The organism is Pseudomonas sp. GL_103 (genome assembly GCF_057835175.1).
In genome coordinates this window covers 1,469,459-1,523,855 of the sequence record NZ_CM174420.1, presented here as the reverse complement: position 1 = coordinate 1,523,855, position 54,397 = coordinate 1,469,459, and the positions used below count along the sequence as shown (strand labels likewise).

59 protein-coding genes, 1 tRNA gene, 2 pseudogenes and 1 riboswitch (2 of these 63 cut by a window edge) are annotated in these 54,397 nt (G+C 60.4%); of the genes and pseudogenes, 29 read left to right on the top strand and 33 right to left on the bottom strand.

Annotation, left to right across the window (positions count from 1 at the left end; translation table 11 throughout):
- The 3 genes in view from AC3IP0_RS06910 to AC3IP0_RS06900 are tightly spaced (at most 1 nt apart) and all read left to right on the top strand, a layout consistent with a single transcriptional unit that may run on beyond the window.
- Window positions 1-327, top strand: the 3' portion of a protein-coding gene (locus AC3IP0_RS06910; protein WP_102698996.1) for a tripartite tricarboxylate transporter TctB family protein. Its footprint begins 132 nt before the window's first position; only the last 327 of its 459 coding nucleotides appear in the window; the start codon falls outside the window, past its left edge; its stop codon occupies window positions 325-327.
- Window position 328: 1 nt separating this feature from the next.
- Window positions 329-1,843 (top strand): tripartite tricarboxylate transporter permease, encoded by a 1,515-nt coding sequence (locus AC3IP0_RS06905; RefSeq protein ID WP_489318720.1) that lies wholly within the window; start codon window positions 329-331, stop codon window positions 1,841-1,843.
- The gene (locus AC3IP0_RS06900; protein WP_489318719.1) at window positions 1,836-2,876 is read left to right on the top strand and encodes an AbrB family transcriptional regulator; all 1,041 of its coding nucleotides are present in this window, start codon (window positions 1,836-1,838) and stop codon (window positions 2,874-2,876) included. Before AC3IP0_RS06905 ends, AC3IP0_RS06900 begins: the two co-directional genes overlap by 8 nt.
- 101 nt (window positions 2,877-2,977) lie before the next feature.
- Here AC3IP0_RS06900 and ung read toward each other — a convergent pair whose 3' ends face one another.
- Window positions 2,978-3,670 carry a uracil-DNA glycosylase gene (ung, locus tag AC3IP0_RS06895; protein WP_489326983.1) on the bottom strand — a complete coding sequence of 231 codons (693 nt, stop codon included), beginning with the start codon at window positions 3,668-3,670 and terminating at the stop codon, window positions 2,978-2,980.
- Window positions 3,671-3,802: 132 nt separating this feature from the next.
- Between ung and AC3IP0_RS06890 the strand changes: the two genes are divergently transcribed.
- Window positions 3,803-4,915 carry an enoyl-CoA hydratase/isomerase family protein gene (locus AC3IP0_RS06890; protein WP_489318717.1) on the top strand — a complete coding sequence of 371 codons (1,113 nt, stop codon included), beginning with the start codon at window positions 3,803-3,805 and terminating at the stop codon, window positions 4,913-4,915.
- A 67-nt stretch (window positions 4,916-4,982) separates the two neighbouring features.
- Here the strand turns inward: AC3IP0_RS06890 and AC3IP0_RS06885 are convergent, their stop codons facing one another.
- Both AC3IP0_RS06885 and AC3IP0_RS06880 read right to left on the bottom strand, forming a co-directional pair.
- Window positions 4,983-5,438, bottom strand: coding sequence for a hypothetical protein (locus AC3IP0_RS06885; protein WP_489326982.1), 456 nt, complete (start codon window positions 5,436-5,438; stop codon window positions 4,983-4,985).
- Window positions 5,439-5,605: 167 nt separating this feature from the next.
- Complete coding sequence (locus tag AC3IP0_RS06880; RefSeq protein ID WP_489326980.1) at window positions 5,606-5,854, bottom strand: hypothetical protein; 249 nt, start codon at window positions 5,852-5,854, stop codon at window positions 5,606-5,608.
- Between the two features lie 282 nt (window positions 5,855-6,136).
- Window positions 6,137-6,237: riboswitch (guanidine-I (ykkC/yxkD leader) on the top strand.
- A gap of 60 nt (window positions 6,238-6,297) precedes the next feature.
- On the opposite strand from AC3IP0_RS06880, the gene AC3IP0_RS06875 reads away from it, so the two are divergent.
- The 14 genes and pseudogenes from AC3IP0_RS06875 to AC3IP0_RS06810 form a co-directional block, all read left to right on the top strand.
- Window positions 6,298-7,365 carry a putative urea ABC transporter substrate-binding protein gene (locus AC3IP0_RS06875; RefSeq protein WP_489326979.1) on the top strand — a complete coding sequence of 356 codons (1,068 nt, stop codon included), beginning with the start codon at window positions 6,298-6,300 and terminating at the stop codon, window positions 7,363-7,365.
- A 15-nt stretch (window positions 7,366-7,380) separates the two neighbouring features.
- Window positions 7,381-8,196 (top strand): ABC transporter permease, encoded by an 816-nt coding sequence (locus AC3IP0_RS06870; protein WP_489318713.1) that lies wholly within the window; start codon window positions 7,381-7,383, stop codon window positions 8,194-8,196.
- A complete protein-coding gene (locus AC3IP0_RS06865; RefSeq protein ID WP_489326978.1) occupies window positions 8,193-8,954 on the top strand; it encodes an ABC transporter ATP-binding protein in 762 nt (253 codons plus the stop codon). The genes AC3IP0_RS06870 and AC3IP0_RS06865 overlap by 4 nt, the downstream gene beginning before the upstream one ends.
- A gap of 40 nt (window positions 8,955-8,994) precedes the next feature.
- Window positions 8,995-9,720, top strand: a complete 726-nt coding sequence (locus AC3IP0_RS06860) for an urea amidolyase associated protein UAAP1 (RefSeq protein WP_489326977.1) — start codon at window positions 8,995-8,997, stop codon at window positions 9,718-9,720.
- A gap of 11 nt (window positions 9,721-9,731) precedes the next feature.
- Window positions 9,732-10,373: an urea amidolyase associated protein UAAP2 gene (locus tag AC3IP0_RS06855; protein ID WP_489326976.1), complete on the top strand. Its 642-nt coding sequence runs from the start codon at window positions 9,732-9,734 to the stop codon at window positions 10,371-10,373.
- A gap of 305 nt (window positions 10,374-10,678) precedes the next feature.
- Window positions 10,679-14,323, top strand: a complete 3,645-nt coding sequence (gene uca, locus AC3IP0_RS06850) for an urea carboxylase (RefSeq protein ID WP_489326975.1) — start codon at window positions 10,679-10,681, stop codon at window positions 14,321-14,323.
- A gap of 25 nt (window positions 14,324-14,348) precedes the next feature.
- Window positions 14,349-16,127 carry an allophanate hydrolase gene (gene atzF, locus AC3IP0_RS06845; protein ID WP_489318708.1) on the top strand — a complete coding sequence of 593 codons (1,779 nt, stop codon included), beginning with the start codon at window positions 14,349-14,351 and terminating at the stop codon, window positions 16,125-16,127.
- A gap of 196 nt (window positions 16,128-16,323) precedes the next feature.
- Entirely contained in the window at window positions 16,324-16,542 is a 219-nt protein-coding gene (locus tag AC3IP0_RS06840) for a cysteine-rich CWC family protein (RefSeq protein WP_489318707.1), read from the top strand.
- 34 nt (window positions 16,543-16,576) lie between these two features.
- Window positions 16,577-17,269, top strand: coding sequence for a pseudouridine synthase (locus tag AC3IP0_RS06835; protein ID WP_489318706.1), 693 nt, complete (start codon window positions 16,577-16,579; stop codon window positions 17,267-17,269).
- 312 nt (window positions 17,270-17,581) lie between these two features.
- Window positions 17,582-18,466, top strand: coding sequence for an alpha/beta fold hydrolase (locus AC3IP0_RS06830; protein ID WP_489318705.1), 885 nt, complete (start codon window positions 17,582-17,584; stop codon window positions 18,464-18,466).
- A 181-nt stretch (window positions 18,467-18,647) separates the two neighbouring features.
- Window positions 18,648-18,721, top strand: a tRNA-Gly gene (locus AC3IP0_RS06825).
- Window positions 18,722-18,961: 240 nt separating this feature from the next.
- Window positions 18,962-19,135: pseudogene (locus tag AC3IP0_RS06820) on the top strand (transcriptional regulator); the annotation flags it as partial.
- Between the two features lie 448 nt (window positions 19,136-19,583).
- A complete protein-coding gene (locus AC3IP0_RS06815; protein ID WP_007997797.1) occupies window positions 19,584-19,853 on the top strand; it encodes a hypothetical protein in 270 nt (89 codons plus the stop codon).
- Window positions 19,854-19,930: 77 nt separating this feature from the next.
- Window positions 19,931-20,185: pseudogene (locus tag AC3IP0_RS06810) on the top strand (type II toxin-antitoxin system HicB family antitoxin); the annotation flags it as partial.
- A gap of 373 nt (window positions 20,186-20,558) precedes the next feature.
- Here the strand turns inward: AC3IP0_RS06810 and tam are convergent.
- From tam to AC3IP0_RS06780, 6 genes are all read right to left on the bottom strand, one after another.
- Window positions 20,559-21,329, bottom strand: a complete 771-nt coding sequence (gene tam, locus AC3IP0_RS06805; RefSeq protein ID WP_489318704.1) for a trans-aconitate 2-methyltransferase — start codon at window positions 21,327-21,329, stop codon at window positions 20,559-20,561.
- A 263-nt stretch (window positions 21,330-21,592) separates the two neighbouring features.
- Window positions 21,593-22,678 (bottom strand): type I restriction endonuclease, encoded by a 1,086-nt coding sequence (locus AC3IP0_RS06800; protein ID WP_489326973.1) that lies wholly within the window; start codon window positions 22,676-22,678, stop codon window positions 21,593-21,595.
- Window positions 22,679-23,111: 433 nt separating this feature from the next.
- Window positions 23,112-23,615, bottom strand: a complete 504-nt coding sequence (locus tag AC3IP0_RS06795; protein WP_489327785.1) for a DUF4142 domain-containing protein — start codon at window positions 23,613-23,615, stop codon at window positions 23,112-23,114.
- A gap of 72 nt (window positions 23,616-23,687) precedes the next feature.
- Complete coding sequence (locus AC3IP0_RS06790) at window positions 23,688-23,846, bottom strand: KGG domain-containing protein (RefSeq protein WP_489318703.1); 159 nt, start codon at window positions 23,844-23,846, stop codon at window positions 23,688-23,690.
- Between the two features lie 118 nt (window positions 23,847-23,964).
- Window positions 23,965-25,311 carry a sensor domain-containing protein gene (locus AC3IP0_RS06785; RefSeq protein WP_489326971.1) on the bottom strand — a complete coding sequence of 449 codons (1,347 nt, stop codon included), beginning with the start codon at window positions 25,309-25,311 and terminating at the stop codon, window positions 23,965-23,967.
- Window positions 25,312-25,390: 79 nt separating this feature from the next.
- A complete protein-coding gene (locus tag AC3IP0_RS06780; RefSeq protein ID WP_489326969.1) occupies window positions 25,391-26,029 on the bottom strand; it encodes a LysE family translocator in 639 nt (212 codons plus the stop codon).
- Between the two features lie 153 nt (window positions 26,030-26,182).
- On the opposite strand from AC3IP0_RS06780, the gene AC3IP0_RS06775 reads away from it, so the two are divergent.
- Window positions 26,183-26,422 (top strand): CopG family ribbon-helix-helix protein, encoded by a 240-nt coding sequence (locus tag AC3IP0_RS06775; RefSeq protein WP_150727562.1) that lies wholly within the window; start codon window positions 26,183-26,185, stop codon window positions 26,420-26,422.
- Window positions 26,412-26,696 (top strand): type II toxin-antitoxin system RelE/ParE family toxin, encoded by a 285-nt coding sequence (locus tag AC3IP0_RS06770; RefSeq protein ID WP_489318700.1) that lies wholly within the window; start codon window positions 26,412-26,414, stop codon window positions 26,694-26,696. The genes AC3IP0_RS06775 and AC3IP0_RS06770 overlap by 11 nt, the downstream gene beginning before the upstream one ends.
- A 20-nt stretch (window positions 26,697-26,716) precedes the next feature.
- Here AC3IP0_RS06770 and AC3IP0_RS06765 read toward each other — a convergent pair whose 3' ends face one another.
- Window positions 26,717-27,625 carry a LysR family transcriptional regulator gene (locus AC3IP0_RS06765; RefSeq protein ID WP_489318699.1) on the bottom strand — a complete coding sequence of 303 codons (909 nt, stop codon included), beginning with the start codon at window positions 27,623-27,625 and terminating at the stop codon, window positions 26,717-26,719.
- A 77-nt stretch (window positions 27,626-27,702) separates the two neighbouring features.
- On the opposite strand from AC3IP0_RS06765, the gene AC3IP0_RS06760 reads away from it, so the two are divergent.
- Complete coding sequence (locus AC3IP0_RS06760; protein WP_489318698.1) at window positions 27,703-28,191, top strand: DMT family transporter; 489 nt, start codon at window positions 27,703-27,705, stop codon at window positions 28,189-28,191.
- Window positions 28,192-28,269: 78 nt separating this feature from the next.
- Here the strand turns inward: AC3IP0_RS06760 and AC3IP0_RS06755 are convergent, their stop codons facing one another.
- The 4 genes from AC3IP0_RS06755 to AC3IP0_RS06740 form a co-directional block, all read right to left on the bottom strand.
- A complete protein-coding gene (locus tag AC3IP0_RS06755) occupies window positions 28,270-29,601 on the bottom strand; it encodes an MFS transporter (RefSeq protein WP_489326967.1) in 1,332 nt (443 codons plus the stop codon).
- 185 nt (window positions 29,602-29,786) lie between these two features.
- Complete coding sequence (locus AC3IP0_RS06750; protein ID WP_489326966.1) at window positions 29,787-30,713, bottom strand: hydroxymethylglutaryl-CoA lyase; 927 nt, start codon at window positions 30,711-30,713, stop codon at window positions 29,787-29,789.
- A complete protein-coding gene (locus tag AC3IP0_RS06745) occupies window positions 30,710-31,903 on the bottom strand; it encodes a CaiB/BaiF CoA transferase family protein (RefSeq protein ID WP_489326964.1) in 1,194 nt (397 codons plus the stop codon). Before AC3IP0_RS06745 ends, AC3IP0_RS06750 begins: the two co-directional genes overlap by 4 nt.
- Before the next feature lie 236 nt (window positions 31,904-32,139).
- The gene (locus AC3IP0_RS06740; RefSeq protein ID WP_489326962.1) at window positions 32,140-33,048 is read right to left on the bottom strand and encodes a LysR family transcriptional regulator; all 909 of its coding nucleotides are present in this window, start codon (window positions 33,046-33,048) and stop codon (window positions 32,140-32,142) included.
- A 131-nt stretch (window positions 33,049-33,179) separates the two neighbouring features.
- On the opposite strand from AC3IP0_RS06740, the gene AC3IP0_RS06735 reads away from it, so the two are divergent.
- Window positions 33,180-34,199 (top strand): DUF4917 family protein, encoded by a 1,020-nt coding sequence (locus AC3IP0_RS06735; protein ID WP_489318694.1) that lies wholly within the window; start codon window positions 33,180-33,182, stop codon window positions 34,197-34,199.
- 106 nt (window positions 34,200-34,305) lie between these two features.
- Here AC3IP0_RS06735 and AC3IP0_RS06730 read toward each other — a convergent pair whose 3' ends face one another.
- Window positions 34,306-34,848, bottom strand: coding sequence for a helix-turn-helix domain-containing protein (locus AC3IP0_RS06730; protein ID WP_489326961.1), 543 nt, complete (start codon window positions 34,846-34,848; stop codon window positions 34,306-34,308).
- Window positions 34,849-35,006: 158 nt separating this feature from the next.
- Here AC3IP0_RS06730 and AC3IP0_RS06725 point away from each other — a divergent pair, with 158 nt between their 5' ends.
- Entirely contained in the window at window positions 35,007-35,789 is a 783-nt protein-coding gene (locus AC3IP0_RS06725) for an aldolase (RefSeq protein ID WP_489326960.1), read from the top strand.
- Window positions 35,790-35,815: 26 nt separating this feature from the next.
- Window positions 35,816-36,703 carry a dihydrodipicolinate synthase family protein gene (locus tag AC3IP0_RS06720; protein ID WP_489326959.1) on the top strand — a complete coding sequence of 296 codons (888 nt, stop codon included), beginning with the start codon at window positions 35,816-35,818 and terminating at the stop codon, window positions 36,701-36,703.
- 132 nt (window positions 36,704-36,835) lie between these two features.
- On the opposite strand, the gene AC3IP0_RS06715 is transcribed toward AC3IP0_RS06720, so the two are convergent.
- The 3 genes from AC3IP0_RS06715 to AC3IP0_RS06705 all read right to left on the bottom strand — a co-directional run bounded on the left by AC3IP0_RS06715 (window position 36,836) and on the right by AC3IP0_RS06705 (window position 38,253).
- Window positions 36,836-37,180 carry a YegP family protein gene (locus tag AC3IP0_RS06715; protein WP_056720740.1) on the bottom strand — a complete coding sequence of 115 codons (345 nt, stop codon included), beginning with the start codon at window positions 37,178-37,180 and terminating at the stop codon, window positions 36,836-36,838.
- A 171-nt stretch (window positions 37,181-37,351) separates the two neighbouring features.
- On the bottom strand, window positions 37,352-37,657 hold the full coding sequence (locus AC3IP0_RS06710) for a ribbon-helix-helix domain-containing protein (protein WP_095945146.1): 306 nt from the start codon (window positions 37,655-37,657) through the stop codon (window positions 37,352-37,354).
- Between the two features lie 14 nt (window positions 37,658-37,671).
- Window positions 37,672-38,253 carry a DJ-1/PfpI family protein gene (locus tag AC3IP0_RS06705; protein WP_489326958.1) on the bottom strand — a complete coding sequence of 194 codons (582 nt, stop codon included), beginning with the start codon at window positions 38,251-38,253 and terminating at the stop codon, window positions 37,672-37,674.
- 306 nt (window positions 38,254-38,559) lie between these two features.
- Here AC3IP0_RS06705 and AC3IP0_RS06700 point away from each other — a divergent pair, with 306 nt between their 5' ends.
- Complete coding sequence (locus tag AC3IP0_RS06700; RefSeq protein WP_489326957.1) at window positions 38,560-39,450, top strand: DMT family transporter; 891 nt, start codon at window positions 38,560-38,562, stop codon at window positions 39,448-39,450.
- A 90-nt stretch (window positions 39,451-39,540) separates the two neighbouring features.
- Here AC3IP0_RS06700 and AC3IP0_RS06695 read toward each other — a convergent pair whose 3' ends face one another.
- The 3 genes from AC3IP0_RS06695 to AC3IP0_RS06685 all read right to left on the bottom strand — a co-directional run bounded on the left by AC3IP0_RS06695 (window position 39,541) and on the right by AC3IP0_RS06685 (window position 41,534).
- Window positions 39,541-40,758, bottom strand: coding sequence for a class I SAM-dependent methyltransferase (locus tag AC3IP0_RS06695; RefSeq protein ID WP_489318689.1), 1,218 nt, complete (start codon window positions 40,756-40,758; stop codon window positions 39,541-39,543).
- A gap of 132 nt (window positions 40,759-40,890) precedes the next feature.
- Window positions 40,891-41,253 carry a hypothetical protein gene (locus AC3IP0_RS06690; RefSeq protein WP_489318688.1) on the bottom strand — a complete coding sequence of 121 codons (363 nt, stop codon included), beginning with the start codon at window positions 41,251-41,253 and terminating at the stop codon, window positions 40,891-40,893.
- A gap of 2 nt (window positions 41,254-41,255) precedes the next feature.
- Entirely contained in the window at window positions 41,256-41,534 is a 279-nt protein-coding gene (locus AC3IP0_RS06685) for an Ogr/Delta-like zinc finger protein (protein WP_489318687.1), read from the bottom strand.
- A gap of 300 nt (window positions 41,535-41,834) precedes the next feature.
- Between AC3IP0_RS06685 and AC3IP0_RS06680 the strand changes: the two genes are divergently transcribed.
- On the top strand, window positions 41,835-42,263 hold the full coding sequence (locus tag AC3IP0_RS06680; RefSeq protein WP_489318686.1) for a helix-turn-helix domain-containing protein: 429 nt from the start codon (window positions 41,835-41,837) through the stop codon (window positions 42,261-42,263).
- Between the two features lie 16 nt (window positions 42,264-42,279).
- Here AC3IP0_RS06680 and AC3IP0_RS06675 read toward each other — a convergent pair whose 3' ends face one another.
- From AC3IP0_RS06675 to AC3IP0_RS06650, 6 genes are all read right to left on the bottom strand, one after another.
- Window positions 42,280-42,561 (bottom strand): phage holin family protein, encoded by a 282-nt coding sequence (locus tag AC3IP0_RS06675; protein WP_489318685.1) that lies wholly within the window; start codon window positions 42,559-42,561, stop codon window positions 42,280-42,282.
- Window positions 42,558-42,917 carry a putative holin gene (locus tag AC3IP0_RS06670; RefSeq protein ID WP_489318684.1) on the bottom strand — a complete coding sequence of 120 codons (360 nt, stop codon included), beginning with the start codon at window positions 42,915-42,917 and terminating at the stop codon, window positions 42,558-42,560. The genes AC3IP0_RS06675 and AC3IP0_RS06670 overlap by 4 nt, the downstream gene beginning before the upstream one ends.
- Window positions 42,904-43,206 carry a helix-turn-helix domain-containing protein gene (locus AC3IP0_RS06665; protein ID WP_489318683.1) on the bottom strand — a complete coding sequence of 101 codons (303 nt, stop codon included), beginning with the start codon at window positions 43,204-43,206 and terminating at the stop codon, window positions 42,904-42,906. Before AC3IP0_RS06665 ends, AC3IP0_RS06670 begins: the two co-directional genes overlap by 14 nt.
- Before the next feature lie 131 nt (window positions 43,207-43,337).
- Window positions 43,338-43,955, bottom strand: a complete 618-nt coding sequence (locus tag AC3IP0_RS06660) for a TPM domain-containing protein (protein WP_150727578.1) — start codon at window positions 43,953-43,955, stop codon at window positions 43,338-43,340.
- Between the two features lie 28 nt (window positions 43,956-43,983).
- The gene (locus AC3IP0_RS06655) at window positions 43,984-44,739 is read right to left on the bottom strand and encodes a TPM domain-containing protein (RefSeq protein WP_489326955.1); all 756 of its coding nucleotides are present in this window, start codon (window positions 44,737-44,739) and stop codon (window positions 43,984-43,986) included.
- Between the two features lie 37 nt (window positions 44,740-44,776).
- A complete protein-coding gene (locus AC3IP0_RS06650) occupies window positions 44,777-45,382 on the bottom strand; it encodes a LemA family protein (RefSeq protein ID WP_489318681.1) in 606 nt (201 codons plus the stop codon).
- Between the two features lie 263 nt (window positions 45,383-45,645).
- Between AC3IP0_RS06650 and bglX the strand changes: the two genes are divergently transcribed.
- Window positions 45,646-47,937, top strand: a complete 2,292-nt coding sequence (bglX, locus tag AC3IP0_RS06645) for a beta-glucosidase BglX (protein WP_489318680.1) — start codon at window positions 45,646-45,648, stop codon at window positions 47,935-47,937.
- Between the two features lie 140 nt (window positions 47,938-48,077).
- Here the strand turns inward: bglX and AC3IP0_RS06640 are convergent, their stop codons facing one another.
- The 5 genes from AC3IP0_RS06640 to AC3IP0_RS06620 form a co-directional block, all read right to left on the bottom strand.
- Window positions 48,078-49,235: a phospholipase D-like domain-containing protein gene (locus tag AC3IP0_RS06640; RefSeq protein WP_489326954.1), complete on the bottom strand. Its 1,158-nt coding sequence runs from the start codon at window positions 49,233-49,235 to the stop codon at window positions 48,078-48,080.
- 1 nt (window position 49,236) lies between these two features.
- Window positions 49,237-49,827 carry a YceI family protein gene (locus AC3IP0_RS06635; protein WP_489318678.1) on the bottom strand — a complete coding sequence of 197 codons (591 nt, stop codon included), beginning with the start codon at window positions 49,825-49,827 and terminating at the stop codon, window positions 49,237-49,239.
- A 237-nt stretch (window positions 49,828-50,064) separates the two neighbouring features.
- On the bottom strand, window positions 50,065-50,388 hold the full coding sequence (locus AC3IP0_RS06630) for an amidase (protein WP_489318677.1): 324 nt from the start codon (window positions 50,386-50,388) through the stop codon (window positions 50,065-50,067).
- Window positions 50,385-51,479 carry a serine hydrolase domain-containing protein gene (locus tag AC3IP0_RS06625; RefSeq protein ID WP_489318676.1) on the bottom strand — a complete coding sequence of 365 codons (1,095 nt, stop codon included), beginning with the start codon at window positions 51,477-51,479 and terminating at the stop codon, window positions 50,385-50,387. The genes AC3IP0_RS06630 and AC3IP0_RS06625 overlap by 4 nt, the downstream gene beginning before the upstream one ends.
- A 165-nt stretch (window positions 51,480-51,644) precedes the next feature.
- On the bottom strand, window positions 51,645-52,532 hold the full coding sequence (locus AC3IP0_RS06620; protein WP_489318675.1) for an acyl-CoA dehydrogenase middle domain-containing protein: 888 nt from the start codon (window positions 52,530-52,532) through the stop codon (window positions 51,645-51,647).
- A 155-nt stretch (window positions 52,533-52,687) separates the two neighbouring features.
- On the opposite strand from AC3IP0_RS06620, the gene olsB reads away from it, so the two are divergent.
- Both olsB and AC3IP0_RS06610 read left to right on the top strand, forming a co-directional pair.
- Entirely contained in the window at window positions 52,688-53,443 is a 756-nt protein-coding gene (olsB, locus tag AC3IP0_RS06615; RefSeq protein ID WP_057400777.1) for an L-ornithine N(alpha)-acyltransferase, read from the top strand.
- A complete protein-coding gene (locus tag AC3IP0_RS06610) occupies window positions 53,443-54,234 on the top strand; it encodes a lysophospholipid acyltransferase family protein (RefSeq protein WP_489326952.1) in 792 nt (263 codons plus the stop codon). Before olsB ends, AC3IP0_RS06610 begins: the two co-directional genes overlap by 1 nt.
- A gap of 123 nt (window positions 54,235-54,357) precedes the next feature.
- On the opposite strand, the gene AC3IP0_RS06605 is transcribed toward AC3IP0_RS06610, so the two are convergent.
- Window positions 54,358-54,397, bottom strand: the 3' portion of a protein-coding gene (locus AC3IP0_RS06605; protein WP_489326951.1) for an acyl carrier protein phosphodiesterase. The gene runs 539 nt beyond the window's last position; the window shows 40 of its 579 coding nt (coding positions 540-579); the start codon falls outside the window, past its right edge; the stop codon is at window positions 54,358-54,360.

Below are 54,397 nucleotides of genomic sequence, written 5' to 3'. Positions count from 1 at the left end.
GGACTGATGGGCCTGGCCCTGGTTTACATGGTGTATCGCCCCTCGCCGATCAAACACACCGATGAAGATCCGCCGATGGATCGCGAGACCCTGACCAAGATTGGTGTCTGCGTACTGTTGCTGCTGGTCTTCGCCGGGCTGTTCGAACCGCTGGGTTTCATCCTCAGCAGCATGCTGGTTGGCATACCGATGGCTCGCCTGTACGGCGGGCGCTGGCTGCCGGGCGCGATAATCATCAGCCTGATGAGCGTCGGTCTGTACCTGCTGTTCGACAAAGTCATGGACGTGCCACTGCCTCTGGGCCTGCTCGACGTTCTGGAGAACTGATATGGATACGCTTGGTTATTTGAGTCACGGCTTCGGCGTCGCGCTAACCCCTTACAACCTGGTGACTGCACTCAGCGGCACATTGATCGGCACCGTTGTCGGCCTGCTTCCGGGGCTGGGCCCGATCAACGGCGTGGCGTTGCTGATCCCGATCGCTTTTGCGTTGGGCCTACCACCCGAGTCGGCACTGATCCTATTGGCCGCGGTTTACCTGGGTTGCGAATATGGCGGGCGGATCAGTTCGATTCTACTGAACATCCCAGGCGAAGCGTCGACCGTGATGACCACCCTCGACGGTTACCCAATGGCCCGTCAGGGGCTGGCCGGTGTAGCGTTGTCGCTGTCGGCGTGGAGTTCATTCATCGGCGCTTTCATTGCCACCTGCGGGATGGTGGTGTTTGCGCCGATACTGGCGAAATGGGCGATTGCCTTCGGTCCCGCGGAATACTTCGTACTGATGGTATTTGCGATTGTCTGCCTCGGCGGCATGGCCGGGGATCGACCGCTGAAGACATTCATCGCGGCGTTGATCGGCCTGTTCCTGTCGACCGTCGGCATTGATGCCAACAGTGGTGTGTACCGGTTCACCGGCGACAACATCCACCTCACCGACGGCATTCAGTTCGTGGTGCTGGTGCTGGGCCTGTTCTCCATCAGCGAAATTCTATTGCTGCTGGAAAAAACCCACCGTGGCCAGGAAGCCTTCCAGGCCACCGGCCGGATGATGTTCAACTTCAAGGAAGCCGCATCGGTATTTTGGGTGAACATGCGTTGCGGTGTGCTCGGCTTCATCATGGGCGTACTGCCGGGTGCCGGCGCAACGCTGGCCAGTGCCGTGGCCTACATGACCGAGAAACGCATCGCTGGCCCAAGCGGAAAATTCGGACAAGGTGACAAACGTGGCCTGGCCGCCCCGGAAACCGCCATTGGCGCAGAAGCTTGCGGTGCACTGGTACCGATGCTGACCCTCGGCGTTCCCGGTTCGGGCACCACGGCCGTGATGATCGGCGCGCTGTCGCTGTACAACATCACGCCAGGCCCACTGCTGTTTCAACAGCAACCAGACATCGTCTGGGGCCTGATCGCATCGTTGTTCATCGCTAACATCATGCTGGTGATCCTGAATATTCCGATGATCCGCATCTTCACCAAAATCCTTGCCGTGCCGAACTGGGCGCTGGTGCCGATGATCGCAATCATCACCGCCATTGGCGTGTACGCCGTGCATGCCACGACCTTCGACCTGTTCCTGATGATCGGCATCGGCATCTTCGGCTATATCCTGCGCAAGCTGGACTTCCCGTTGTCGCCGGTTTTGCTGGGTTTCATCCTCGGTGGCTTGATGGAGCAGAATCTGCGTCGGGCGCTGTCGATTTCCAACGGTTCGCTGGATATTCTCTGGTCGAGCGGTATCACCGTCGGTGTCTGGGGGTTGATCGTGGTCATGTTGCTGGTGCCGATTGTACGCATTTGGCGTAAACGTTCAGTGGCGCAACGCGTTATCGCCGATGTCTGATCGGTCCCCCTTCAAACTCTGGTGGGGAACCCCGCTGGTCGGCCTGCTGGGCGGTTACCTCGCCAGCCAGGTCGGCTGGCCTTTGCCGTGGATGGTCGGCTCGTTGCTGGCGATCATCCTAGTGCGCTGCCTGACACCCTGGCAATTGGCCGAAATCCCTGGCGGCCGCAAGTGCGGCCAGTGGATCGTCGGTATCGGTATCGGCCTGCATTTCACTCCTGTGGTGATGGAGCAGGTACTCAGTCATTTCGGTCTGATCTTCTTCGGTGCGTTGGTCACCAGCCTGTCGGCGGTCGTCGGCGTGTGGCTGATGCGCCGCACCGGTGAAGATCGCGCCACGGCGTTCTTTTCCAGCATGCCCGGTGGTTCCGGGGAGATGGTCAACCTCGGCGCCCGCAATGGTGCGGTGCTCAGCCGTGTGGCGGCGGGGCAGAGTTTGCGGGTGTTGGTGGTCGTGCTGTGCGTACCGGCAGCCTTCAAGTATTTGCTGGGTGACGGTGCACCGATTTCCCACGTCGGCAGCATCGATTGGCGCTGGCTGGCGGTGTTGTTTCCCGCTGGTGCGTTGGCGGCCTGGATCTGGGAGCGCCTGCGTCAACCCAACCCTTGGCTGTTCGGGCCCTTGCTGGTCAGCGCGGCAGTCAGCATCGGCTGGGATCTGCACATCGGTTTGCCCAATGGCGGTAGCCAGATTGGCCAATGGTTGATTGGTAGCGGTCTGGGCTGTCACTTCAACCGGCAGTTTTTCCGGCGTGCGCCATCGTTCATGGGGCGCACCTTGATCGGCACGGTGTTGACCATGCTGATCGCCACGGTGGCGGCATTGGGTTTGAGTGCGCTGACCCATCTGGATCTGCGTTCACTGACATTGGGCATGATGCCCGGCGGGATTGCCGAGATGAGCCTGACGGCGGAAACCCTGCAACTGTCGGTGCCGCTGGTGACGGCGATGCAGGTGATGCGGCTGTTGTTTGTGTTGTTTCTGGCGGAACCGTTGTTCAAGTACTGGAATCGCAATCCGGATTCAGTCTGAAAGACCGAGTCGCCTGCTTCGCGAGCAAGCCCGCTCCCACAGGGTTCGCGTGATCCTTGTGGGAGCGGGCTTGCTCGCGAAGAGGCCCTCCAAATCAACGCTTAAACCGGCGGCAACCGCCACTCGATCGGTGTCTCGCCATTCTGCTCCAGAAACTTGTTGGTCCGGCTGAAGTGCCCGCAACCGAGGAAGCCGCGATAGGCCGACAGCGGTGACGGGTGCACCGAGGTCAGCACCAGATGTTTGGTGGCATCGATCAGCTTCTGCTTGCTCTGGGCATGGGCGCCCCACAGCATGAATACCAGATGCGGTTGCTGTTGGCTGACCACTTCAATGACTCGATCCGTGAAAAACTGCCAGCCCTTGTCCTTGTGCGCATTGGCGTTGGCGCGCTCGACGGTCATGGTGGTGTTGAGCATCAGCACGCCCTGATCGGCCCAGCTCTGCAGGTAGCCATGGTTGGGGATGTCGATGTTCAGGTCGCGCTTGAGTTCTTTGTAAATGTTCACCAGCGACGGTGGCGCCGGCACGCCCGGTTGCACCGAGAAGCACAGACCATGGGCCTGGCCCGGGCCGTGATAAGGATCCTGACCGAGGATCACTACCTTGACCCTGCCCAGCGGCGTGGAATTGAGCGCGTTGAAAATCATCGGCCCCGGCGGATAGATCTCCTTGCCGGCCGCCCGCTCCTGTTGCAGGAAGTTTCGCAACTCTGCCATGTAGGGCTGGTCGAATTCGGCACGCAGTGCGTCCTTCCAGCCCGGTTCGAGTTTGATACGGTCGTCAGCGGTCATGGTTACATCCGGCAAAAACAATGGGGCGAACCCTAGGAAAGCGCATCACGCTTGTCAATTGATCTGATGCAGATCCGGCACTTTCCCACACAGCGATCATACTTAACCCTCAAATTCCCGATCGAGGTCACGATGAATCTGCACTTCGAAGAACTCACCGGCACCGACGGCGCACGCATCGGCATCGCCAGCCTGGATGCCGAAAAATCCCTGAACGCCCTGTCCCTGCCGATGATCAACGCCCTGCGCGACCGCATGGAGGCCTGGGCCAAGGACCCGCAGATCGTCTGCGTGCTGTTGCGCGGCAATGGCGCCAAGGCCTTTTGCGCCGGCGGCGAAGTGCGCAGCCTGGTGGAAGCCTGTCGCGTCCATCCGGGTGAAGTACCGCCACTGGCTGCGCAGTTTTTTGCGGCGGAATATCGCCTGGACTTCAAACTTCATACCTACCCGAAACCGCTGATCTGCTGGGGCCATGGCTATGTACTCGGCGGCGGCATGGGACTGTTGCAAGGGGCAAGCACCCGCATCGTCACGCCGAGCAGCCGCCTGGCCATGCCCGAGATCAGCATCGGCCTGTACCCGGACGTTGGCGCCAGTTGGTTTCTGTCGCGCCTGCCCGGCAAGCTCGGGTTGTTCCTGGGCCTGACCGGTGCCCACATGAACGGCCGCGACGCCATCGACCTGGACCTGGCCGATCGTTTCCTGCTCGATGAGCAGCAGCCGAAATTGATCGAAGGCCTGTTGCAATTGAACTGGCAGGAACAGACACCCATGCAGCTCAACAGCCTGCTCAAGGCCTTGCAGCAGGAAGCCGTGGCACAGATGCCCGAAGCCCAGTGGCTGCCGCGCCGCCAGCAGATCGACGAACTGCTGGATGTCAGCGACGTGCGTTGCGCCTGGAAGGCCATCAGCGCCTTGCGCGATCACACCGACCTGTTGCTGAGCCGCGCAGCCAGGACCCTGAGCGAAGGCGCGCCGCTGACCGCTCATCTGGTGTGGGAACAGATCATCCGTGCCCGCCACCTGTCGCTGGCCGAAGTCTTCCAGATGGAATACACCCTGAGCCTCAACTGCTGTCGGCATCCGGAATTCAGCGAAGGCGTACGTGCCCGGTTGATCGACAAGGACCAGAAGCCGCACTGGCACTGGCCGGACGTCAATAACGTGCCGGACGCGGTGGTAGAGGCGCATTTTCACAAGGCATGGGAAGGTCGGCATCCGTTGGCGGATTTGTCCGAATACTGAAGTCCGGGCATAAAAAATGTGGGAGCGAGCCTGCTCGCTCCCACAGGTTTTGTATTCAGTTTAATGATTAGCGGTGATTGCCCCGCCCGCTGCGATAGCCGCGCCCGTCGTGACCGCGATAGTCGTTGTTCCAGTTCCCGCGGTTACGGCCGTCCCAGCTATGGTTCTGATGCATGCGGTAGTCACCCCGCGACGGCTGATAGTAACGAGGGGCCGACTGGTAATGGCGCGAGGGTTGATACATCCGCGGCTGCGAGTAATAGCGCGACGGGTGATAGATCCGCGGCTGTGAATAATAGCGCGGTGTCGGCTGGTAATACCGCGCTGGAGGCACGTAGTACCGGGGCGGCGGTGTGTAGTAACCGCCACCATTGGAGTAGTAGGAACTCCCTCCGGCGTAATAGGTTGGCGAAGGCGAGGTATAGACCTCGGAACTGTAGTAACTGCCTCCTTCATCGTAGTAAGGCACGCACCCACCAAGGGACAATCCCAACACAGCTAGCAGAAGAATTCGACAGAGCATGGCGGCCTCCTGGACCGCGGGTAAGCCACACCAGCGACGCTGGCAGGCGACAGTCAAATGTTCGCTGACTGTCGAAACATCAGACACCGAATTCGGAATCTGGTGCGTCCGTGAAACAAGTAGAAACATCTGGCCGATGAAAGGTTTTTCATCCATTCGCGCCCTGATCAACGGTGGCCACCGCGATGTCCACCGCCATGATGCCCACCGCCGTGGCCACGGTAGTAACCATGCCCACCGTAGTAATAGGCGCGATAGCCACCGTAATAACGCGGACCGTAGTAACCGTAGTAATAGGGCGAGTAGTTGCCGGGGTAGTAATAAGATCCCCCGTAGGGGTCGGCAGGACCGGCGTAGTAGTAGCAGCCAGACAATCCAAGACCGAGCACTGCACCTAACAACAATCGACGTAACATGGCGGCCTCCGTAAAGACCTGTGACAACAGTCGGCACACACCGACTGACACCTGTTTTGACTGGCAATCCCCTGCCAAGTGCGACGTTGCACTCACCTTCTGATCAGCGGCGGACAGGTTCCAATGCGGTGCACCAGCGCACCATCACAAGGCAGTGCGCCTTTCCAATCAACACCGTCGACCTCCCTGTCCCCCACGCTAGAGCGCTCGGGCCAACTTGGCACGCCTCTCGCTTTATTAAAACCGTGCAGGAGTCACTACAGGTTCGCGGCACCACAATTTGCAATGGCTGACTAGGGTTCCGGCTCGCAATCGCGAGTGACTGGTCCGAGAGTTGGCGACCTCCAGTTGAGGTTACACGGCGGGACAAAAGCCCGGGAGACAAGCCACCGTTAGCGGTGCCGCTGCCGTCCTGTCCGTCCTTGATCAACTGGAGAACCACCATGTCCCAGCTTCGTTTACCCACCCTGCTCGCCGCTGCGTTCGCAGCCCTCGTGAGCTTCTCGCCCCAGGCTGCACAGAAAGACCACTTCAGCGTGTGCTGGACGATCTACGCCGGCTGGATGCCCTGGGAATACGCCGGCAGCCAGGGCATCGTCGACAAATGGGCGAAGAAGTACGGCATCAAGATCGATGTGGTGCAGCTCAACGACTACGTCGAATCGATCAACCAGTACACCGCCGGCCAGTTCGACGGTTGCACCATGACCAACATGGACGCGCTGACCATTCCGGCCGCCGGCGGCGTAGACAGCACCGCGCTGATCATCAGCGATTTCTCCAACGGCAACGACGGCATCGTACTCAAGGGCGAAGGCAGGAAAGTCGCCGACCTCAAGGGCATGGACGTCAACCTGGTGGAGCTCTCTGTCTCCCACTACCTGCTGGCCCGGGCCCTGGATTCGGTGGACCTCACCGAGAAAGACCTGAAAGTGGTCAACACCTCCGACGCCGATATCTCGGCCGCCTTCAACACCGATCAGGTCAACGCCGTCACCACCTGGAACCCGATGCTCTCGGACATCAAGGCCAAGCCTGCGGTGACCGAGGTGTTCAACTCCAGCCAGATCCCCGGCGAAATCATGGACATGATGGTGGTCAACTCCCAGACCCTCAAAGACAACCCGGCCCTCGGCAAGGCACTGACCGGCGCCTGGTTCGAAGTGGTCGAGCTGATGAACGCGAAAAACGCCGCCAGCAAAGCCGCCCTGGAGCACATGGCCAAGGCCTCTGGTACTGACCTGGCGGGTTTCCAGGCGCAACTGGATACCACCAAGTTGTTCGCCACCCCGAAAGAAGCCCTGGCGTTCAGCACCAGCAAGCAACTGCCGGAAACCATGCGCAAGGTCGCCGAGTTCTCCTTCCAGCACGGCTTGCTGGGTGAAGGCGCCAGGGACACCAGCGCGGTCGGCATGGCCTTCGCCAACGGCGTGACCAGCGGCGACAAGGGCAACCTCAAGCTGCGCTTCGACCCGAGTTACGTGCAGATGGCCGCCGACGCCAAGCTGTAATCAGGAGAACTGGCCATGCGCCTGATCAACCGTCACCCGGACCGCCCGAGTCGCCTGTTGCTGGTGATCCTGCCGTTCGCCCTGGTGCTGTTCGCCTACTTCATGGGCTCGGCCGAGCGACTGGCGGAAAACCCCAACGACAAGCTGCTGCCCAGCGCCATGCAGATGACCGACGCGGTGAAACGCCTGGCCTTCGTCGCCGACAGCCGCACTGGCGAATACCTGCTCTGGCAGGACACGGCGTCCAGCCTGCAGCGCCTGGCCATTGGCCTGGGCATCAGCGCCCTGGCCGGGCTGTGCCTGGGTATCGCCGCCGGTACCCTGCCGCTGTTCGGTGCGCCGTTGTCACCCTTGCTGACCGTGCTGTCGATGGTGCCACCGCTGGCGATCCTGCCGATCCTGTTCATCGTCTTTGGTTTGGGTGAGTTGTCGAAAGTGATGCTGATCGTGATCGGCATTACTCCGGCGCTGGCCCGGGACCTGGAACAGCGCGCCCGGGAAATTCCCGTGGAGTTGCTGATCAAGGCCCAGACCCTCGGCGCGTCTACCTGGACCCTGATGCTGCGGGTGGTGTTGCCGCAACTGCTGCCACGCCTGTTGATCTCGTTGCGCTTGATGCTCGGCTCGGCGTGGCTGTTCCTGATTGCCGCCGAAGCCATCGCCTCCACCGACGGCCTCGGCTACCGGATTTTCCTGGTGCGCCGCTACCTGGCGATGGACGTGATTTTGCCCTACGTGGTGTGGATCACCCTGCTCGCCTGGCTGATGGATTGGGGCCTCAAGTACCTCACCCGCCGTGCTTTTCCCTGGTATGAAGGAGCGGCCAAATGAGCTTCATCACCGTCAAAAACGTCTGGCAGCAATACGCCGATCAGGTGGTGCTCGAAGGCCTCAACCTTAACGTCAACGAAGGTGAGTTCTGCACCCTCGTGGGCGCTTCCGGTTGCGGCAAATCGACCTTCCTTCGCCTGCTGCTCGGCCAGGAACGCGCCAGTCGCGGCGAGATCCTGCTCGACGGTCAGCCCTTGGCCGGTGAGCCTGACGCCAGCCGTGGCGTGGTGTTCCAGCGCTACTCGGTGTTCCCGCATCTGAGCGTGCTGGACAACGTCGCCCTCGGCCTTGAACTGCCCCGCTCGCGTTTGCTTGGACGCCTGTTTGGCAGCGCGAAAAAAGAGGCCCGCGAACAGGCTTCGGTGCTGCTGCACAAAGTCGGCCTGGGCCACTCGCTGGACAAGTACCCGGCGCAACTCTCCGGCGGCATGCAACAACGGCTGGCCATCGCCCAGGCGCTGATCATGAAGCCGCGGGTGTTGCTGCTCGACGAACCGTTCGGCGCCCTCGACCCGGGCATCCGCAAAGACATGCACGCCTTGCTCCTGGAGTTGTGGCGCGAGACCCGACTGACAGTGTTCATGGTCACCCATGACCTGTCCGAAGGCTTCAGCCTGGGCACACGCCTGCTGGTGTTCGACAAGGTCCGCCTCGACCCGCATGCGCCCGGCCGCTATGGCGCACGCATCACCTACGACATCCCTTTGAACAGCGACCGCCGCACCCGCCGTGCCGCCGTCGACGCCCTGCCAGTGTAACTGGCGGGCTCACTTCGAACCGCTTGAGAGGGTTTTGCCCATGACTGATTCGACCCGACTGTTCCCGCCCTTCGCCGAGGAAATGCTCCCCGGCGGCGGCCATCGTTCCTTCGTGCTCAAACGCGGCCAATTGCTGCGCCTGACCGACATTCGCGGCGGCGCCAACGTCAGCCTGACGTTGCTCAACGCCAATGAAAAAACCGAACGGCTGAACCTGCCCGACAGCCTCAAGTGCCAACACACCGCCAAGCTCACCACCGGCCACTGCCTGTACTCGGACATGGGCCGCGTGCTGGCCGCCATCACTGCCGACACCTGCGGCTGGAGCGACAGCCTTGGCGGCGTGCTCTGCGCTGAAGAAGTGGCGCAAAAGTACGGCACGGGCCGCTACCAGGAACTGCGCAACGGTTTCTTCCGCAACGGTACCGACAACCTGTTGGTGGAGCTGGGCAAGTGGGGGCTGGGCCTGTCCGATCTGCTGATGACCCTCAACCTGTTCAGCCGCGTGAGCGTCGATGACGCCGGGCGCTTCCATTTCGTAGAAGGCAATTCCAAGGCTGGCGACTACATCGAGTTGTACGCGCCGATGGACACCCTGGTGGTGCTCACCGCCCTGCAGCACCCGATGGACCCGTCGCCGGAATATGCACCGAAACCCTTGAAGCTGAGCTGGATGAACGCCGACGCCAGCGTCGCCGAACACTGCCGCACCTCGCGCCCGGAGAACGAGCGCGGCTTCATCAACACCGACCGTTTGTTTGCCTGAGGATCGCTGCCATGTCACTCGCAATCGCCACCGCTCCACAGTCGCCTGAAACGGCCGTCTACCGCGCCACCATCCCCGCCGGCGAGCCCTGGCTGATGGAGGTCAAGGCCGGCCAGACCCTGCGCATCCTCGACCTTGAGGGCAATCAGGCTGTCGACACCTTGTTCTACAGCGTTGCCAACCCCAGGGAGCGCTACGACGTGCAGCGCACCCTGCGTCGGCAGAACAGCGTGTACCTGAGCACTGGCAGCGTGCTCTATTCCAACCTCGGCAAACCGATGCTGACCATCGTCGCCGACACTTGCGGGCGTCACGACACCCTGGGCGGCGCCTGTGCGCAAGAGAGCAACACCGTGCGCTACGCCCTGGAAAAACGCTACATGCACAGCTGCCGCGACAACTACCTGCGCGCCTGTGCTCACGATGGCCGCCTGGGCAAGGGCGACATCGGGCCGAACATCAACTTCTTCATGAACGTACCGGTCACCGCAGACGGCGGCCTGAGCTTCGAAGACGGCATCTCGGCACCGGGCAAGTACGTCGACCTGCGGGCCGAGATGGACGTGATCGTGCTGATCTCCAACTGCCCGCAACTGAACAACCCCTGCAACGCCTACAACCCCACCCCTGCGGAGCTGCTGGTATGGAACTGAAACTTTCGCGGTTGCGGCGTTGGTTGTTTGCCTTGTGCCAGGCCCGTTCCGGGCAGTGCCTGAAACAGTAAAAACACTGAATAACCCTGTGGGAGCGAGCTTGCTCGCGATAGCGGTGTGTCAGTCACCATCAATGTTGAAAGTGCTGACGCCATCGCGAGCAAGCTCGCTCCCACAGGGGTTCGGCGGTGATTTGAAGAAATCTGATTCTGCCACCGGGGACGACCCCGATGCCTTTCGAAAAACTGCGGGACGGCCCGCATCCCAGTCGAGGCTGATGCGCTATCGCCTCCGGGGGTTATGCCATGTTCGAAAAAGTCCTGATTGCCAACCGTGGCGCCATTGCCTGCCGCATCCTGCGGACCTTGCGGGAGCTGCAAGTGCAGGGCGTTGCCGTGTACTCCGAAGCCGATGCCGCCAGCCTGCACATCCTGCAAGCCGATGAAGCCCACAGCCTCGGTGAAGGTGCAGCGGCTGGAACTTATCTTGCGGTGGACAAGATCCTCGCCATCGCCAAGTCCAGCGGCGCCACCGCGATCCATCCCGGCTACGGCTTTCTTTCAGAAAACGCCGCATTCGCCGAAGCCTGCGAGGACGCCAACATCGCCTTCATCGGCCCGACGCCCGAACAACTGCGGGTGTTCGGCCTCAAGCACACCGCCCGCGCCCTGGCCAAACAACATGGCGTGCCGATGCTCGAAGGCACCGAACTGCTCGACAGCCTCGATGCAGCGCTGCTGGCCGGTGAACAGGTCGGCTACCCGGTGATGCTCAAGAGTACCGCCGGCGGTGGCGGCATCGGCATGCGCGTGTGCCGCAGCGCGGCCGAGTTGAGCGAATCCTTCGAAGCGGTCAAGCGTCTGGGCCAGAACAATTTCAGCGACGCCGGGGTGTTCATCGAGAAGTACATCCAGCGCGCCCGCCATCTGGAAGTGCAGGTGTTCGGCGACGGTCGCGGCGAAGTGATCGCCCTCGGCGTGCGCGACTGCTCGGTACAGCGCCGCAACCAGAAAGTCCTCGAAGAAACCCCGGCACCGAACCTGCCCGACGGCATGGCCGAAGAGCTGTGCGCGGCGGCGATCAAATTGGCCAAGGCAGTGAATTACCGCAGCGCCGGCACCGTGGAGTTTGTGTTCGACAGCGAGGCCCAGCGCTTCTATTTCCTGGAGGTGAACACCCGTTTGCAGGTGGAACACGGTGTCACCGAACAGGTGTGGGGCGTCGACCTGGTGCGCTGGATGGTGCAACTGGCGGCCGGTGACCTGCCGCCCCTGAGCGAACTGATGCAGGGTTTGCAACCGGTGGGCCATGCGATCCAGGCGCGGTTGTATGCCGAAGATCCGGGCCGCGACTTTCAACCCAGCCCGGGCTTGCTCACCGCCGTGGATTTCCCGGTAGCCAATGGCATTGAACTGCGTATCGACACCTGGGTCGAGGCTGGCTGCGAGATCCCGCCCTACTTCGACCCGATGATCGCCAAGGTCATCAGTTGGGCGCCGACTCGCGAAGAGGCCACCGCGGATCTGCATCAGGCGCTGGGGGTCAGCCTGCTCTACGGCGTGGAAACCAACCGCGACTACCTGCGGCAGATTCTGCTCGATGTGCCTTTCGCCAGCGGCCAGCCGTGGACTCGTTGCCTGGAAGGACTGGTCTATCAGGCCAACACCTTTGAAGTGCTCAGCGCCGGTACCCAGACCAGCATTCAGGACTACCCCGGGCGCCTCGGTTACTGGGCGGTTGGCGTGCCGCCATCGGGGCCGATGGACAGTCGGGCGCTGCGTCTGGGCAACCGTTTGCTGGGCAATGACGAAGGCGCGGCGGCGCTGGAAATCACCATGAGCGGGCCGTTGCTGCGCTTCAATTGCGAGACGGTGTTGGCGGTGACCGGGGCGGTGATTCCATTGCAGCTCAACGGCGAAGCTGTGCCGATGAACACTGCGCTGTTGGTCGCCGCAGGATCCACCTTGAGCCTCGGCACCATTGCCGGCGCGGGTGTGCGCAGCTATCTGTGCCTGCGTGGCGGCCTGCAAGTACCGGATTATCTGGGCAGCAAAAGCACCTTCACCCTCGGCCAGTTTGGCGGCCACGGTGGCCGCGCGTTGCGAGCCGGTGATGTGTTGCACCTGCCGGCCCTGAATGACCGCCGTGCCGGTCAGCAACTGGCTGAAGAGCAGGTCACCGAGTTGCCGGCGATTCGGCAGATCCGGGTGATCTACGGCCCCCACGGCGCCCCGGAATACTTCACGGAAAACTACATCGGCACCTTCTTCGCCACGCAGTGGGAAGTGCATTTCAACTCCAGCCGCACCGGTGTGCGCCTGATCGGGCCGAAGCCTGAGTGGGTGCGTGCCGACGGTGGTGAAGCCGGTTTGCATCCGTCGAACATCCACGACAATCCGTATGCGATCGGCGCGGTGGATTTTACCGGAGACATGCCGGTGATCCTCGGTCCGGATGGCCCGAGCCTTGGCGGGTTCGTGTGTCCGGTGACCGTGATCGAGGCGGATCTTTGGCAACTGGGGCAGCTCAAGGCTGGGGACAAGGTGCAGTTCTCCCCCGTCGACCTCAAGACTGCCCGCACCCTGGCCTTGAAATGGGATCAATGTGGGAGCGGGCTTGCTCGCGAAGAGGGCGTGTCAGTCAACATTGATGTGTCTGAAGCACCGCTTTCGCGAGCAAGCCCGCTCCCACAGGGGATGGTGTCGCCTGTTGTATTGGACATTGGGCAGGACGACACACGCCTGGTGGCAAGGCTGTCCGGCGACACCCATCTGCTGCTGGAAATCGGCGCCCCCGAACTGGACCTGGTCCTGCGCTTTCGCGCCCACGCCCTGATGCAGGCGCTGGAAAGCAAAGACCTGCACGGCGTGATCGACCTGACACCTGGCATCCGTTCCCTGCAAATCCACTATCAACCCGAACAACTGCCACTGTCCGACCTGCTCGGCATCGTTGCCGGCGAATGGGACGCCGTATGCGCCGCCAAGGACCTGCAAGTGCCCTCGCGCTTCGTGCATCTGCCACTGTCCTGGGACGACCCGGCGTGCCAATTGGCCATCGAGAAATACATGACCACGGTGCGCAAGGACGCGCCGTGGTGCCCGAGCAACCTGGAGTTCATCCGCCGCATCAACGACCTGCCGAACCTCGACGAAGTGCAGCGCACGGTGTTCGACGCCAGTTACCTGGTGATGGGCCTGGGCGACGTTTACCTCGGCGCACCGGTCGCCACCCCGCTCGACCCGCGCCATCGCCTGGTGACCACCAAGTACAACCCGGCGCGCACCTGGACCGCGGAAAACTCGGTAGGCATCGGTGGCGCCTACATGTGCGTCTACGGCATGGAAGGCCCCGGCGGCTATCAGTTTGTCGGGCGCACGTTGCAGATGTGGAACCGCTACCGCGAAGTCGCCGCGTTCGATGGCAAACCCTGGTTGCTGCGGTTTTTCGACCAGATCCGTTTCTACCCGGTCAGCGCCGATGAACTGCTGCGCATCCGCCGGGATTTCCCCCTCGGGCGCTTCGACCTGAGCATCGAGCACAGTCAGTTGAACCTGGCGGATTACCAGGCGTTCCTGGCCCGGGAAGCCGAGACCATCGAGGCGTTTCGCGATCAGCAAAAAGGCGCATTCAATGCCGAGCGCGAACGCTGGATCGCCAGTGGCCAGGCGCATTTCGACAGTGAAGAACTGGCCCCGGAGGCCACCGAAGATGCACCGCTGGAAAACGGCCAGCAGAGCGTCGACAGCCACATCGCCGGCAACCTCTGGCAGGTTCAGGTCGAGACCGGTAGCCGCGTCGAGGCCGGCGATGTGCTGGTGATCCTGGAGTCGATGAAGATGGAAATCCCCCTGCTCGCCCCGATGGCCGGCGTGGTGCGCGAGATTCGCGTGCAACCGGGTTCGGCGGTTCGCGCCGGGCAGCGCGTCGTGGTGCTGGAACTTGACTGAACCCATGTTGAAAAGGACTCATGCCATGAACATCAATCTGCAACTCGACGCCCTGCGCGGCGCTTATCGCGACGGCCGCACCACGCCACGGCAATTGCTGCTGCAACTTCGGGACAAAGCCGCGGCGCTGAACCCGGACTATCACCTGTTCATCCACTTGCTCAGTGTCGATGAACTGGAGCCTTACCTCGCCGCCCTCGACGGTCGCGACCTCGACAGCCTGCCGCTGTACGGCGTGCCGTTCGCGATCAAGGACAACATCGACCTGGCGGGCATTCCGACCACGGCGGCGTGCCCGGCATTTGCCTACGTGCCGGAGCGTTCGGCGACCATCGTCGAACAACTGCTGGCCCTCGGTGCGATTCCGTTGGGAAAAACCAACCTCGACCAGTTCGCCACGGGGCTCAACGGCAGCCGCTCACCGTACGGCGCATGCCCCAACAGCGTGTTGCCGGAGTATCCCTCGGGCGGTTCCAGCGCCGGATCGTCGCTGGCGGTGGCGCTCGGGGTCGCGAGTTTTGCGCTGGGCACAGACACCGCCGGCTCCGGGCGTGTGCCGGCGGCGTTGAACAATCTGGTCGGCCTGAAAGCCACCAAAGGCCTGATTTCGACGGCCGGCGTGGTTCCGGCCTGTCGTACGCTGGATTGCGTCACCACCTTCACCGCCACGGCGCGGGAAGCCAGTCAGTTGCTGGCGCTCACCGCGCGCCTCGACCCACGGGACGAATACAGCCGCAGCAACCCGCTGTGGAACGACGGCTCGGCGTTCGGCACACCACGCCCCTTCCGTTTCGGCGTCCCCCGTGCACAGGACCTGCAATTCTTCGGTTGCCCTGAAGGCCCGCTGTTGTTCGGTGATGCCATCGACCGCCTCAAGGCCCTGGGCGGCGAAGCGGTGGAACTGGACCTGTCGCCGTTTCTGGAGGCCGCACGCTTGCTCTATGAAGGCCCGTGGGTGGCCGAGCGCTACAGCGTGGCCGGGGAGTTGATGGCGCAAAACCCGGAGGCCGTGTTGCCGGTGATTCGCGCCGTGTTGGCCAAGGCACCCGCCGTCGACGGCGTGCAAACCTTCCGCGCCCAATATCGGCTGCAAGCGCTCAAAGCCCTGTGCGACACAGCGCTGGAAGGCCTGGACTGCGTCGTCACGCCAACCATCGGCCGTCCGGTGACGCTGGCGGAACTCGAGGCCGAACCGGTGCTGCGCAATTCGGAACTGGGCTACTACACCAACTTCATGAACCTGCTCGACTACGCCGCCGTCGCCGTGCCCAGTGCGTTCATGGACAACAGCATGCCCTGGGGCGTAACGCTGTTTGGCCGGGCCTTTACCGATCAGTATCTTCTGAGCGTGGCGGATGCCTTGCAGCGTCAGCAAGGCTTGACCGCACCGGCACCGACGACGGTTGCCCGCCATGATCGAGCGCGACTGGTGGTCTGTGGTGCGCATCTGGACGGGTTGGCGTTGAACTGGCAGCTCAAGCAGCGCGGTGCCCGGTTGGTGGAAACGACATTCAGCTCGCCGGATTATCAACTCCATGCCCTGGCCGGCGGCCCGCCGTTTCGTCCGGGCATGGTCCGCGTGAAGGATGGCGGCGTGGCGATTGCGGTGGAAGTCTGGGAGTTGCCGAGCCGTGAACTGGGTTCGTTCCTGACCGGGATTCCGGCGCCGCTGGGGCTGGGCAAGGTGCAACTGGCGGATGGTCGCTGGGAGAGCGGGTTTATCTGCGAGGCCTATGGGTTGGAGGGCGCGGTGAACATCAGCCATTTGGGAGGGTGGCGGATGTATCTGAACACACTGGGCTAAACACACTCACCCTGTGGGAGCATTTGTGGCGAGGGGGCTTGTCCCCTCGCCACAAAAGCGGTCTCACCACCCTGCAGCCCGATGACACCTTGCACAGCCTGCTGTCGCGGGCGGATCATGCGACGTATCGGGCCAAGCAAACCGGCCGTAATTGAACCTGCGTGGAAAAACCTTACTCCAGCTATGACTATTCATCATGAGCCTGCCTGACCTCTGCCCCGCCTGCGGCGCACCCAACGACTGCACCCTGGCCGACCCGCGAACCGCCGACCGCGCCTGCTGGTGCTACGGCGTCAGCATCGACCCGGCCGTGCTCCAGGCGCTGCCGGCGGAACTGCGCGACGCCTCGTGCCTGTGCCCGCGCTGCGCCGAGGTCGAGGCGCAGTTGCAAGCAGCGTCCGGGTCGATCAAGTAAGATGCGCGCCCCTTTCTTTACCGATCCTTAAGTCATGCGTGTCGACCGTTTCCTCAGCAACCTGCCGTGCTTCAACCGCAAGCAGGTGCGCCTGTTGCTGGTGGAAAAGCGCGTCAGGGTTGACGGAAAAGTCGTCGGCGACCCGCACACTGAAGTCCGCGAATTCAGCCGCGTCGAAGTCGACAATGACGTGCTGCAGGTCGGCAAGCCCCTGCGCCATTTCATGTTGCACAAGCCCGCCGGCTGCGTCAGCGCCACTCGAGATCCGCAACACCCGACCGTGCTCGATCTGATCCATGAACCGGACAAGGACGAACTGCACATCGCCGGACGCCTGGACTTCAATACCACCGGCCTGATGCTGATCACCAACGACGGCAGCTGGTCGCGACGCCTGACCCAACCGCAGACCAAACTGCCCAAGGTCTATTACGTCGAAACCGAGCAGGACATCGGCCCCGAATACGCGATCACGTTCAGCCAAGGGCTGTACTTCGCCTTCGAAGACCTCACCACGCAACCGGCCGGGCTAGAGCTGCTCGGGCCAAAATGCGCACGCCTGAGCATCGTTGAGGGCCGTTATCACCAGGTCAAGCGCATGTTCGGCCACTTCAACAACAAGGTGATGCGCCTGCACCGCGAACGCATGGGGCCGCTGGTGCTCGACGACGCGTTGAAACCGGGCGAATACCGCCCACTGAGCGATGAAGAGATCGGATCGATCTAAGCCAGCGACCGCTCAGCAGAAGTTGTCGAACAATTTACCAATGGCACTTGCGCGATGACGTGACCCCTGCTTGAATCAGGACGTCGGCCGAAATGTGACCGACGAGTCACCCCATACTTCTAAGAAACTTTTTGCCGGTAGGAACCCTTGGGTTCCGGCCTCATCCGGCAGACTGCCCGCCAATAACAATACCCGTCGACCGGACTGCAATGGATCGACATGGGCCTCTCAAATTCCAGGCGTATGCCTACCTGTCACAAAGCTCGTGCAATCTCTATTGCGCGCATACCCGCTTGCCAGGAGTCTTATGACATGAGGCCAGAAATCGCTGTGCTGGATATACAGGGTCAGTATCGGGTTTACACGGAGTTCTATCGCGCAGACGCCGCAGAGAAGACCATTATCTTGGTCAACGGCTCGATGGCCACGACTGCGTCGTTTGCACAAACCGTGAAAAACCTCCATCCGCAGTTCAACGTCGTCTGCTACGACCAGCCCTACGCGGGCCGGTCAAAAGCCCACAACCTGCATGAAAAAATGCTCACCAAGGAAATCGAAGGGCAGATCCTTCTTGAGCTGATCGACCACTTCGCCGCCGAGCACGTGCTGTCGTTTTCCTGGGGCGGTGCGGCGACCATGGTCGCGCTTTCCCAACAGCCGCGACGCATTGAAAAAGCGGTGATCAGCTCGTTCTCCCCGGAAATCAACTCGCATATGCTCGATTACCTCGAGCGCGGCGTGGATTACCTCGGCAACCGGGACGGGGACCGGGTCGGCAACCTGGTGAACAGCACCATCGGCAAACACCTGCCAACGTTATTCAAGCGCTTCAATTATCGGCACGTCAGTTCCCTGGCCGAGCATGAATACGGGCAGATGCACTTCCACATCAGCGACTTGCTGCACAGTGATCGCCAGTGCTTTTTCAAAGCCGCGCAGAAAATCAACGTGCCTGTGCTGTTTATGAACGGCGAATGGGACGAATACACAGCCGCCGATGGCGCCCGGCTGTTCGCCGGCCACGTGCAACACAGCACGTTCAGTACCATTCAGGCCACCGGCCACTTTCTCGACATGGAGCACAAAGCCGCCTGCCGAGACAGCCGTAACGCACTGATGGGCTTCCTGAAACCAGCGCAACTCGAAAGCCGACCGCGTTACCACAACGTCCAGGAACACCATGCATTGGCAAGCTGAAGTAGCGTCATCGCGAGCAAGCCCCGCCCTGCTGCGTTAAACGTATTCTGCAGGCGCGAGGCTTGCCCGCGATCGACCGTCATGCCATCCGGGCTTTTTTGTCACATCTGCGTTAAACCCGCTCCACGTAAAGAAAAACTTCAAATCCGCGGCCGTATCTGGTACAAAGTCACCGCTCTGAGCGGGTGTCGTATAATGGCATTACTCCAGCTTCCCAAGCTGATAACGAGGGTTCGATTCCCTTCACCCGCTCCAATCGAATTTTGATCTCACGTCAGGGTGGTTTTGACGGGGGATGTAAAGACAGAAAAAACCGGCCTTGATGGCCGGTTTTTTTATGGGCTGGATTTGGGGGGCGTTACCCTCATTGAATGCTTCAGCGGAATTGAAAAGACACAAAAAACCTTCCTCCCTCCGTTGTCTCAATTGCGGCTTGGCTGTAATCAACGCTCGTATCCATGCCCAGTACGATCAGATCAACGCGGAGACCGTGAAATGAGCATTAATCCTATTCGCAGCCAAGAAGACCTCACCGTTGCATTTGCTCGCGTTAAGCAGTTGTGGGGGGCTGAAATCGGCTCGCCTGAAGGTGATGAGCTGGAAATTCTGGCGCTGCTTATCGAAAAATATGAAGACGAGCATTATCCGATGCTGCCCTCAGAACAGGTTGTCTGACGGGAGATGCCAAGAAAGAAAAAACCGGTCCAAGTGGCCGGTTTTTTTGTGTGCGGGATTTGGTGATGCGCCTGCCAACGCTAGTGTTAAGGGCCCACTTTTAAAGGCCCAACGGAGATCAACGCCAGAATAAGCAACGTCCTACACGACACTGGGAAATGTCCGTAGACTTGCGCATTGCTGTGCCTTTGTCATGAGACCTATAGTCCGACCGCGCCCAAATGGCGTATCGGGTTTGGCGACTCGATGGCAAAGCACAGAAACCTCCGAGCTATCTCGGAGCGTTTCTGAACGCACTCACCTGCCTTTTTTTGGCGGCTGTGCGTGGGAGACCCCAGGGTCTACCGGTTTGCCTTGTCCCGGTTCGCCAACCCGCGTACAGCTGCCACCCATTGTTTGGCGACACTGAGTGGTAGATCACCTCGATTCAAGGAAATCACTCATGAAAGAATTCATGGCTTTAACCAGCAACGCCGACGACCTCCCCTCCCTCTACGTCAACACCACCCAACCCCTGCACTCCCTGCTCAGCACCGCCAGCTACAGAATTCGCGCCGTGACGCAGCTTCTTGAAAACCTCGCGATGCGCGGCGACCTGACCTCTGACTCAGTTGTACTCAGCGACTTCGCATTACTGTGCTGCGTGCCATTGCGCGACGGTTGCGATGTGCTGGACGTTATCGCTCGACGTATGGATGCAGAACCATCCTGACAGTCCACCCGGCGCCTTTCGGGGGCGCCCTTTGGGATTCATAACCCCACCCGCTGTGTTCACGGAGGACCATGAACATGTTTTACCCGATTGCGATTTCCATGGGCGACGACGAACATGCGTGGGGCGTGGAAGTCCCGGATGTACCTGGTTGTTTTAGCGCCGGTGAAGATCTGGAAGATGCAATAGCCATGGCTCAACAAGCCATTGAGGAGCATTTCGAAATGCTCGCCGAGAACGGTGCACCCTTCCCCTCAGCCAGCAGCGTTACCCTGCATGCAGCCAATCCAAAGTACGCAGGCTGTACGTGGGCACTGGTGGAGATCGACGTGATCGAGTGAACTGAGTGGAGCCCCTGACATGACTCAAAACAGTGGGTCAGTGTTCAGCGCTGAATGTGACACTGCCACCCAGAAACTCATATCTTTTGCGTATAGATCACCGCATGCGAGTAAAGAAGCCGTAGAGCTGCGTTGAGCCCGGCAGTTGATCCCTTATTCTCCCGGCTCACCCTTCGCCCCCGAGATCAACATGCACAATTCAGAGTTGGGAATCATGATCATTTCATTGATCGGGTTGTTCGGCTTTGCCTCGTTTACCTTTGAGTACTTGAGCGCCCGACGCTCAAAAAAGATCAAGCCGCAATGATTTTTCCAAGCTGTAAAACAGGGACAGTTGACGCTCATCAACTGTCCCTGTTTTGCATCAGCGGGTCGCAACGATAAACAGTCGCGGAAACGGCAGCAGCACCGAACCATCGGCCATTGCCGGATACGCCCGTTCGATAGCAGTCTGATATTGCTTCAGATACTGCGCCCGTTCCGCCTCATCCAGCGGATCGAGAAACGGCCGCAAGCCACTGCCCTTGAACCACTCCACCACCCCAGACGCACCACCCGCGAGCGGATGATGGTAAGTGGTGCGCCACACATCGACGCGGGTGCAACAGGCTTTGAGTATCGAGTAATAACCGCTGGCATCGGCCATTTCGGTCCTCTGCCCGGCGGCGCCTGCCAGTTTGCCGACCCATGGGCCATCAGCGGCGACTTCACGCATCAAGCGGTGCGAGTGTTCATTCAGGTTGTCAGGCATCTGGACGGCCAAGCTGCCACCAGGCGCCAGTTTGCTCACCAGCGACGGTAGCAACGTGGCGTGATCAGGCACCCACTGCAACACCGCGTTGGCGAAAATCACCTCGAACGGACCGCTGTCATTCCAGGTGTCGATGTCGGCGATGTCGAACTGCACTTGCGGCAAGCGCTTGCGAGCGGCTTCGATCATGTCGCTGGAACTGTCCAGCCCGCGCACCGTGGCATCGGCAAAACGCTCCACCAGCAACTCGGTGGAGTTACCGGGCCCACAACCGATATCGATGGCCGAGCGCACGTCCCCGGCGGGGACGGCCGCCAGCAGGTCACGGGCGGGACGGGTGCGTTCATCTTCAAAAGCGACGTACTGTTTGGCGGACCAACTCATTGCGTTCTCCTGTCGGTGTGTTGTCGTGATCTGGGCAGACAACCAGTTCACTACGATACATCGGCCAATAGGTTCTGCTCTATTCCACCTTTGGCGCGAAAATTCCTGTGGGAGCGAGCTTGCTCGCGATGGCGATTGCACAGTCAACATCGTCGTCGACTGACATGGCGCTATCGCGAGCAAGCTCGCTCCCACAGATTTTTCACCTTAACTGATCGACCTAGGCTCTATTGGCCAGTTTTTTTCGTCGCTGGACAGCAGTCTTAATCGTAATACCCGACAGTCTTCTTCAAATGATCCGAGTACTCATAAATGTCATCGACGGAATTTATTGCATGCCGGGTTTCATTCTTCTCTTCGTCAAATATGCCGATGTATTTCTGTGATCGGTTGAAGTGCAGTCGGCAGATCGGTTTGCGGTTGTTGTCGTCAAGCAGAATGCCGAAGTAACTCTGGGTGTCGCGCTGAACAATCCGCTTGGCATCAACAACCGACCGAACCACGGCCCGGACGATGTGATAGCCCTCCAGTTCTTCCAATGTCGTCAGAACCTTGTCCTCTGACTCATCTCGAACATCGGGTTGCTCAGTTTCACCGGTAGCGACCGGTAAAGAGGCGAGCGCAGGTTGGATGGCGCCACTCATTGCCGACTTGAGCCTGTCATTGATTTGCTCGTTGAGAAACTGCACCACGGCCTTTCTCGTGAGCTCATGGAACTGCTCGCGGACCTTTTGAGTAATCACCCCGTCGTAAACACGTGAAGCGAAGACTTTCACAAAATCGTCGTCCGGCTTGCTGACCTGAGAAGCAATCACCTTTTTGATTTGGCTGACGTACTTCAACTCACCTGCGGCGCTGATGATCGAATCCACATCGAATGCAGATTTGGTGAGTTTCACCAACTCTGGGACGGAATACTCGTCGATATCCAGCAGGTCGAGTTCAAGGAATGGCTTCTCGTCCATCTTGTTCGGCGCATCCAGATCAGTGAAAAACTTATAGACCTGACCGTTAGTGAGAATGGAAATTCGAGCACTGGTGACATGGAAATAGCGAAACAGTTGGGAGGCATGATTGATGTGCAGTGGCTCGCCTATTTTCTTGCACTCGATGAGGATCTGTACCTCTCCTGCCTTCATGATTGCGTAGTCAATTTTCTCCCCTTTCTTCGTTCCTATATCGCAAACGAATTCAGGTGTCACTTCCGTCGGATCGAAAACATCGTAGCCCAGTACCGTGCTGATAAAGGGCATGACAAAAGCATTCTTGGTCGCTTCTTCCGTTTGAATGGCAGCGCTCTGCAAACGAACTTTGGCAGCGAGACTTGCTAACTTTTCGAAGAATTCCATGAGTAGCCTCTTTTCGGTTTCGATCCGTGTGAACACATGCTGGCAAATTGACTGCCATTGATACTAGACACAAACCGACACAAAGGAAGAATCCCACCAAGAATTAAGATCTTGCCCACCGCCGTGCTTCATTGGGTTGCAACACCAGCCAAACTTTCATCTCGTCACCGATGCCTGAACTTCAGGTTCATCCCCTACAAAGAACACGGTCATGAAATTCGCAAAAAACGCGAAGAAACTCACCCTCTGGGTCGATAACCCCGGACGTTCCTGGAGACGCTGCGCAGGCATTACCGCGCCATGGGTGAAAACGAAGTGTTTGACCTCAATGGCCTGAACCCAACGCATAATCCCAAGCCGCATCTGGATCAGTGCTGAACAGAAAAACGGCGCGTGACTGAAGCCCCGCGCCGTTTGCGTTCAAACCTTGCGTTCAACTTTTGGCCTGCAGCGCCTTGGCCATTTGCAGATGATTTTGCAATTTAGGCAGGGTTTCTTCGGCGAATGCCTTGATTTGCGGCACGTCGGTGGTCTGCGCCTCCTGCTGCAACTGATCGATGGCTTCCTGGGTGGTCTTCACCTGACTGGCGGTATAGGCCTCGTCGTAGGTCGCCCCATCCATGACTTGTGGCATCAGGGCTTTGGCCTTTTCGACAATTTCTTCCCGGGGGGCGATCGGTATATCCAATTGTTTAGCGATTTTCGCCAAGTGCTGGTTCGCGGTGGTGCGGTCGTTGATGACGATAATGGTGTAGTCCTTGACCTCTTTGGACTCGGCTTTCTGGTGCGCCAGGCGACTTGCTTCAATATCGGCAATACCCTTTGCCGAGGCCTCGTCGATGAATTCGGCAGTCGACTGGGCAAAGACGCCGCTGGCAAACAGGCCCAGTAATGTGGCAAGACTGGTATTACATAATCGGGTGGCCATCCGGTTCATGGTCGCGCCCTCCTCTTCAAATTCAAACGGGAGCTTTCGCCCCCGCCTCTCAATCAAAACCACCGGCATCCTTTAGCGGGATTTCTGACCGCCCTTGCGGCCCATATCGGGTTTCGCCGGGTCTTTATCGACGGTCGTAGTGGTGGTTTTCCCACCCTTGCGACCGGATTCAGAGGCCTTCGTTCGATCGTTGGCAAAGTTCCCCGAGTTCGAGTTTCTTGAATCAGGCATGATTCTCTTCCTCTTGGTGGTAGTCGCGGCGAGCCGTAGCCCGCATAGAATCTGAATTTGCGCGTCCCAAAAGGTTTAGAAAATTACGTGGATGCCACGACGAACGGTGCCCGGGTTTTCAGACCAGTCGCAGGTGATGCTCGCGTTTGGCGCAGTACATCGCCTCGTCGGCATGCCGGAGCAATTGCTTCTCTTCGGTGCCGTGATCGGGGTATCGGGCGACGCCGATACTTGGCCGGATGTTCAGGCTGTGCCCGTCCAGTCGCAGGGGCTGGGCCAGGACCTGACGGATTTTCTCGACCACGATGTCGGTATCGCCCGCAGCGCGAATGCTGTGCAGCAACACCACGAACTCATCGCCGCCGATGCGTGCCACGGTGTCGGTTTCCCGCACACAGCCCTTGAGCCGGTTGGCCACCGCTTGCAGCAGCATGTCGCCGACCGCGTGGCCATGGGTGTCGTTGACTTGCTTGAAGCGGTCGAGGTCGACGTACAACAGCGCCATGCGCCCGCGGTCCTCGCGGGCCACTTGCAGCGATGCCTTGAGCCGGTCGCGCAGCAGTTCACGGTTGGGTAACTGGGTCAGTTGGTCATACTGGGCCATGTATTGCAGGCGGGCATGCAGTTGCTTGCGCTCAATGGCTGTCGCGACCTGGGCGCAGACGTATTGCAGCAGTTCCTTGTCTTGCTCGGTGTAGCGCTCGCCGCCCGGAATGCTTTTGACGATCAACGCGCCGATGGTGCCGTTTTGAGAGTTCAGCGGCACACCCAGCCAACAGGGTGCGTCCTGCTCGGTCTGCAGCATTTCGAAACCGGCAGGAGGTGGGCACTGGTCCGGGGTCAACAGGATCGGCAGCCCCGTGCGGATTACCTCGGCGCACAGGCGCCCGGTCATGGTTCCGGGTTGTTCGGGCTGTGGCTCGTGGTCATCGACGTGATAAGGGAAATTCAGCTGTGCGCAGTGCTCGTCGTACAGCGCCACGGAAAAATTCAGTGCCGGCAGCCATTCGCCGATGATCATGTGGATGCGCTTGAACAACGCCAGCAGATCCTCTGCCGCATGGGCCGCCTCGGAAATCGCATACAACGCTGCCTGCCGGGATTCGGCCTGCTTGCGTTCGGTGATGTCGCGAGCCACCGCGATGCGCAACTGATCGTCCTCGGACCAGCGTGCCGACCAGAGGATATGCACCACGCTGCCATCCTTGCGCAGGTAACGGTTTTCGAAGTTGAGCTTGGGCTCGCCGCCCATGATTTCCCGGGCGGCGTCGAGGGTGCGCTGGCGATCGCCCGGGTGCACCATATCGATCATCGCCTCGCCGATCATCTCATCGGCGCTGTAGCCGAAAATACGTTCGCACGCTGCGCTGACGAAGACGAAGCGGCCTTGTTTGTCCACCGCACAGACGGCGTCCAGCAACAGATCGATATAGCTCGCCAGCGGCGCGGAATTCCGGTTTTCCATGGTTCAGCGTGGGCGTCCCGATAATGCAGCGCTCATCAATCATCCCTGCCCCGTCAGTCTTGCATCCTTGTGATCACGTTCAAGCCTTGTTCGGCATCAGCCCCGGCAACGCATGTACCAGCGCGTTGATGGCGAATCCGATGAACATCACCCCGCACAACCGGGTGATGGCCAGTTCATGACGCTGGTACAAGCTGCGCACCCGCCGCGCACCGACAACGCCAATGAGAATAGCGTAGGCGAGCAAACCGCCAACGAAACTCAGGGCGATCAGCGCCGGCAGCATTGACCAGTTGAGCAGTTCCGCGCGGCTCGACAGCAGTGCCGTGAACGTCGCCACCGCCACCGGGTAGGCCTTGGGATTGGTCAAACCAAACAGAATGCCGTGCCAAAACGGCTGCCGCGCCGGGCCCTGCGGCGCATCAGCGCTGCTGCGGCGGGCGCGCACCGCACGCCAGCCGAGCCAGAACAGGTACAGGCCGCTGAGCACACCGAGCACGTCGAACGCGGTACTGCCGATCTCTCGCGCACCGACAATCGCGATCAGCGCCGTGCTGCACCACACCACATCACCGAACAGATGCCCGCACAGAAACCCCGCCCCGGCCCGTCGCCCATGGGCCGCGCCAATGCCGAATACCGCCAGCACACCCGGTCCCGGGGTGATGCCGTAGATAAAACCCGAGGCAAGCACGGCCATTAGCAAGGATGGGGTCATGGGGAGTCCTTTTGAACTGCTTGGTGAATGGTGGCCAGTCTATATCAGGTCATTGCCTGTCGACTGAAACATCTCGACAGACGAACGGACTGGTCCCACCTCACTGATGACGGTGTAGTATGTTGTATTACAAACCACTACATCGAGACCGCCATGTCAGTTATGTCCCTGCGCATACCAGACGAAATCGCCGATACTCTCGCGAGTCTTTCCAAAGCAACGGGCCGCAGCAAATCATTTCTGGCCGTGGATGCGCTGCGTGAATACCTGGCCCGTGAAGCGTGGCAAATCGAGGAAATTCAGAAAGCCTTGAAAGAAGCCGATGAAGGTGACTTCGCGACACAAGAAGAAGTGAACGCAATGGCTGACAAGTGGACGGCGAATGCGCGTTGAGTGGTTGCGTACGGCGTTAAAGAATCTGGATGACGAAGCCGCGTACATCGCCATCGAAAATCCAGAAGCTGCAGCAGATTTTGTCCAGACGATTCTCGCCAGTGTCGATCACCTTGCCCGATTTCCAGCGACGGGTCGTGAAGGACGCTTACCCGGTACCCGGGAATGGGTCATGCCTGATCGCCCCTATTTGATTCCCTACCGGGTTCGCCAAGGTCGGCTTCAGGTACTACGAATTTTTCATACGCGTCGCCTGCCACCGTCCAATTGGTAAAGGCCATTTTAGAAAAGTCTCTAGCGATCGATCCCCTCCCCAATCCTGCGATTCAACCAGTTCAACGCCTGATCCCCACCCCGCCGTTTATGCCACGCCAACACAAAGGTGAACGATGGAATGTGAAACGGCGGTGGCACGACAACCAATGAGGACTCATCGATATCGCGCAATCCGCGCGACGCGACGGTGAGGATCAGGTCGGTGCCGCTGATGAGCTGCGGGGCGACGCTCCAGTGCGGCAGGCTGATGGCGACACGCCGGCGCTCGCGCAATGCAGTCAAGGCGCGCTCGATCTCCGGGGTACCGCTGCCGCGCATTTCCAGCAGGACGTGGGGGCGTGCCAGATAAGTGGCCAGGTCGAGGACACCATCGGCGGGCAGGCTGTTGCGGTCCACAAGGCAGGCGTAGTGCTCATCGAACAGCGCTGTGCTGCGCAATTCGTTGGGCATTTCCGGGAATACACCGGCGGCGACATCAATGTCACCGTTGAGCACCCCTTCGAGCATGCTTTCGCGGCTGCCATGGCTGATTTGCAGGTCGATGCCCGGCGCTTCGCGGCGCAAGGTCCGGATCAGACCCGGCAAGACAATGGCGGCGCCGTAGTCGGACATCGCCAGGCGGAAGGTGCGCCGGGTGGTCGCGGGATCGAAAGCGTTCGGCGCCAGCAACGCTTGCACCTGGGCCAGGGCTTCGGCCAGCGGTGCCACCAGTTCCAGCGCTCGCGGAGTCGGTACAAGGCCGGCACCGGCGCGCACCAGCAGCGGATCGCCGAGCAGGTCACGTAAACGCGCCAGCGCATGACTGACCGCTGGCTGGCTCAAGTGCAGACGCTCGGCCGCCCGGGTCACGTGTTGCTCGCTGAGCAAGGCGTCGAGGATCACCAGCAAATTGAGGTCGATGCGTCGTAGATCATTCATCTGCTGCATGTTCTGGATAACAAAACGGAATTTAAATCTGCGCGACGAATACCCTAGAGTCCAGCAAAACCTGTTGGAGATCGATCATGAGTACGTTGCATTGGGCCGGTCTGATGGGGCTGGCGATGATCGCCGGGGCGGTGGTGCCGTTTCAGAGCGCGATCAACGTCAATCTCGGGCGCGGGTTGGGCCATCCGTTGTGGGCGACGCTCGCCTCGTTGCTGGTGAGCGTTATCGTGCTGTTGCCGATCATCGTTGCGATGCGCTTGCCATTGCCGTCACTGGCATTCATCAGCAAGGCGCCGCTTTGGGTGTGGGCCGGTGGCGCTTTTGGGGTGATCTTCATTTCCCTGGCATTGGTGCTGCTGCCCAAGCTGGGTGCCGCGGGGTTCATGGCATTGGCGCTGGCGGGGCAAGTGGTGGCGTCGTTGTTGCTGGATCATTTCGGCTGGTTTGGGTTGATGGAACGGCAGCTCACCTTGCCAAAGGTGGTTGGGGTGGTGCTGTTGATGGCCGGGGTGGTGTTGATTCAGTTCAGTGACGCGGCGCAAAAAGCGATGACAGCGACTTCTTGAAGATCAAAAGATCGCAGCCTCCGGCAGCTCCTACGGGGATGCGTGGTCCGAGCAGGCGCTGCCGAAGGCTGCGATCTTTTAAAACTTATCGAGTGTGCGCAACTTCTGCGGCAACCCCCACAGCAACAGCGCCACCGCAATCAGCGCACACACACCAATGACATACAGCGCCGGTGTGGTGCTGCCGGTCAGGTCCTTGATCCGGCCGACCATCACCGGGCTGACGATGCCGCCGAACTGGCCCAGGGTGTTGATCACCGCGATCCCGCCGGCAGCGCCCGCGCCGGCGCCGGCCAGCAGTTTCGGCGGCAGGGTCCAGAAGCTCGGGATGGAGGCGATGATCCCGGCACCGAGCAGGCCCAGCGCGACAATCAGGAAGGTCGTGTGGTTGGCGAAGATCCCTGCGCAGAAGAACCCGATCGCACCGACCGCCACCAGACCGGCGACAAACTTGCGTCGCTCGCCAGTAGCATCGGACAGGCGTCCGATCACCACCATGCTGATGGCACCGCAGATGTACGGGATGGCCGTCAGCAAGCCGATCATTACCGGACTTTCGGTGCCGGCGCTGCGGATCAGTTGCGGCGCCCAGAAATTCAAGCCGTAGGACGCTACCTGAATCAGGAAATAGATCAGGCCCAAGGTCAGGAAACCCGGAATCCGCAGCGCGGCGAGCAGCGAACCGCCACTCTTGTGCGGCTCATGCTGAGCTATGCGGCTGGCCAGCAGGGTCTTCTCCGATGGCGTCAGCCAATGAGCATCTTCGATGCGATCCTTGAGCAGGGTCAGCACCAGCAAACCGAGGCCGATGCACGGCACGCCACCGAGCAGGAACAGCCAGTGCCAGCCACGCATTTGCAGCACGCCGTCGAGGTGTTGCAACACCAGGCCGGAGAACGGCGCGCCCACCAGGCCGGCGAACGCCGACGCCAGGAACAGCATCGAGGTGATGCGTCCGCGGTAGTGCTGCGGGAACCACAACGTCAGGTAATACAACACGCCCGGGGCAAACCCCGCCTCCATCGCGCCGATCACGAAGCGCAGCACGTAGAACTGCCATTCGCTGTTAACGAACACCATGGCCGCCGTGGCCAGGCCCCAGGACATCATGATCCGGGCGATCCAGCGCCGGGCGCCGACCTTGTACAGCATCATGTTGCTGGGCACTTCGAAAATCACATAACCGACCACGAACAACCCGGCACCCAGGCCATAAGCGGTGTCGCTCAGGCTCAGGTCGGTCTGCAACTGAAACTTGGCGAAGCTGATGTTGATGCGGTCGAAAAAGGCGAACAGGTAGCAGACCATGATCAGCGGCATCAGACGCCAGGCGACTTTGCTGACCAGGGCTTTTTCTTCGTCGTGGCTAACGGCCGGGCTCGCGCCGGCCTCCAGTGCATTAAGGCTCATTGTGGTTCTCCAGGCGGACTTCCCTTGGGTGTCCGATTGTTTTTGTTGTCTGGTTGAGTGGGGCTATATGAATGCTTTTACTGTGGGAGCGGGCTTGCTCGCGAAAGCGGTCTGACATTCAGCAGTGATGTCGACTGACACTCCGTCTTCGCGAGCAAGCCCGCTCCCACAGGGTTTCGATTGGGTCAGGAAGGCACGGGGTGCAGGTCACAATTGCGCCCGGCCTTGGCCAGTTGACCGGGTACTTCATGGCCGAGCAGCGCCGGCAGTCCCCGGGACAGTTTCAGTAGCAGCGGCAAATCGATGCCGGTATGAATACCGACTTCATCGCACAGGTTCACCAGATCCTCGGTGCAGATGTTTCCCGACGCCCCCGGCGCAAACGGGCAGCCGCCGAGGCCACCGAGGGCCGCATCGAAGCGTCGGGCACCGGCCTCGTAGGCAGCCAGCACGTTGCACAGGCCAAGGCTGCGGGTATTGTGAAAATGCAGGGTCAGGTCCGTCGGAGACACCCGCTGCAGTACCCGGCGCACCAGTCGGTCGACCTGACGCGGATTGGCCATGCCCGTGGTGTCGGCCAGGGTGATGCCCTGGATGCCGAGTTCCTGATAGGCCTCGACGATTTGCAGTACGCGGTCCTCATCGATCTTGCCTTCGAACGGGCAGCCGAAGGTGGTGGCGATGCTGGCGTTGAGTCGCACGGGACTGTCGCCAACGAACTGCACAATCTCGCCGAACGCGGCCAATGAATCTTCACAGCGCATACGCATGTTCGCCAGGTTGTGGGTCTGGCTGGCGGACATCACCAGGTTCAGCTCATCGGCACGGCACGCCAGCGCCCGTTGCGCACCTTTGAGGTTGGGGATCAACGCGACGTAGATCACCCCCGGTTGCCGGGCGATGCCCTTGAACACCAGTTCGCCATCGCGCAGCGCCGGAATGGCCTTGGGCGACACGAACGAACCGGCTTCGATGCGGCCGAATCCAGCCTGCGACAGTTGATCGATCAGGGCAATCTTGTCGTCGGTTTCAACCCAGGTCGGCTCGATTTGCAAACCGTCGCGCGGGGACACTTCCTGCACGATCAGGCTGTCGGAATAATCGGTGATCATTGCACCACTCCTTCAACTTTCAGGCGTTCGATGTCCATCGCGGTCAGGCCCAATTGCGCGAGGATGCCGTCGGTGTGCTGGCCCAGCCCGGGGCCGGACCAGTTCACGCCGCCGGGTGTCTCGGAGAGTTTCGGCACGATGCCCGGCATCTTCACCGTGGCACCACCGGGCAGCTCGGCATTGAGCAGCATGTCCCGCGCCTGATAGTGCGGATCGGCGACGATGTCGGCCACCGAATAGATGCGGCCGGCCGGGACTTCGGCGGTTTCCAGGGCGGCCAGCACCTCGTCGATGGGCAGACTGCTGGTCCAGTGGGTGATGGCCGCGTCGAGCAGATTGCTCTTGGCTGCACGCCCATCGTTATGGGCGAATTCCGGCGCCTCGGCCAGATCGGGGCGGCCGATGGTTTGCATCAGGCGCTTGTAGATCGGATCGCTGTTGCCGGCGATCACCACGTAGGCGCCATCAGCCGTCAGATAGGTGTTGGACGGCGCGATACCCGGCAAGGCGCCACCGCTGCGTTCACGCACATGGCCCAGCATGTCGTATTCCGGCACCAGGCTTTCCATGACGTTGAACACGCTTTCGGCCAGGGACACATCGACGATCTGCCCGCCGCCCTGCCCGGTCTTGACCCTTAGCAGCGACATCAGCGCGCCGATCACCGCGTGCAGCGAAGCCAGGGAATCGCCAAGGCTGACGCCGACCCGCGCCGGTGGCGAACCGGGGGTGCCGGTGGTGTAGCGAATCCCACCCATGGCCTCGCCTATGGCACCGAAACCCGGACGATCGCGGTACGGACCGGTCTGGCCGTAACCGGAAATCCGCACCAGCGTCAGGTTGGGATTGAGCGCGTGCAACACGTCCCAACCGAGGCCGAGTTTCTCCAGGGCGCCGGGGCGCAGGTTTTCGATCAACACATCGGCGCTGGTCGCCAGTTGCTTGACCAGTTCAATGCCTTCGGGGGATTTGAGGTTCAGTGCCAGGGACTTCTTGTTGCGCGATTGCAGGTACCACCACAGCGAGGTGCCTTCGTGCAGCTTGCGCCATTTACGCAGGGGATCGCCCTGGCCCATGGCTTCGATCTTGATCACCTCGGCGCCGAACTCGGCCAGCATGCGCGCCGCAAACGGCGCGGCGATCAGCGTGCCGATCTCGATCACTTTGATCGCACTCAAGGGAGCAGTCATCGCGGGGTACCTCTTGTTCTTGGAATATGCGCCAAGGCTAGAGGACAGGGGGCTCGGGAATCCAACCTTCAGTTGGCAACGAGCGTTCGCCAAACGCGAACGCTCGGGGAGATTGTCGTGGCCTCAGGTCAGTCATCGCGAGCAGGCTCGCTCCCACACTGGATCTGTGTAGCGCTGAAGATCCCTGTGGGAGCGAGCTTGCTCGCGATGTGGCCGGCCCAATCAACACAAAAATATCAGGCACCCCCTCGCAAATGCTCAAACAACATCCGGCTCACCGGCGACAGCAACGCCTCATCGCGCACCACCAGAATCAACGCCCGATCGGACCATTCGTCCGTCAACGGCACCGCGTGCAAACCCAGTGCCCGGCCAAACAATTCATAAGCCTTGTGCGGCAAAATGCCGATGCCCATGTTGGCCTGGATCATCCGACACATCGCATCGAACCCCGGCACATGAATACGAACCCGCAGCACCTTGCCGGCCTGGCGCGCCGCCGCGTGGGTGCGCATGTTGATCGAACTGGCGGCATGCAAGCCAACGTAATCGCTGTCCAGCGTATCGGCGAACGCCACGCTCGACCGGCTCGCCAATGGATGGTACGGCGGCATCAACACCACCAGCTTGTCCTGGCGATACAACACGCTGTGCAGGCCCTTGATGTCACTGTCAACGGAACAGATCCCGAGGTCGGCCACTCCGTCGAGCACACCCTGAATCACCCCGGCGCTGGGGCGCTCTTCGAGGTCGGTCTTGACCTGTGGGTGACGTTCGGAAAAATCCCGCAGGTCCTCGGGCAAAAACTGAATGATCGCCGACAGGTTGGCGAGCATCCGCACGTAGCCGCGCACACCGTGGCTGTGCTCCCCCAGTTCAAGCCCCATTTTCTCGACGTTGAACAACATCTGCCGGGCATGGTGCAGCAGGGTTTCACCGGCCGGCGTCAGGGACATGCCCTTGGCCTGGCGCACGAACAGGCTGATGCCCAGCGCCTCCTCCAGCTCCATCAAGCGCTTGCTCGCCGCCGAGACTGCAATCGCTTCGCGCGAGGCGGCACGGGTCAGCGTGCCCTCTTCATGCACCGCGACAAACAGTTGCAGGGTGATCAGGTCGAGACGGCGGATCAGGCTTTTTTGCAGCATCGGGTACTCGGCGAAGTCGGCTCAGGCGAAGTCGCAGCATAACGTTCTTCGCCCGCGTCGTGCCGTGGTCCGGGCACCGGTCGTGATAAAGTCGCCGCCCACAGACCTTTTGCCGTGAGACGAAGACCGCAATGACCGATTTCCAGGATGTCGATGCTCAACTTGAAGACTGGAACGCCTTGCGCAGCACCACTTCGTTCAGTGGTTTGCTGGTGGGCAACGGAGCCAGTCGCGCCGTGTGGGACGATTTCGGCTACGAGTCGCTGTTCGAAAACGCCCGTACCGTTGAAGAAAAACCCCTGAGCCCGTCCGAGCTGAGCGTGTTCGATGCGATGCAGACCCGCAGTTTCGAGCAGGTACTGAGCGCGTTGAAAACCACCAGCCGGGTCAACAAGGCCTTGGCCGTCAGTTCCGCCGCCCCGCGCAATCGCTACTACGCGATCAAGGAAGCGCTGATCAACACCGTGCATGCGGTGCATATCCCGTGGCGGCTGGTGGTGCCTTCGACGCTGGTTACCATCAATCAGGAACTGGCCAGCTATCGCACGGTGTTCACCACCAATTACGACTTGCTCAACTACTGGGCGGTGCAACACCAGCCTGAGGCGATCAGCGATCTGTTCCAGGGCGCCGAGCCCGGTTTCGACCTGAGCGACACGGCCACCGACAAAACCCGTTTGCTGTACCTGCACGGCGGTCTCCATCTGGTGCGCAACCAGGACGGTACGGCGCGCAAGCTGATGTCGACCGAGGGCACGTTGCTGGGCAGTTTCGCCATCAACAACACGATCAAGACCCTCGACGACGTGCCGCTGTTCGTCAACGAAGGGCCGAGTGCGGACAAGCTCAAGACCATTCGCAGTTCGGATTACCTGTCGTTCTGCTACGAGCAACTACTCGGTCACGGCCAGGCGCTGTGCATCTTCGGCCATGCGCTGGGGGAGCAGGACAGCCACATCATCCATGCCTTGCGCCTGGCGAAACCACAGGTGGTGGCGATCTCGATTTACCCGCGCAGCAAGGCATTCATCCAGCACCAGAAACGGCATTACGCGAAGGTGTTTGAGGGGACGGGTGTGGAGTTGCGGTTTTTTGATTCGAAAAGCCATGCACTCGGGAGCCCCAAACTGGCGGTCCCAGTCGAAGTTTAGCAGCGACTTGTATGACGCCATCGCGAGCAAGCTCGCTCCCACAGGGGATTGCATTCCAATAATGTGGGAGCGGGCTTGCTCGCGAAGCTTTTTTTGACCTTTGTGCCTATTCTTCGCTGCTATGCACCACCACCAACAATTGCGCCTGCACCTCGCCCACCGAACGAATCCGGTGCGGCTTTTGCGCATTGAAATGCAACGCATCACCCCGGTCGAGCAATACGCGCTCGTTCATGAAGTCCACTTCCACCTGCCCTTCGTGGACGAATAAAAACTCCTCGCCCAGATGCTCCTTGAAGGTCTTGTCGGTGAATTCTGCCGGCGGGTAAATGATGAATGGCAGCAGGCTGCGTGAACTGACCTGATGGGCCAGCACCGCGTAACCCGAATTGTTGTCACTGGCACCCAAAGGTTGCCGCTCGTGGCTGCGCACCAGGCTGTAGCTGTCGAGGCTGACGTTGTCTTCAGAGAACAACTCCTCGACCTTCACATTCAGCGCCTTGGCCAGTTTCAACGCCGCCGCAATCGATGGCGTGTTCAAACCGCGTTCGACTTTCGACAGGTAACTCTTGGTCATGCCGGATTTTTCGGCCAGGGCTTCCAAGGTCACGCCAAGTTTTTTTCTTAGTAATTTCAAACGGATAGACATGTAGAGCGATTAATCCATCAAGGAGGCACGATTTGTCCTTGCCAATGACACAATGTGTCATATAGCCTCTTTAGTGTCATTTGCATTCACCGACGACTTTGCGAGAAACCGGTGAGCGGCAAACCCGACGTCCATTGAATCATCCAAAGGACACCGATATGGCCAAGACATTAGCACTGCCCAAAGAGCAACTGGTCAAGCACGCGCTGAACCAAATGCAAAATACCCTGGCGGATAATACGTGGACCGCCCGACAAAAGCTGGCCCTGACCTGCCGCATCCTGTTCGAGCACGGTCACGATTCCGGCCTTGCCGGGCAAATCACCGCCCGTGGTCCGCAACCCGGCACTTACTACACTCAGCAACTGGGCCTGGGTTTCGACGAAATCACCGCAGGCAACCTGCTGCTGGTCAACGAAGACCTGGAGGTGCTTGAAGGCCATGGCATGCCCAACCCGGCCAATCGTTTTCACAGTTGGGTGTACCGCGCCCGAGCGGATGTGAACTGCATCATTCACACCCACCCGACCCACGTAGCAGCCTTGTCGATGCTGGAGGTGCCGCTGCAGATTTCCCACATGGACCTCTGCCCGCTCTATGACGACTGTGCGTTTCTCGAAGGCTGGCCGGGCGTGCCGGTGGGTAACGAAGAAGGCGAGTTGATTGCCGGGGCACTGGGCGACAAACGGGCGATCCTGCTTTCGCACCATGGCCAATTGTCCACCGGCAGCAGCATCGAGGAAGCCTGTGTCATCGCGCAACTGATCGAACGCGCCGCGAAGCTGCAACTGCTGGCGATGAGCGCCGGGACCATCAAGCCGATCATCCCCGAGCTGGGGCGCGAAGCCCATGACTGGATTGCCCGGCCGAAACGCCACGCCGCCGCTTTCAACTACTACACCCGGCAGGTCCTGCGGCAACACGCCGATTGCCTGAACTGAACCCATTGATAGAACGGAGGGACACCATGTCCAGCGCAAACATTCACGGCATCATCGGCTACACCATCACGCCTTTTACCGCCAATGGCGAAGGCATTGACCAGGACGCCCTCGGGCGCTCCATCGACCGTCTGATCGAGGGCGGCGTTCACGCCATCGCACCGCTGGGCAGCACCGGTGAAGGTGCCTACCTGAGCGACGCGGAGTGGGATCAGGTCAGCGAATTCAGCATCAGGCACGTGGCCAAACGCGTGCCGACCGTCGTCAGCGTGTCCGACCTGACCACCGCTAAAGCGGTGCGTCGCGCGCGTTTCGCCGAAGCCCACGGCGCCGATGTGGTGATGGTGCTGCCAACGTCCTACTGGAAACTCAGCGAAGCGGAAATCCTTGCCCACTACCGCGCCATCGGCGACAGCATCGGCGTGCCGATCATGCTCTACAACAACCCGGCCACCAGCGGCACCGACATGTCGGTGGACCTGATCCTGCACATCGTCAAGGCCGTGGAAAACGTGACCATGGTCAAGGAGAGCACCGGCGACATCCAGCGCATGCACCAACTGCAACGCCTCGGCGAAGGCCAGGTGCCGTTCTACAACGGCTGCAACCCATTGGCCCTGGAGGCCTTTGCCGCCGGCGCAAAAGGCTGGTGCACCGCTGCGCCGAACCTGATCCCGCAGCTCAACCTGGATTTGTACGAAGCGGTGCTGGCCAACGATTTGCGCAAGGCACGCGAGCTGTTCTATCGGCAGTTGCCGCTGCTGGATTTCATCCTCAAGGGTGGCTTGCCGGCGACGATCAAGGCGGGTTTGCGGACGACGGGGCTGGAGGCGGGGGATCCGCGGCTGCCGGTGTTTGCGTTGGGTGAGGCGGGGCTTAGTCAGCTTCAAGGTCTGCTCAAAGCCTTACGCTGATTTCCAGCCATACACTAAAACAAAATGTGGGAGCGGGCTTGCTCGCGAAGACGGTGGAACATTCAATAAATATGCTGAATGTGACAGCCTCTTCGCGAGCAAGCCCGCTCCCACAGGGGATGTGTGTTGATCTCAAAGCACTGGCAAGGTCTTGTCCTTGACCACCTTGGACGGGCCGTTGGTTTTTACGCTGGCAATACCTTTCTCCATGGCGGCATCAGAGGAATAGGCCTCGCTGCTGCCGATGATCTCGTGGTTGCCCGCCTTGAGATTGAAATACGGGTGGCCATCCTTGGTGGTTTTCTTCTCGTACCGCTCATCCAGTTGGCTGTTGGCCTGGACCGAGGCGATGCCTTTGTCGGCGGCGGCGTGGGTGGTGTACAGCTCGCTGGTCAGAATGGTCTCGGCGTTGGCCGCCTTGAGGACAAACCTGAACTGGCCATTACTGCTTTTGCTCACTTCATACCATCCGGACATGCTGTTTCTCCTTGGCGATTGAGAGGTTTCGCGCTTCACAGTAAAGACCAAGCCGGGATTTCTGTCGCCTGCACCATCGCCATCGCGAGCAAGCTCGCTCCCACAGTAGATTTGTGTACACCAAACCTTGTGGGAGCGAGCTTGCTCGCGATGGCGTCGACACGATCTTCCTTACTTCGCCGCAGCCCGCACCACCGACAACTCCGGCGCCGACGTGCGCCGCTGGCTCAGATACCGCGTACAACTCACCCGCAGGAACGACGCGAAATTGACCACCTCGCCGCGATAGTCCATCACCTCTTCATACAGCTTGGCGATCAACTGATTGGTGGTCATGCCATCGACCTCGGCGATTTCGCTGAGGATGTCCCAGAATTGATTCTCCAGCCGCAGGGTGGTGACCACCCCGCAGATGCGCAGCGAGCGGGAGCGCGATTCGTAGAGTATCGGGTCGGCTTTGACGTACAGCTCGCACATGAACTTGTCCCTCGTTACAGCGTGATTTTGGTACCCAGCAACCCCAGGAAACCGGCCAGCCAGTTCGGGTGCGCAGGCCAGGCCGGCGCCGTGGCCAGATTGCCCTGGACATGGCCGTCCGTCACCGGAATATCGATATACGTACCGCCCGCCAGTCGCACTTCCGGAGCGCAGGCCGGATAAGCGCTGCATTCGCGACCTTCGAGAACACCCGCTGCCGCCAGCAACTGCGCGCCATGGCACACGGCAGCGATCGGCTTGCCGGCCGTGTCGAATGCGCGCACCAGCTCCAGGACTTTTTCGTTCAGGCGCAGGTACTCCGGTGCACGGCCGCCTGGAATCAACACCGCGTCATAATCGGCGGCGTTGACCTTGGCGAAATCGAAGTTGAGGGCAAACAGGTGACCGGGTTTTTCGCTGTAGGTCTGGTCGCCTTCAAAGTCATGGATCGCCGTGCGTACGGTCTGGCCGGCGGTTTTGTCCGGGCAAACGGCGTGTACCGTGTGGCCGACCATCAGCAGTGCCTGGAACGGCACCATCACTTCATAGTCTTCGACGTAATCACCAACCAGCATCAGAATTTTTTTCGCAGCCATGGGGAGGACTCCTCTGGAAGTGGGCGTGCAGGAGTATTCAAGGTAGTCCTTATCCGGTGAGGTGGGTAACAACCGGCTACTACGTGTAGGAGCTGCCGAAGGCTGCGATCTTTTGATCTTGATCTTTGGATTTATTGGATTTGTGGCGCGGCGGGTAAAAAGATCGCAGCCTGCGGCAGCTCCTACGCGTTGCTCGCATTACTCGCAACTGTACGGATAACTCTGCGCCTAGCTGTAACAGCGGCTTACACCGGGTTTATGGCTAGATAACACCACCTCCCACCCTCCACGATTCTGGTTGCCATCATGTCCTCGCGCGAAAACACCGGCATGGCCCTGGGCCTGCTCGGCGTTGTGATCTTCAGCCTCACCCTGCCCTTCACGCGGATCGTCGTGCAGGAACTGCACCCGCTGCTCAATGGCCTGGGCCGGGCACTGTTTGCGGCGGTTCCGGCGGCGTTGCTGTTGCTGTGGCATCGGGAAAAATGGCCGACCTGGAAACAGGTCAAAGGCCTGACGCTGGTGATGGCCGGGGTGATCCTCGGTTTCCCGGTGTTGTCGGCCTGGGCCATGCAAACCTTGCCGGCATCCCACGGTGCGCTGGTCAACGGTTTACAGCCGCTGTGCGTGGCGCTGTACGCCGCGTGGTTGTCCCATGAGCGGCCGTCGAAAGCTTTCTGGGCCTGCGCCGCATTGGGCAGTGCGTTGGTGCTCGGTTATGCACTGATCAGCGGTGCCGGCAGCATCCAGGCCGGTGACTTGCTGATGCTCGGCGCCATTGCAGTGGGCGGATTGGGTTACGCCGAGGGAGGCCGGCTGGCCAGGGAGATGGGCGGCTGGCAGGTGATCTGCTGGGCGCTGGTGCTGTCGACGCCGCTGTTGATCGGGCCGGTGGTGTATCTGGCGCTGCAGCATCAGGGCGAGATTTCCGCCAAGACCTGGTGGGCCTTCGGTTACGTCTCGCTGTTTTCGCAATTCATCGGCTTCTTCGCCTGGTACGCCGGGCTGGCCATGGGCGGCATTGCCCGGGTCAGTCAGATCCAGTTGCTGCAGATCTTCTTCACCATCGCCTTCTCGGCGCTGTTCTTTGGTGAACATGTGGAGCCGATTACCTGGCTGTTTGCTGGCGGGGTGATCGTGACGGTGATGCTCGGGCGCAAGACAGCGGTCATGCCGGCACGAGTAGCCACGACATAAGGAAAGATCAAAGGATCGCAGCCTTCGGCAACTCCTACAGGTGAACACCGATCGGTGTAGGAGCTGCCGCAGGCTGCGATCTTTTTTGGGTCAGCTCAAATAACCGTCAGCGCGCAGCAAGGTTTCCAGACAGTGCTCGCTGATGTGATAGAAATCCTTCAGCTCCTGAATCTTCGCCAGCAACTGGGCCGGGTCCACCGGCTCGGCGCGTTTGACCGCCAGGATCATCTTGTTCTTGTTGGTGTGGTCCAGTGAGATGAACTCGAACACCTTGGTCTCGTAGCCGCAGGCCTCAAGGAACAACGCGCGCAAACTGTCGGTGACCATCTCCGCCTGCTGGCCCAGGTGCAAGCCGTATTGCAGCATCGGCTTGAGCAAAGCCGGGCTCTGGATTTGCAGGCGGATCTGTTTGTGGCAGCACGGCGAGCACATGATGATCGAAGCGCCAGAACGGATGCCGGTGTGGATCGCATAGTCAGTGGCGATATCGCAGGCATGCAGGGCGATCATCACGTCCAGCTCGCTCGGCGCCACGCTGCGCACGTCACCGCACTTGAACACCAGGCCGGGGTGTTCAAGCCTGGCGGCGGCGGTGTTGCACAGGGTGACCATGTCTTCACGCAACTCGACGCCGGTCACCTCGCCTTCGGCCTTCAAGGTGTTGCGCAGGTAATCGTGGATGGCGAAGGTCAGGTAGCCCTTGCCCGATCCGAAGTCCGCCACACGCACCGGCTTGTCCAGCGCCAGGGGGGACGACGTCAGCGCATGGCTGAACACTTCGATGAACTTGTTGATCTGCTTCCACTTGCGCGACATCGCCGGGATCAGCTCATGCTGCTTGTTGGTCACACCCAGGTCGGCGAGAAACGGCCGGCTCAGGTCAAGAAAACGGTTTTTCTCACGGTTGTGCTCGGCCGAAGGCACTTCGCGCAATTGCTGAGGTTGGCTCTTGAACAGCGATGACTTGCCCTTTTTGCTGTATTCGAGCTGGGCTTCGTCGGTCAGCGACAACAAATGCGCATTTTTGAACGACGCCGGCAGCAGTCCGGCAATGTTCGCCACGCCTTCGGCCAGCGGCAGGTTCTTGGTGATATCGCGGGTCTTGTAGCGGTAGACAAAAGACAGGCAAGGCTGCGCCTTGACCGTTACCGGCTTGATGATGATCCGCTGCAGGTCCGTTTCATCGCCCATGTACTTGGCCAGCACCAGTTTGATGAACGCGTTGTGCTCGAGGCTGGTTTGCAGCAGGTCGATGAACTGGGCGTGATGATCCGGCGCGAGGCTGGCGGGAGTGGCGGTGACAGACATGGAAAAACGGCCTCGGCAATACGAATCGGGGGATGCCGGGTATTTTAGGGGGGACGAAGGTTTTGGGCACGGGGTAATTTTGCGCCAGGTCCCGTTCCCGCCGATCGGGACCTGAATCCAACCGTCGCTACCTCAGGGCTCCACCAGCCGAAGTTTGCGATTGGTCGGCGAGTTGATGACGAATTTGACGATCAACCCTACCGGCACCGCCCACGTCAGACCGTTGACCGGATCAGTGACCACGGCGACAGTTTCGGAACTTGCAGCCAGATCCAGACGTCGGCGATCGTTGCTGGATTTGAGTAATCCGTACGCGTGGCTGACCAGCCGCTCCGCCTGGTGCATCGGCATATCCAGACTCTGCAAATGCCTCACCGCACGGCAGAACAGCACTTGATCATCAATCACACCCTCGCCTTCATGACGGGCCAGAAACGCCTGCGCTATGGTCAATAACTCCTCATTCAAATGGGCCTGTTCATCAACCTCCTTCATGCTCAAGACTCCTGTTGCGTTTGCGCCGCCGGAGCACTCTCGGCGACAGGCCGCGCGGCGCGGCGCAAGTCAGGTCCGGCGCACGGCAGGTGCACGGCCGGATTGGGCATGCCACTGGGGGAAAGCTCATGGGTCATTTCGAACTCGGCCCGTACCGACCAGCCACAGGCCTCCGACGTACATTGCAGGTACGCCACCCGCAGGAAAATATGCCGTCCTTCGCTGGTACGTATGCGCATCCTGCTCAAGCAGTGCGGGCACACCATCTTGTAAGTACTCATACATGCTTCCCTTGGGCCATCCGGTGGTAATCGAATTGATCAAACGCAATACTGTTTGAAACACAATTCGTAAAAGACCGGTGCTGCAAATAACGTCCGCCAGACAAAAGGAAGTGCAACGGGCGGACACGTAATAGATACGAGCCAAGCTCGTAGGAAATCACCCTGATACCATTAGGAAGTTTCGACATCGTATTCTTCTGATTCATAGTTGATGATTGATTACTTACAAGAAAAAAAGTACTCATTACGCATACGTTAAGCACTCAAAAAGCATATGTCAAAAGGAAGAGGCTCAAATTGCGTAGCAAAAAATCACAAGCTGTTTTGGCCCGCCTGAAGCAAATTACGGGCACAAAAACTGACGCATCCCTGTCTTCTGCGCTACAGATCAGCCCGCAGACACTCAGTAGCTGGAAAGGCCGCGACAGCACGCCATACTCATTATGCGTAGATATTGCACAAGCTCGCGGCATCTCCCTTGACTGGTTGCTGCTGGGCGAGGGGCCGATGCTGCGGCAAACCCATGTCAACGCGTCTGCAAATGTTGCGGAAACTGCAACAACGCAGGAAAACACCATCCTTTCGCTGTGGCGATTGCTTGATGAGGATGACCGCTGCGCAATACAAAGCGCATTGGAGGAAAAGCGACGCCTGCGGGATCTGGAAATGCAACTTTCGGAAATGGCCGCTATCCTGGCAACACTTGGACACTCGAACAAAACCTGACTTGAAATCCGACGTTTCAATGCTTGAAGGCATGCCACAAAACAATAATGTTGCCACTACTGCGAACAATCATTACGCATGAAAAAACACTCACCACTGCATGCCATGGGCTCACCGGCAGGAATGTCAGCAATACATCGATGCCAGCAAGGTAAAACACTACGCCACACAAGCTGATCAATATCCTGTCGCGCCAGTTGTAACGCTGCTCGTCGCGCTGGTAACACGCCAGCCTGAACGCACTGATCAGATGAGCCACGCCCGTCACCCACACCAGAGCCGCCATCTCATGGGTCATTGCCCTCGCCCTCTGAGATGACGAAGGATGTCACCGAGGCCGGCGCCATCGATCCACTGCATGAGCTTGATGCTGATGGGAATAACCAGCAACGCGCACAGAAAGGCCGTCACACCGGCTGTCAGAAAAGGCGCCAGTGGCTGGGCGACCGGGGCAAACAGGTAACCGACACCCGCCGACAACAGCCAGGAGCCGATGCGTTGCCAGGCCTTGAAGTTGGCGCGAGTGGTCGTGACCAGCCACGCGCCAAGCGTCGCGCCGAACAGGACTTCTCCATTGATAACCGGCAACGTCGCAATACCCAACCCCACCATGAGCCCGCTGATACTGTGGTAGGTCGAGTCAGTCAGGCTCATGGATATCTCGCAACTGCAATGGTTCAACAGTGATGGCTCCCGACTCCAGCGCTTTGAACACGGCAGCGTTGCGAGATCTGACGGCGAACTTGCGGCGGATATTGGAGAAATGGAAGTTGATGGTGGATTCCGAGCAACTCTGAATCCTGGCGATCTCCCAGGACGTCTTGCCTTTGAGGCACCACTCCAAGGCTTGTGTCTCTTTCGTTGTCAGTTGCACCGGCAGAGTAAACATTGCGCTACCGGGTGCATCCTCCACCAAGGTATCCAGCGATTGTTGCGTTTTCATAAGAACTCCCTCAACACAGAACGCCCATCGCAGGGCGTGCACCATGAGAGAGATGTTGAAGACAAGCTCCGCGGCGGACAACGTTCCGGAACTGTGTCGCGGCGCATTACAAAAGCACATGAAACCCTGGCTTAACCCAGCACAACCAGACGATTCGGCAGTTCGTTGCGCACATGCGTCACCGGCACATGCACCTTGAGCAACTCTCCACAGGCCTCGACGCAACTGACAAAGCCCTGCAGCGTCTGCCCCTGTTTAACCTGCTGGGTGAACGTCGCGACTATCGCGTCCCAGTTCTTGTTGTCCAGACGACTGGAAATCCCTTCATCCACCAGGATCTCCACATAACGCTCGGCCTCGGAAACGAAAATCAGCACGCCGGTGCTGCCCTCGGTGTGGTGCAGGTTCTGCTCCAGGAACTGCCGGCGCGCCAGGTTCGAGGCGCGCCAGTGGCGCACCGAGCGCGGGATCAGATGGGTGGTGACTTTCGGCAGGCGGAACACCAGGCACAGCACAATGAAGATGGCCCATTGCACCAGCAGCAGGCTGTGCAGGGTCAGCCAACCGGTGAAGTAATGCACGATGCCCGGCACCAGCAGCGCCAGCAGGCTGGCCCACAGCAACGGGATGTACGCATAGTCGTCGGCGCGGGCCGCGAGTACGGTCACCAGTTCTGCGTCGGTCTCGCGCTCGACCCGGGCAATGGCCTCGGCCACCTTGCGTTGTTCGTGTTCAGTCAGTAATGCCATGTCGTGAAGTGCCTGCTCATTTTTATTATCACCAGCCGCCGGACGAACCGCCCCCGCCGAAACTGCCCCCGCCGCCGCTGAAGCCTCCCCCTCCACCGCCGCCGCCAAACCCACCACCGCCAAAGCCGCCCCCGGATCCACCGGAGCCGCCCCGGCCGGCGGGAAGGATACCGAGCATCTGGCACACAAAAACAGTCAGGATGAGCAACATCACCAAAAACACGAACAAACCGGGATGCCGCGCGATGAAATCGTCCCCGGGATCGCCTCTGGACTCATACGCCGTGGAGGGTTCGTCCAGGGGGTTGCCACCCAGCACTACCAGCATCGCCGCCACGCCATCACTGATGCCTTTACTGAAGTTGCCGGTCTTGAATGCCGGGGTAATGACCTGGTTGATGATCACCGAACTCTGGGCATCGGTCAGGCGATCCTCCAGGCCGTAACCGACTTCGATACGCAGCCGGCGCTCGTCCCGGGCGATGATCAGCAAGGCGCCGTTGTTTTTGTCCTTCTGCCCGATGCCCCAGTGGCGGCCGAGTTGGTAACCGAAGTCGGCGATGTCGGTGCCTTGCAAATCCGGCAAAGTCACTACCACAAGCTGCTCGCCGGTGGCTTGCTCATGGGCCTGAAGTTGTTGGCTGAGCTGCTGGCGCACCGATGGCTCGATCATCTGCGCACTGTCGACCACCCGCCCGGTCAGCGCCGGGAAGCTCAGCTCGGCCCGGGCCGTGATCGCCACCACCCACAACAACAGCAACAGGCCTGTTTTCAGGACGCGCATTGGCAACCTCTTGCGTGGTGACGCCAATTACCGCTGTTCAGAATTTGACCTCGGGAGCCTTTTCCGAACCCGGCGTGGCTTCGAAGGTCTCGCGCATCGGCAGGTCGCTGTACATCACGGTGTGCCACAGGCGACCGGGGAACGTGCGGATCTCGGTGTTGTATTTCTGCACCGCGAGGATGAAATCACGCCGGGCCACGCTGATCCGGTTCTCGGTGCCTTCCAGTTGCGACTGCAAGGCGAGGAAGTTCTGGTTGGCTTTCAGGTCCGGATAACGCTCGGAAACCACCATCAAACGGCTCAAGGCGCCGCTGAGTTGATCCTGGGCCTGTTGGTACTGCTTGAGCTTTTCCGGGTCATCCAGCGTCGAGGCATCCACCTGGATCGACGTGGCCTTGGCCCGGGCTTCGATGACGGCGGTCAGGGTTTCCTTCTCGTGGGCCGCATAGCCCTTGACGGTTTCCACCAGGTTGGGAATCAGGTCGGCGCGCCGCTGATACTGGTTCTGCACCTGGCCCCAGGCGGCCTTGGCCTGTTCGTCGAGCGTCGGGATGTTGTTGATGCCGCAGGCGGTCAGCAAAGTGGCCAGCATCAGCAGCGTGGCGACCTGCAGGCGCGAACGGTAGGTTGGACTTACATTCATCAGGCTGACGCTCCCTTGTACATTTCATGAAAAAACCGACCGTAAAACCTTCTGGGCCGGCTCTTGGGGCATAATCGCCCGCGCCTCTGGATTGCAACGGGCCGATGGGCTAAAAAGAGGCCCTGCGCGAAAACGCATCCGCCATCTGGCTGTGGTTTTTTGGCTCTGGTCTTTTGAGCCGGCACCCGAACAACAATAGACGCTCCCTAAATTTTGGCTGGCCGGCGTGTGCATCGCCGTTTGGGCCCTTGAGAAAACTATTCATGAAGAAACTGTGTTTGCTGGGCCTGTTCGTCAGTCTGGCCAGTCATAACGTATTGGCCGCCACGACGCCCGCACCCCTGGAGAACAAGGAAGCCTTCGTCAGCAACCTGATGAAGCAAATGACCCTCGATGAAAAAATCGGCCAGTTGCGCCTGATCAGCATCGGTCCGGAAATGCCGCGCGAAATGATCCGCAAGGAAATCGCGGCGGGCAACATCGGCGGTACGTTCAACTCGATCACCCGCCCGGAAAACCGGCCGATGCAGGACGCGGCCATGCGCAGCCGCCTGAAGATCCCGATGTTCTTCGCCTACGACGTGATCCACGGCCACCGCACCATTTTCCCGATCCCGCTGGCCCTGGCCTCGAGCTGGGACATGGATGCCATTGGCCTGTCCGGGCGCATTGCCGCCAAGGAAGCCGCGGCTGACAGCCTCGACATCACCTTCGCGCCGATGGTCGACATCTCCCGCGATCCGCGCTGGGGCCGTACTTCCGAAGGCTTCGGCGAAGACACCTACCTGGTGTCGCGCATTGCCGGCGTGATGGTCAAGGCGTTCCAGGGCACGGGGGCGAACGCAGCCGACAGCATCATGGCCAGCGTCAAGCACTTCGCCCTGTACGGCGCGGTCGAAGGTGGCCGTGACTACAACGTGGTCGACATGAGCCCGATCAAGATGTACCAGGACTACTTGCCACCGTACCGCGCCGCCATCGATGCCGGCGCTGGCGGGGTCATGGTCGCGCTGAACTCGATCAACGGCGTACCGGCCACCGCCAACACCTGGCTGATGAACGACCTGCTGCGCAAGGAGTGGGGCTTCAAGGGCCTGGCGGTCAGCGACCACGGGGCGATTTTCGAGCTGATCAAGCACGGCGTTGCCGCCGACGGTCGCGAAGCGGCGAAGCTGGCGATCAAGGCCGGCATCCATATGAGCATGAACGACACCCTGTACGGCAAAGAGCTGCCAGGGCTGCTGAAGGCCGGCGAGATCCAGCAGAGCGACATCGACAACGCCGTGCGTGCGGTGCTCGGCGCCAAGTACGACATGGGCCTGTTCAAGGACCCGTACCTGCGCATCGGCAAGGCCGAGGATGATCCGGTCGATACCTACGCCGACAGCCGCCTGCACCGCGCCGAGGCCCGTGATGTGGCACGCCGCAGCCAGGTGCTGCTGAAAAACCGCAACGAAACCCTGCCACTGAAGAAGACCGCGAAAATCGCCCTGGTCGGTCCGCTGGCCAAGGCGCCCATCGACATGATGGGCAGCTGGGCCGCCGCCGGTCGTCCTGCTCAATCGGTGACCCTGTTCGATGGCATGACCAACGCCCTGGGCGACAAATCGACACTGATCTACGCCCGTGGCGCCAACATCACCAGCGACCCGAAAATCCTCGGTTACCTGAACTTCCTCAACTTCGACGCCCCGGAAGTGGTGGATGACCCGCGCCCGGCGAGCGTGCTGATCGACGAAGCGGTGAAAGCGGCCAAGGATGCTGATGTGGTGGTTGCCGCCGTCGGCGAATCCCGTGGCATGTCCCACGAATCGTCGAGCCGCACCGACCTGAACATCCCGGAAAACCAGCGCGAGCTGATCCGCGCCCTGAAAGCCACCGGCAAACCGCTGGTACTGGTGTTGATGAACGGCCGCCCACTAACCATTCTCGAAGAGAAAGAACAGGCCGACGCGATCCTGGAAACCTGGTTCACCGGCACCGAGGGCGGCAACGCCATCGCCGACGTGCTGTTCGGCGACTACAACCCGTCGGGCAAACTGCCGATCAGCATCCCCCGTTCGGTAGGCCAGATTCCGACCTACTACAACCACCTGACGATTGGCCGGCCGTTCACTCCGGGCAAGCCGGGCAACTACACCTCGCAGTACTTCGATGACACCACAGGTCCCCTGTACCCGTTCGGCTATGGCCTGAGCTACACCGAGTTCAGCCTGAGCGACATGGCCCTGTCGTCGACCACGCTGAACAAGACCGGCAAGCTCGACGCCAGCGTCAAGGTGAAGAACACCGGCAAGCGTGACGGCGAAACCGTGGTGCAGCTGTACATCCAGGACGTGGCAGGCTCGATGATCCGCCCGATCAAGGAACTGAAGAACTTCCAGAAAGTATTGGTCAAGGCTGGCGAGCAGAAAGTCCTGCACTTCACCATCACCGAGGACGACCTGAAGTTCTACAACACTCAGCTCAAGTACGCGGCGGAACCGGGCAAGTTCAATGTGCAGATCGGCCTGGACTCAGAGGACGTGACGCAGCAGAGTTTTGAGTTGCTGTAACCGTTCAAACACTGCAAAAACCTGTGGGAGCGAGCTTGCTCGCGATGAGGCCATAACATTCAACATCATTGTTGACTGTCAGGCCGCCATCGCGAGCAAGCTCGCTCCCACAGTGGTTTTCAGTGTTCGGAGAATCGGCGTCAACCCCTTCGATCCAGCAGATTCACCACCACCCGATCCACCCATCCCCACACCCGTTGCTTGACTCGTTTCCACAGCGGTCGGCGCTGCCATTCCTCCAGACTGACTTGCTCACTCAACCCGAAGTCCCGTTCGAAACTCGCCGCCACCGACCGGGTCAATCCGGGGTCCAGGGCTTCCAGGTTGGCTTCCAGGTTGAAGCGCAGGTTCCAGTGATCGAAATTGCACGAGCCGATGCTCACCCAGTCATCGATCAGGACCATTTTCAAGTGCAGGAAACACGGCTGGTATTCGTAAATCGTCACCCCGGCCCTGAGCAGTCGCGGGTAGTAGCGATGCCCGGCATAGCGCACGGACGGGTGATCGGTACGGGGCCCGGTCAGCAGCAACCGCACATCGACGCCCCGGGCAGCAGCCCGTCGCAGGGAGCGGCGGACTTTCCAGGTCGGCAAAAAGTACGGCGTGGCCAGCCAGATCCGTCGCTGACCGCTGTTCAGGGCTCGCACCAGCGATTGCAGAATGTCCCGGTGTTGACGGGCGTCGGCATAGGCCACCCGGCCCATGCCCTCGCCTATGGACGGCACCCGTGGCAGACGTGGCAACCCGAAATGCGAGGCCGGTCGCCAGGCACGTCGATGGCGGTTGGCAATCCACTGACGATCGAACAGCAGTTGCCAGTCGAGCACCAGCGGCCCGGTGATTTCCACCATCACTTCGTGCCATTCGCTGACGTCTTCCCCCGGTGTCCAGAACTCGTCGGTGACACCGGTGCCGCCAACCACGGCCAGGCTCTGGTCCACCAGTAACAGCTTGCGATGATCGCGGTAGAAGTTACCGACCCAACGTCGCCAACTCAGCCGGTTGTAGAAACGCAGTTCCACCCCGGCAGCCATCAGCCGCTGGCGCAAGGTCAGCGTGAAAGCGAGGCTGCCGTAATCATCGAACAGGCAGCGCACCCGCACACCGCGCTCGGCGGCCTGAACCAATGCCTGGACCATGGCTTCGGCGCAGGCGCCCGCTTCCACCAGATACAGCTCCAGCTCGACCTGTTCTTCGGCGCGGGCAATCGCCACCAGCATGCGCGGGAAAAACTGCGGGCCATCGACCAGCAGTTCGAAGTGATTGCCTTCACGCCAGGGAAAAATCGCTCCGGCCATGTCAGCGCGCCGTGAATATCAGTACCGCACTCACCGGTACTGAAAGACTGATCGCCGACAGATCGGCCATTTTGCGCAAGGCTTCCAGCCCGGGAGCCAAATCGAAATCCTCGGCGTTGATTACCAGCGGTTCGAGGGTCACCACCTGGAAGCGCCGGTCATCGAGACGGGTCGCCAGCAGTTCGGCGTGGTACTCGTGTTGTTTGCCGTGCAGGTTGACCGTCAACGGCAGGCGCAACTCCAGCTGCGCGCCGGGAGCGAGGTCGTTGATCGGGCGCAGATCGATTTTCGTGGTGATCAAGGCGTCGGGAAACCGGTCGATCTGGAACAGTTCCTTGCGCATGCGCTCATCGCGCAACGGTATGCCGCTGTTGATCGACTCCAGCTCGACTTCGACCTGCGCCAGCCCCTCGGGATCGACCTTGCCGTGCAGCACCAGGAAGCGCTGCACTTCGGAAACATTGGCATTCTTGGTGCTGACAAACGACAGGCGCGAAGACTCGCCGTCGAGGTACCAGTCGGCGCGGGCCGACAATGCGGCGCCGGCCAGCAGCAGGAAAGTGAGGGTTTGGACGGTGGAGCGCTTGAACATAGAGACTCGTGGGGCAGATAAACCTGTGCTGAACCTTAACTGGCCTTCAGCGCATTGCAAGCCGTCTATTACTCCAAACCTGCCTTTGTGGCGAGGGGGCTTGCTCCCGCTCGGCTGCGAAGCAGTCGCAAAACCTGCAATTGCGGTTTGCCTGATGGAACCTGTTGCATGGAATTGGGAGCGCTTCGCGCTCCAGCGGGAGCAAGCTCCCTCGCCACAAAAGCCCGGTCGTTCCAGTCAGGGTTGAAGACGACAACCCTGGCGCTCGCCAATCCACACCGCGCTGTTGCTGCGGCCCATGCCGCTGACCGTGACACGCTTGCCGGCAGCATCATCGATAAAGCCGCTGGCGGGCAGCCACTGTTTCACATAACCGTGGCAGTACTCGGCGTCGTTGTTCATCACGTAGCGGCACGAACAGTATTCCTTGGCGGTGTAGGCGCTGATGATGTCAGGGAACGCCCACAGGGCCACCCGCTCGTGCCAGATCCAGCCGAGCAAGGCGATCAGCAGGATCAGCGACAGGGAACTGACTGGTCGACGGCGAATGAAACCGCTCATGGCTGCACCTTCCCGGCAAAGGCCTTGAGCGCGAGCTGGAGCAATTGGTTATGCCGATAACTGCCGTCGCGGTCATCGCCGTAGCGGACGATCACCAGCTGTTCACTGGGGATCACGTACATTGCCTGGCCCCAATGACCCAGTGCGGCGAAGGTATCGGCGGGGGCATCGGGCCAGGGTCGTGCCGCGCCCTCAACGGCTCGATTGAGCCACCACTGACCGCCGGGGACGGCATCGTCTTGATCGGCGTGATAGTGAGCGAACGGCTCGCGGTTGAACACCACCCAGTCCTTGGGCAACAGTTGCTTGTCTGCCCAGCGACCCTCGCGGGCCATCAACAGACCGACCCGGGCCAGGTCCCGTGCAGTGAGGTAGGCATAGGACGAAGCAACGAAAGTGCCCGTGGCATCGGTTTCCCAAACGGCATGACGAATGCCCAGCGGTTCGAACAGCGCAGTCCACGGATAGTCCGGATAGCGGCCGGGGCCGACGATGGTTTTCAGTGCGGCGGACAACAGGTTGCTGTCACCGCTGGAGTAGCGAAATGCCTGGCCCGGCGCCGCGTACGCATCATGGGCCGCGGTGAACGCGGCCATGTCGCGGTGACCGCGGGTGTAGAGCATGGCCACCACCGAAGACTTCAGCGGTGCGTATTCGTAGTCTTCCTGCCAATCCAGGCCCGAGGCCCAGTGCAGCAGGTCGGCCATGGTCATGTCGGGGTATTTTTGCAGGGGCGGATAAAACTTCGCCACAGGGTCGCCGAGTTTGAACAGCCCTTCGCCGTAGGCCACACCGAGGACCGTGGCCATCAGGCTCTTGCTGATCGACCAGGTCAGGTGCGGCGTCTCGGCCATCGTCGGGCCGGCGTAGCGTTCGTAGATCAACTGGCCGTCGCGGATCACCAGCAAGGCATCGGTGCGAATGCCCTGGCGAGTGGTGTCATCGCGGGATGGAAAGGCGTAGGCCTCCAGGGCTTGAAGCGCCGGACCGGTCGGCGTCGGGGCAATCGGCCATTGCTCCGCGGGCCAGTTTTCGGCCTGGGCCGTGAGGCTGAGCAACAATAGGAAAATCAGGGACAAGCCTTTGGACATGGCGGGGGCTCGGAGATTGAACCTGCTGAGCCTAGTCGAGGTTGATGACAGTTCAGAAGTTCATGTTGCCAATCAGGCCGCCATCGCGAGCAAGCTCGCTCCCACAATGGATCTTTGGTGTGAGCGAGCTCCCTGTGGGAGCGAGCTTGCTCGCGATGAGGCCAGTCAGGCCAGCGAAGATTCCGCCAATGCCTTGGCCAACCTCTTCCCCCGAGCCCCTCCCGCCAAATCCATCACCGCCTGATCCCGCTGCCACATCGCCGCCCACTCTTGAGGCCCTCCAGCCAACGCCTCATTCACCTCAGCCTTGAGCCCATCGAACTGCGCAAACAACCCGCCAAGCAACACATGCCCGGCCGGATGGGTCGGTGGCTGGCGGCTGGTTTCCGCGCACCCCGCCAGCAACCCCAGTAAACGCAATTGCAGGCCTTGTGGCCAATCGCATTCCTGGCCCACGCCATACAACCACGCTGTCATGGCGCTCAGTAAATAGATGTCTTCCAGCGTGCGGAACGGTTTGACGTACGCGTCCCAACCATCCCCCGCGAGCAATTCGCACAGCGCGTTATCCAGAAACAAGCGGCCATGGCTGATGTCCGGCATCAACGGAATCGGCGCCAGTTTTTCCACCTGCACACCCGGCTCATCGCGATAGATCACCGCCAGGCTCAAGCGTGGATTGGCGCCGGGCTCCTCGCTGCGCGCCGCCACCAGCAGCCAGTCGACGGCATGACCGGCGGTGACGAAATCCTTGCGTCCGCTCAGGCGCAAGCCGCTCAACCGGGTTTGCATGTCGGCCGGGCGCAGGCTGCGCTGTTCGGTGGCGCACAGCGCGCCCAGGCTCAATGGCGCGCTCGGCCAGAGCATGCGCAAGGCCGCCTGATACCCCACCAGAAACGCCAGCCCCGGCGTCGCCATCAACCGCCCGCCAAGCACCGCCAACTCAAACGGCGTGACCGTTCCCAACTGCTGCAACAAAGTCGCGAAACCTTCGGCCAGATCCGGGTTGGCGGGCAAGCGATCACGGCGGTTCAACAGGGTTTGCCAGGGCATAAGAGGCTCCTCGAGGGCTGTCATATAAGCATCACCAAAGCTTAATGGCGATGACACCGGGGCTACATAGCCTGACTTTGCACAACACGGCTAGACAAAGAAAGTCGATTCGCTGTAGCCCAAAGACGGGTGAGCAGCCCGCACGGAGATTCGCCATGACTCAGATCGCCCGCATCAGCGACACCGGCAACGAACGCCGCCTGCAAGCCGAACGCCTGGTGGGCGCCGAGGCATTGCAGGAGGCCCAGGCCTTGCGCTTCAACGTGTTCAGCGGCGAATTCAACGCCAGGCTCAAGGGCGCTGAACTGGGTCTGGACATGGATGACTACGACGTTCACTGCGCCCACATCGGCGTGCGTGACTTGAATACCGGGCGTCTGGTGGCGACCACCCGTTTGCTCGACCACACGGCGGCCAGCAGCCTGGGCAAGTTCTACAGCGAAGAAGAGTTCAGCCTCCACGGCCTGGTGCACCTGCAAGGCCCGATCCTGGAAATCGGTCGCACCTGCGTCGACCCGGCCTACCGCAACGGCGGCACCATTGCCGTGCTCTGGGGCGAACTGGCCGAAGTCCTGAACCAGGGCGGCTACAGCTATCTGATGGGTTGCGCGAGCATTCCGATGCAGGATGGCGGCGTGCAGGCCCACGCGATCATGCAGCGTCTGCGCGAACGCTACCTGTGCACCGAACATCTGCGCGCCGAGCCGAAAAACCCGCTGCCGAGCCTGGACATCCCGTCGAACGTGATCGCCGAAATGCCACCGTTGCTCAAGGCCTACATGCGCCTGGGCGCGAAGATCTGCGGCGAGCCATGCTGGGACGAAGACTTCCAGGTCGCCGACGTGTTCATCTTGCTCAAGCGCGACGAACTCTGCCCGCGTTACGCCAAACACTTCAAGGCGGCTGTGTAATGAGCCGGTTGCGGGTGTACGCGCGAATCGCGCGAGTGCTGGTGGTGGTGACGCTGGGCCTGGGCATGGCTAGCGTGTTCGGGGTGTTCGAGCGCCTGGGCATGGCCCATTCGATGGCGCGCCGTCAGCGCTGGTCGCGGTTTTTCATGGCCCGCCTGAGCAACGCCCTGCCCTTCGATGTGACCGTCCACGGCGAGCTGCCGAAGACCCCGATGCTCTGGGTCAGCAACCACGTGTCCTGGACCGACATCCCGCTGCTGGGGATGCTCACGCCGCTGTCGTTCCTGTCCAAGGCTGAAGTGCGCACCTGGCCGGTGGCCGGCTGGTTGGCGGCCAAGGCCGGCAGCCTGTTTATCCGCCGCGGTTCAGGCGACAGCCAGTTGATCCGCAAGCAGATGACCCGTCATCTGGAACAGGCACACCCCCTGCTGATGTTCCCGGAAGGCACCACCACCGATGGCCGTTCGCTGCGTACTTTCCACGGTCGCCTGCTGTCCGCCGCCATCGATTCCGAAGTGGCAATGCAGCCGGTGGCGATTCGTTATTTGCGTGACGGCGAGCCTTGCGCGCTAGCGCCGTTCATTGGCGACGATGATCTGCTCTCGCACCTGATGCGTCTGTTCGCCAATGACCGTGGCGGTGTGGAGATTCATCTGCTCAAGCCGATCGCTTGCGAAGGCCGGGAGCGTGCGGCACTGGCTTTCGAGGCGCAGCAGGCGGTGCAGAAGGCGTTGTTCGGGGCTGTCGTTGAACCTCAGCGAGCACCGATGCGCCCTGCCATTGCGGCGTGACGCGATCTTTGATTCACCGAAGTACCCTGTGGGAGCGGGCTTGCTCGCGAAGGCGTAGTGTCAGGGGACATTGATATCGGCTGACACACCGCTTTCGCGAGCAAGCCCGCTCCCACAGGGGTTTTATGCTGTTGGATAATTCCGGGCAAAATCCTGCAACTGC

Coding starts and splice junctions, on each gene's coding strand:
- AC3IP0_RS06855 (WP_489326976.1), top strand. CDS start 9,732: ATGTCACTCGCAATCGCCACCGCTCCACAGTCGCCTGAAACGGCCGTC.
- AC3IP0_RS06840 (WP_489318707.1), top strand. CDS start 16,324: ATGAGCCTGCCTGACCTCTGCCCCGCCTGCGGCGCACCCAACGACTGC.
- AC3IP0_RS06880 (WP_489326980.1), bottom strand. CDS start 5,854: ATGTTACGTCGATTGTTGTTAGGTGCAGTGCTCGGTCTTGGATTGTCT.
- ung (WP_489326983.1), bottom strand. CDS start 3,670: ATGACCGCTGACGACCGTATCAAACTCGAACCGGGCTGGAAGGACGCA.
- AC3IP0_RS06720 (WP_489326959.1), top strand. CDS start 35,816: ATGTCCAGCGCAAACATTCACGGCATCATCGGCTACACCATCACGCCT.
- AC3IP0_RS06885 (WP_489326982.1), bottom strand. CDS start 5,438: ATGCTCTGTCGAATTCTTCTGCTAGCTGTGTTGGGATTGTCCCTTGGT.
- AC3IP0_RS06705 (WP_489326958.1), bottom strand. CDS start 38,253: ATGGCTGCGAAAAAAATTCTGATGCTGGTTGGTGATTACGTCGAAGAC.
- uca (WP_489326975.1), top strand. CDS start 10,679: ATGTTCGAAAAAGTCCTGATTGCCAACCGTGGCGCCATTGCCTGCCGC.
- AC3IP0_RS06890 (WP_489318717.1), top strand. CDS start 3,803: ATGAATCTGCACTTCGAAGAACTCACCGGCACCGACGGCGCACGCATC.
- AC3IP0_RS06815 (WP_007997797.1), top strand. CDS start 19,584: ATGAAAGAATTCATGGCTTTAACCAGCAACGCCGACGACCTCCCCTCC.
- AC3IP0_RS06620 (WP_489318675.1), bottom strand. CDS start 52,532: ATGCCCTGGCAAACCCTGTTGAACCGCCGTGATCGCTTGCCCGCCAAC.
- AC3IP0_RS06835 (WP_489318706.1), top strand. CDS start 16,577: ATGCGTGTCGACCGTTTCCTCAGCAACCTGCCGTGCTTCAACCGCAAG.
- AC3IP0_RS06735 (WP_489318694.1), top strand. CDS start 33,180: ATGACCGATTTCCAGGATGTCGATGCTCAACTTGAAGACTGGAACGCC.
- tam (WP_489318704.1), bottom strand. CDS start 21,329: ATGAGTTGGTCCGCCAAACAGTACGTCGCTTTTGAAGATGAACGCACC.
- AC3IP0_RS06745 (WP_489326964.1), bottom strand. CDS start 31,903: ATGACTGCTCCCTTGAGTGCGATCAAAGTGATCGAGATCGGCACGCTG.
- bglX (WP_489318680.1), top strand. CDS start 45,646: ATGAAGAAACTGTGTTTGCTGGGCCTGTTCGTCAGTCTGGCCAGTCAT.
- AC3IP0_RS06790 (WP_489318703.1), bottom strand. CDS start 23,846: ATGCCTGATTCAAGAAACTCGAACTCGGGGAACTTTGCCAACGATCGA.
- AC3IP0_RS06785 (WP_489326971.1), bottom strand. CDS start 25,311: ATGGAAAACCGGAATTCCGCGCCGCTGGCGAGCTATATCGATCTGTTG.
- AC3IP0_RS06795 (WP_489327785.1), bottom strand. CDS start 23,615: ATGAACCGGATGGCCACCCGATTATGTAATACCAGTCTTGCCACATTA.
- AC3IP0_RS06725 (WP_489326960.1), top strand. CDS start 35,007: ATGGCCAAGACATTAGCACTGCCCAAAGAGCAACTGGTCAAGCACGCG.
- AC3IP0_RS06695 (WP_489318689.1), bottom strand. CDS start 40,758: ATGTCTGTCACCGCCACTCCCGCCAGCCTCGCGCCGGATCATCACGCC.
- AC3IP0_RS06715 (WP_056720740.1), bottom strand. CDS start 37,180: ATGTCCGGATGGTATGAAGTGAGCAAAAGCAGTAATGGCCAGTTCAGG.
- AC3IP0_RS06630 (WP_489318677.1), bottom strand. CDS start 50,388: ATGAGCGGTTTCATTCGCCGTCGACCAGTCAGTTCCCTGTCGCTGATC.
- AC3IP0_RS06685 (WP_489318687.1), bottom strand. CDS start 41,534: ATGAGTACTTACAAGATGGTGTGCCCGCACTGCTTGAGCAGGATGCGC.
- AC3IP0_RS06780 (WP_489326969.1), bottom strand. CDS start 26,029: ATGACCCCATCCTTGCTAATGGCCGTGCTTGCCTCGGGTTTTATCTAC.
- olsB (WP_057400777.1), top strand. CDS start 52,688: ATGACTCAGATCGCCCGCATCAGCGACACCGGCAACGAACGCCGCCTG.
- AC3IP0_RS06700 (WP_489326957.1), top strand. CDS start 38,560: ATGTCCTCGCGCGAAAACACCGGCATGGCCCTGGGCCTGCTCGGCGTT.
- AC3IP0_RS06870 (WP_489318713.1), top strand. CDS start 7,381: ATGCGCCTGATCAACCGTCACCCGGACCGCCCGAGTCGCCTGTTGCTG.
- AC3IP0_RS06830 (WP_489318705.1), top strand. CDS start 17,582: ATGAGGCCAGAAATCGCTGTGCTGGATATACAGGGTCAGTATCGGGTT.
- AC3IP0_RS06875 (WP_489326979.1), top strand. CDS start 6,298: ATGTCCCAGCTTCGTTTACCCACCCTGCTCGCCGCTGCGTTCGCAGCC.
- atzF (WP_489318708.1), top strand. CDS start 14,349: ATGAACATCAATCTGCAACTCGACGCCCTGCGCGGCGCTTATCGCGAC.
- AC3IP0_RS06770 (WP_489318700.1), top strand. CDS start 26,412: ATGCGCGTTGAGTGGTTGCGTACGGCGTTAAAGAATCTGGATGACGAA.
- AC3IP0_RS06900 (WP_489318719.1), top strand. CDS start 1,836: ATGTCTGATCGGTCCCCCTTCAAACTCTGGTGGGGAACCCCGCTGGTC.
- AC3IP0_RS06800 (WP_489326973.1), bottom strand. CDS start 22,678: ATGGAATTCTTCGAAAAGTTAGCAAGTCTCGCTGCCAAAGTTCGTTTG.
- AC3IP0_RS06665 (WP_489318683.1), bottom strand. CDS start 43,206: ATGAAAACGCAACAATCGCTGGATACCTTGGTGGAGGATGCACCCGGT.
- AC3IP0_RS06730 (WP_489326961.1), bottom strand. CDS start 34,848: ATGTCTATCCGTTTGAAATTACTAAGAAAAAAACTTGGCGTGACCTTG.
- AC3IP0_RS06650 (WP_489318681.1), bottom strand. CDS start 45,382: ATGAATGTAAGTCCAACCTACCGTTCGCGCCTGCAGGTCGCCACGCTG.
- AC3IP0_RS06675 (WP_489318685.1), bottom strand. CDS start 42,561: ATGACCCATGAGATGGCGGCTCTGGTGTGGGTGACGGGCGTGGCTCAT.
- AC3IP0_RS06750 (WP_489326966.1), bottom strand. CDS start 30,713: ATGATCACCGATTATTCCGACAGCCTGATCGTGCAGGAAGTGTCCCCG.
- AC3IP0_RS06860 (WP_489326977.1), top strand. CDS start 8,995: ATGACTGATTCGACCCGACTGTTCCCGCCCTTCGCCGAGGAAATGCTC.
- AC3IP0_RS06625 (WP_489318676.1), bottom strand. CDS start 51,479: ATGTCCAAAGGCTTGTCCCTGATTTTCCTATTGTTGCTCAGCCTCACG.
- AC3IP0_RS06740 (WP_489326962.1), bottom strand. CDS start 33,048: ATGCTGCAAAAAAGCCTGATCCGCCGTCTCGACCTGATCACCCTGCAA.
- AC3IP0_RS06775 (WP_150727562.1), top strand. CDS start 26,183: ATGTCAGTTATGTCCCTGCGCATACCAGACGAAATCGCCGATACTCTC.
- AC3IP0_RS06760 (WP_489318698.1), top strand. CDS start 27,703: ATGAGTACGTTGCATTGGGCCGGTCTGATGGGGCTGGCGATGATCGCC.
- AC3IP0_RS06865 (WP_489326978.1), top strand. CDS start 8,193: ATGAGCTTCATCACCGTCAAAAACGTCTGGCAGCAATACGCCGATCAG.
- AC3IP0_RS06710 (WP_095945146.1), bottom strand. CDS start 37,657: ATGTGCGAGCTGTACGTCAAAGCCGACCCGATACTCTACGAATCGCGC.
- AC3IP0_RS06635 (WP_489318678.1), bottom strand. CDS start 49,827: ATGTTCAAGCGCTCCACCGTCCAAACCCTCACTTTCCTGCTGCTGGCC.
- AC3IP0_RS06660 (WP_150727578.1), bottom strand. CDS start 43,955: ATGGCATTACTGACTGAACACGAACAACGCAAGGTGGCCGAGGCCATT.
- AC3IP0_RS06640 (WP_489326954.1), bottom strand. CDS start 49,235: ATGGCCGGAGCGATTTTTCCCTGGCGTGAAGGCAATCACTTCGAACTG.
- AC3IP0_RS06905 (WP_489318720.1), top strand. CDS start 329: ATGGATACGCTTGGTTATTTGAGTCACGGCTTCGGCGTCGCGCTAACC.
- AC3IP0_RS06755 (WP_489326967.1), bottom strand. CDS start 29,601: ATGAGCCTTAATGCACTGGAGGCCGGCGCGAGCCCGGCCGTTAGCCAC.
- AC3IP0_RS06765 (WP_489318699.1), bottom strand. CDS start 27,625: ATGCAGCAGATGAATGATCTACGACGCATCGACCTCAATTTGCTGGTG.
- AC3IP0_RS06610 (WP_489326952.1), top strand. CDS start 53,443: ATGAGCCGGTTGCGGGTGTACGCGCGAATCGCGCGAGTGCTGGTGGTG.
- AC3IP0_RS06670 (WP_489318684.1), bottom strand. CDS start 42,917: ATGAGCCTGACTGACTCGACCTACCACAGTATCAGCGGGCTCATGGTG.
- AC3IP0_RS06655 (WP_489326955.1), bottom strand. CDS start 44,739: ATGCGCGTCCTGAAAACAGGCCTGTTGCTGTTGTTGTGGGTGGTGGCG.
- AC3IP0_RS06690 (WP_489318688.1), bottom strand. CDS start 41,253: ATGAAGGAGGTTGATGAACAGGCCCATTTGAATGAGGAGTTATTGACC.